At 37.8% G+C, this 57,671-nt stretch carries 48 protein-coding genes, 9 tRNA genes and 2 pseudogenes (1 of these 59 running past the window's edge); 9 read left to right on the top strand and 50 right to left on the bottom strand.

The genetic code is table 11. The annotated features are described in order from the left end of the window. From BV906_RS17635 to BV906_RS17625, 3 genes and pseudogenes are all read left to right on the top strand, one after another. Positions 1-639 carry the 3' portion of a DUF421 domain-containing protein gene (locus tag BV906_RS17635; RefSeq protein ID WP_087974938.1) on the top strand. The gene continues 48 nt to the left of window position 1, outside the view, so the window shows 639 of its 687 coding nt (coding positions 49-687); its start codon lies beyond the left edge, outside the window; it ends in the stop codon at positions 637-639. A gap of 208 nt (positions 640-847) precedes the next feature. Beyond that, positions 848-1,801, top strand: a complete 954-nt coding sequence (gene uvsE, locus BV906_RS17630) for a UV DNA damage repair endonuclease UvsE (RefSeq protein ID WP_087974937.1) — start codon at positions 848-850, stop codon at positions 1,799-1,801. A gap of 153 nt (positions 1,802-1,954) precedes the next feature. Continuing rightward, positions 1,955-2,504 (top strand): annotated as a pseudogene (locus BV906_RS17625) (DUF4256 domain-containing protein). A gap of 186 nt (positions 2,505-2,690) precedes the next feature. Here the strand turns inward: BV906_RS17625 and BV906_RS17620 are convergent. The 19 genes from BV906_RS17620 to BV906_RS17530 form a co-directional block, all read right to left on the bottom strand. After that, a complete protein-coding gene (locus BV906_RS17620) occupies positions 2,691-3,836 on the bottom strand; it encodes an amidohydrolase (RefSeq protein WP_087974936.1) in 1,146 nt (381 codons plus the stop codon). 18 nt (positions 3,837-3,854) lie between these two features. Further along, positions 3,855-4,394 carry an NADPH-dependent FMN reductase gene (ssuE, locus tag BV906_RS17615; protein WP_087974935.1) on the bottom strand — a complete coding sequence of 180 codons (540 nt, stop codon included), beginning with the start codon at positions 4,392-4,394 and terminating at the stop codon, positions 3,855-3,857. Positions 4,395-4,500: 106 nt separating this feature from the next. Continuing rightward, positions 4,501-4,758 (bottom strand): glutaredoxin family protein, encoded by a 258-nt coding sequence (locus tag BV906_RS17610; RefSeq protein ID WP_087974934.1) that lies wholly within the window; start codon positions 4,756-4,758, stop codon positions 4,501-4,503. A gap of 19 nt (positions 4,759-4,777) precedes the next feature. Further along, positions 4,778-6,112 carry an LLM class flavin-dependent oxidoreductase gene (locus BV906_RS17605; protein WP_087974933.1) on the bottom strand — a complete coding sequence of 445 codons (1,335 nt, stop codon included), beginning with the start codon at positions 6,110-6,112 and terminating at the stop codon, positions 4,778-4,780. Positions 6,113-6,154: 42 nt separating this feature from the next. Beyond that, positions 6,155-6,949: a transporter substrate-binding domain-containing protein gene (locus BV906_RS17600; RefSeq protein WP_087974932.1), complete on the bottom strand. Its 795-nt coding sequence runs from the start codon at positions 6,947-6,949 to the stop codon at positions 6,155-6,157. 29 nt (positions 6,950-6,978) lie between these two features. Next, positions 6,979-7,650, bottom strand: a complete 672-nt coding sequence (locus BV906_RS17595; protein ID WP_087975012.1) for an amino acid ABC transporter permease — start codon at positions 7,648-7,650, stop codon at positions 6,979-6,981. A gap of 60 nt (positions 7,651-7,710) precedes the next feature. Continuing rightward, positions 7,711-8,493: an amino acid ABC transporter ATP-binding protein gene (locus tag BV906_RS17590; protein WP_087974931.1), complete on the bottom strand. Its 783-nt coding sequence runs from the start codon at positions 8,491-8,493 to the stop codon at positions 7,711-7,713. Between the two features lie 135 nt (positions 8,494-8,628). Then, on the bottom strand, positions 8,629-9,537 hold the full coding sequence (locus BV906_RS17585) for a LysR family transcriptional regulator (protein ID WP_087974930.1): 909 nt from the start codon (positions 9,535-9,537) through the stop codon (positions 8,629-8,631). Positions 9,538-9,578: 41 nt separating this feature from the next. Continuing rightward, positions 9,579-10,193: an alpha/beta hydrolase gene (locus tag BV906_RS17580; RefSeq protein ID WP_342744418.1), complete on the bottom strand. Its 615-nt coding sequence runs from the start codon at positions 10,191-10,193 to the stop codon at positions 9,579-9,581. 1,055 nt (positions 10,194-11,248) lie between these two features. Then, positions 11,249-12,028 carry a DeoR/GlpR family DNA-binding transcription regulator gene (locus BV906_RS17575; RefSeq protein ID WP_087974929.1) on the bottom strand — a complete coding sequence of 260 codons (780 nt, stop codon included), beginning with the start codon at positions 12,026-12,028 and terminating at the stop codon, positions 11,249-11,251. A 76-nt stretch (positions 12,029-12,104) separates the two neighbouring features. Further along, complete coding sequence (locus BV906_RS17570) at positions 12,105-12,758, bottom strand: YesL family protein (protein WP_176330403.1); 654 nt, start codon at positions 12,756-12,758, stop codon at positions 12,105-12,107. A 14-nt stretch (positions 12,759-12,772) separates the two neighbouring features. Continuing rightward, complete coding sequence (hisJ, locus tag BV906_RS17565) at positions 12,773-13,600, bottom strand: histidinol-phosphatase HisJ (protein ID WP_087974927.1); 828 nt, start codon at positions 13,598-13,600, stop codon at positions 12,773-12,775. 2 nt (positions 13,601-13,602) lie between these two features. Then, a complete protein-coding gene (locus BV906_RS17560) occupies positions 13,603-15,000 on the bottom strand; it encodes an MATE family efflux transporter (protein ID WP_087974926.1) in 1,398 nt (465 codons plus the stop codon). Beyond that, a complete protein-coding gene (locus BV906_RS17555) occupies positions 14,981-15,862 on the bottom strand; it encodes a metallophosphoesterase family protein (RefSeq protein ID WP_087974925.1) in 882 nt (293 codons plus the stop codon). Before BV906_RS17555 ends, BV906_RS17560 begins: the two co-directional genes overlap by 20 nt. Positions 15,863-15,880: 18 nt before the next feature. Further along, a complete protein-coding gene (locus BV906_RS17550) occupies positions 15,881-16,780 on the bottom strand; it encodes a carbohydrate ABC transporter permease (protein WP_087974924.1) in 900 nt (299 codons plus the stop codon). A 64-nt stretch (positions 16,781-16,844) separates the two neighbouring features. Continuing rightward, positions 16,845-18,545 (bottom strand): extracellular solute-binding protein, encoded by a 1,701-nt coding sequence (locus BV906_RS17545; RefSeq protein ID WP_245844283.1) that lies wholly within the window; start codon positions 18,543-18,545, stop codon positions 16,845-16,847. Positions 18,546-18,560: 15 nt separating this feature from the next. Beyond that, positions 18,561-19,541 carry an ABC transporter permease gene (locus BV906_RS17540; RefSeq protein WP_245844281.1) on the bottom strand — a complete coding sequence of 327 codons (981 nt, stop codon included), beginning with the start codon at positions 19,539-19,541 and terminating at the stop codon, positions 18,561-18,563. A 20-nt stretch (positions 19,542-19,561) separates the two neighbouring features. Further along, entirely contained in the window at positions 19,562-21,037 is a 1,476-nt protein-coding gene (locus BV906_RS17535; RefSeq protein ID WP_087974923.1) for a CehA/McbA family metallohydrolase, read from the bottom strand. Next, a complete protein-coding gene (locus BV906_RS17530; protein ID WP_087974922.1) occupies positions 21,034-22,173 on the bottom strand; it encodes an ABC transporter ATP-binding protein in 1,140 nt (379 codons plus the stop codon). Before BV906_RS17530 ends, BV906_RS17535 begins: the two co-directional genes overlap by 4 nt. A gap of 587 nt (positions 22,174-22,760) precedes the next feature. Between BV906_RS17530 and BV906_RS17525 the strand changes: the two genes are divergently transcribed. Next, positions 22,761-23,330, top strand: coding sequence for a DUF4256 domain-containing protein (locus BV906_RS17525; RefSeq protein ID WP_087974921.1), 570 nt, complete (start codon positions 22,761-22,763; stop codon positions 23,328-23,330). Positions 23,331-23,982: 652 nt separating this feature from the next. On the opposite strand, the gene trpB is transcribed toward BV906_RS17525, so the two are convergent. The 4 genes from trpB to BV906_RS17505 form a co-directional block, all read right to left on the bottom strand. Further along, positions 23,983-25,149, bottom strand: coding sequence for a tryptophan synthase subunit beta (trpB, locus tag BV906_RS17520; RefSeq protein ID WP_087974920.1), 1,167 nt, complete (start codon positions 25,147-25,149; stop codon positions 23,983-23,985). Positions 25,150-25,426: 277 nt separating this feature from the next. After that, positions 25,427-26,809 carry a DUF6880 family protein gene (locus tag BV906_RS17515; protein WP_087974919.1) on the bottom strand — a complete coding sequence of 461 codons (1,383 nt, stop codon included), beginning with the start codon at positions 26,807-26,809 and terminating at the stop codon, positions 25,427-25,429. Between the two features lie 481 nt (positions 26,810-27,290). Continuing rightward, positions 27,291-29,003, bottom strand: a complete 1,713-nt coding sequence (locus tag BV906_RS17510) for a GMC family oxidoreductase (protein WP_087974918.1) — start codon at positions 29,001-29,003, stop codon at positions 27,291-27,293. A 72-nt stretch (positions 29,004-29,075) separates the two neighbouring features. Further along, a complete protein-coding gene (locus BV906_RS17505) occupies positions 29,076-29,846 on the bottom strand; it encodes a gluconate 2-dehydrogenase subunit 3 family protein (protein WP_087974917.1) in 771 nt (256 codons plus the stop codon). A gap of 829 nt (positions 29,847-30,675) precedes the next feature. Here BV906_RS17505 and BV906_RS17500 point away from each other — a divergent pair. Then, positions 30,676-32,022 (top strand): MFS transporter, encoded by a 1,347-nt coding sequence (locus BV906_RS17500; protein ID WP_087974916.1) that lies wholly within the window; start codon positions 30,676-30,678, stop codon positions 32,020-32,022. Positions 32,023-32,313: 291 nt separating this feature from the next. On the opposite strand, the gene BV906_RS17495 is transcribed toward BV906_RS17500, so the two are convergent. From BV906_RS17495 to BV906_RS17465, 7 genes are all read right to left on the bottom strand, one after another. Beyond that, positions 32,314-33,786, bottom strand: coding sequence for an aldehyde dehydrogenase (locus tag BV906_RS17495; RefSeq protein WP_087974915.1), 1,473 nt, complete (start codon positions 33,784-33,786; stop codon positions 32,314-32,316). Between the two features lies 1 nt (position 33,787). Next, positions 33,788-34,000 (bottom strand): 2-hydroxymuconate tautomerase, encoded by a 213-nt coding sequence (locus BV906_RS17490; RefSeq protein ID WP_342744421.1) that lies wholly within the window; start codon positions 33,998-34,000, stop codon positions 33,788-33,790. Between the two features lie 8 nt (positions 34,001-34,008). Next, entirely contained in the window at positions 34,009-34,800 is a 792-nt protein-coding gene (locus BV906_RS17485; RefSeq protein ID WP_087974913.1) for a 2-keto-4-pentenoate hydratase, read from the bottom strand. A gap of 18 nt (positions 34,801-34,818) precedes the next feature. Beyond that, complete coding sequence (locus BV906_RS17480) at positions 34,819-35,595, bottom strand: 2-keto-4-pentenoate hydratase (RefSeq protein WP_087974912.1); 777 nt, start codon at positions 35,593-35,595, stop codon at positions 34,819-34,821. Between the two features lie 142 nt (positions 35,596-35,737). Beyond that, a complete protein-coding gene (locus tag BV906_RS17475) occupies positions 35,738-36,877 on the bottom strand; it encodes an acyl-CoA dehydrogenase (protein WP_087974911.1) in 1,140 nt (379 codons plus the stop codon). A gap of 220 nt (positions 36,878-37,097) precedes the next feature. Then, entirely contained in the window at positions 37,098-38,120 is a 1,023-nt protein-coding gene (gene dmpG, locus BV906_RS17470; protein WP_087974910.1) for a 4-hydroxy-2-oxovalerate aldolase, read from the bottom strand. Beyond that, positions 38,117-39,031, bottom strand: a complete 915-nt coding sequence (locus tag BV906_RS17465; RefSeq protein WP_087974909.1) for an acetaldehyde dehydrogenase (acetylating) — start codon at positions 39,029-39,031, stop codon at positions 38,117-38,119. Before BV906_RS17465 ends, dmpG begins: the two co-directional genes overlap by 4 nt. A 146-nt stretch (positions 39,032-39,177) precedes the next feature. Here BV906_RS17465 and BV906_RS17460 point away from each other — a divergent pair, with 146 nt between their 5' ends. Further along, positions 39,178-39,954, top strand: a complete 777-nt coding sequence (locus tag BV906_RS17460) for an IclR family transcriptional regulator (protein WP_087974908.1) — start codon at positions 39,178-39,180, stop codon at positions 39,952-39,954. Between the two features lie 178 nt (positions 39,955-40,132). Here BV906_RS17460 and BV906_RS17455 read toward each other — a convergent pair whose 3' ends face one another. The 5 genes from BV906_RS17455 to BV906_RS20175 all read right to left on the bottom strand — a co-directional run bounded on the left by BV906_RS17455 (position 40,133) and on the right by BV906_RS20175 (position 46,587). Then, complete coding sequence (locus tag BV906_RS17455; protein ID WP_087974907.1) at positions 40,133-41,110, bottom strand: catechol 2,3-dioxygenase; 978 nt, start codon at positions 41,108-41,110, stop codon at positions 40,133-40,135. Between the two features lie 158 nt (positions 41,111-41,268). Then, positions 41,269-41,751 carry a flavin reductase family protein gene (locus tag BV906_RS17450; protein WP_087974906.1) on the bottom strand — a complete coding sequence of 161 codons (483 nt, stop codon included), beginning with the start codon at positions 41,749-41,751 and terminating at the stop codon, positions 41,269-41,271. Positions 41,752-41,771: 20 nt separating this feature from the next. Further along, a complete protein-coding gene (locus BV906_RS17445) occupies positions 41,772-43,286 on the bottom strand; it encodes a 4-hydroxyphenylacetate 3-hydroxylase family protein (protein WP_087974905.1) in 1,515 nt (504 codons plus the stop codon). 550 nt (positions 43,287-43,836) lie between these two features. Then, positions 43,837-45,657, bottom strand: a complete 1,821-nt coding sequence (locus BV906_RS17440) for a XylR N-terminal domain-containing protein (RefSeq protein ID WP_087974904.1) — start codon at positions 45,655-45,657, stop codon at positions 43,837-43,839. Between the two features lie 198 nt (positions 45,658-45,855). Further along, positions 45,856-46,587 carry an SUMF1/EgtB/PvdO family nonheme iron enzyme gene (locus BV906_RS20175; protein ID WP_342744417.1) on the bottom strand — a complete coding sequence of 244 codons (732 nt, stop codon included), beginning with the start codon at positions 46,585-46,587 and terminating at the stop codon, positions 45,856-45,858. A gap of 793 nt (positions 46,588-47,380) precedes the next feature. Here BV906_RS20175 and BV906_RS19615 point away from each other — a divergent pair. Then, positions 47,381-47,548, top strand: coding sequence for a hypothetical protein (locus tag BV906_RS19615; RefSeq protein ID WP_176330402.1), 168 nt, complete (start codon positions 47,381-47,383; stop codon positions 47,546-47,548). 145 nt (positions 47,549-47,693) lie between these two features. On the opposite strand, the gene BV906_RS17430 is transcribed toward BV906_RS19615, so the two are convergent. Continuing rightward, complete coding sequence (locus tag BV906_RS17430) at positions 47,694-48,677, bottom strand: L-lactate dehydrogenase (protein WP_087974903.1); 984 nt, start codon at positions 48,675-48,677, stop codon at positions 47,694-47,696. Between the two features lie 200 nt (positions 48,678-48,877). Here BV906_RS17430 and BV906_RS17425 point away from each other — a divergent pair, with 200 nt between their 5' ends. Continuing rightward, entirely contained in the window at positions 48,878-50,164 is a 1,287-nt protein-coding gene (locus tag BV906_RS17425) for a 2-hydroxycarboxylate transporter family protein (RefSeq protein ID WP_087974902.1), read from the top strand. Positions 50,165-50,307: 143 nt separating this feature from the next. Here the strand turns inward: BV906_RS17425 and BV906_RS17420 are convergent, their stop codons facing one another. The 5 genes from BV906_RS17420 to BV906_RS17400 all read right to left on the bottom strand — a co-directional run bounded on the left by BV906_RS17420 (position 50,308) and on the right by BV906_RS17400 (position 56,408). After that, a complete protein-coding gene (locus BV906_RS17420; protein ID WP_087974901.1) occupies positions 50,308-52,020 on the bottom strand; it encodes a GMC family oxidoreductase in 1,713 nt (570 codons plus the stop codon). A gap of 35 nt (positions 52,021-52,055) precedes the next feature. After that, positions 52,056-52,874: a gluconate 2-dehydrogenase subunit 3 family protein gene (locus BV906_RS17415; RefSeq protein ID WP_087974900.1), complete on the bottom strand. Its 819-nt coding sequence runs from the start codon at positions 52,872-52,874 to the stop codon at positions 52,056-52,058. 283 nt (positions 52,875-53,157) lie between these two features. Then, positions 53,158-54,825 carry a ribonuclease J gene (locus BV906_RS17410; protein ID WP_087974899.1) on the bottom strand — a complete coding sequence of 556 codons (1,668 nt, stop codon included), beginning with the start codon at positions 54,823-54,825 and terminating at the stop codon, positions 53,158-53,160. Between the two features lie 362 nt (positions 54,826-55,187). Next, the gene (locus tag BV906_RS17405) at positions 55,188-55,367 is read right to left on the bottom strand and encodes a hypothetical protein (protein ID WP_087974898.1); all 180 of its coding nucleotides are present in this window, start codon (positions 55,365-55,367) and stop codon (positions 55,188-55,190) included. A 66-nt stretch (positions 55,368-55,433) separates the two neighbouring features. Continuing rightward, positions 55,434-56,408: a quinone oxidoreductase family protein gene (locus tag BV906_RS17400; RefSeq protein WP_087974897.1), complete on the bottom strand. Its 975-nt coding sequence runs from the start codon at positions 56,406-56,408 to the stop codon at positions 55,434-55,436. An 89-nt stretch (positions 56,409-56,497) separates the two neighbouring features. Here BV906_RS17400 and BV906_RS17395 point away from each other — a divergent pair. Then, positions 56,498-56,724, top strand: a pseudogene (locus tag BV906_RS17395) (IS1595 family transposase); the annotation flags it as partial. 108 nt (positions 56,725-56,832) lie between these two features. Here the strand turns inward: BV906_RS17395 and BV906_RS17390 are convergent. From BV906_RS17390 to BV906_RS17350, 9 genes are all read right to left on the bottom strand, one after another. Then, a tRNA-Leu gene (locus BV906_RS17390) sits at positions 56,833-56,916 on the bottom strand. Between the two features lie 8 nt (positions 56,917-56,924). After that, a tRNA-Cys gene (locus tag BV906_RS17385) sits at positions 56,925-56,998 on the bottom strand. Positions 56,999-57,009: 11 nt separating this feature from the next. Next, positions 57,010-57,084, bottom strand: a tRNA-Gly gene (locus BV906_RS17380). 3 nt (positions 57,085-57,087) lie between these two features. Then, positions 57,088-57,162 (bottom strand) — tRNA-Gln (locus BV906_RS17375). 14 nt (positions 57,163-57,176) lie between these two features. Continuing rightward, positions 57,177-57,249: transfer RNA gene (locus BV906_RS17370), tRNA-His, on the bottom strand. A 13-nt stretch (positions 57,250-57,262) separates the two neighbouring features. Beyond that, positions 57,263-57,336 (bottom strand) — tRNA-Trp (locus BV906_RS17365). A gap of 30 nt (positions 57,337-57,366) precedes the next feature. Next, positions 57,367-57,451, bottom strand: a tRNA-Tyr gene (locus BV906_RS17360). 22 nt (positions 57,452-57,473) lie between these two features. Further along, positions 57,474-57,546, bottom strand: a tRNA-Phe gene (locus BV906_RS17355). A 33-nt stretch (positions 57,547-57,579) separates the two neighbouring features. Beyond that, positions 57,580-57,656, bottom strand: a tRNA-Asp gene (locus BV906_RS17350). Between the last annotated feature and the right edge of the window lie 15 nt (positions 57,657-57,671).

Genomic DNA, 57,671 nt, shown 5'->3' with positions numbered 1-57,671 from the left:
TTTTTACTCTTTTTTATTACGAAGATATTAGGAAAAACAACAATAAACCAATTGACACCTTTTGATTTCATCTCAGCAATTGTTTTATCTGAACTTTTAGGAAATGGTATATACGAAGAAAGGGTTACTCTCTTTTATATTATCTATACTGTATTTCTTTGGGGAATCTTAATGATCCTGATGGAAAAAATACTACTTAAATATAAAGGATTCCGTGCTTTTCTAGAAGGAAATCCTTCTATTATTATTCGTGATGGTAAGATTGACAGAAATCAGTTGAAAAAGAACCGAATGAATATTAATCAATTATTAAGCTTACTTAGACAAAGTGAAATTTTTTCTGTCCGTGAAGTTGCCTTTGCCATCCTAGAATCAAATGGCTCTATAAGCATACTAAAAAAGTCTAAGTATCAAAAGGTTACAAATAAAGATTTGCAATTGCCTGAACAGCCTACTTATCTTAGTTCAACATTAATTATAGATGGAGAAATTTTAGAAGATAACATAAAAGCGTTGGGTTTTAATGAAACATGGCTAAGCTCTCAACTCGCAACAAATGGAGTAAATAGTAGCGAAGAAGTACTTTATGCAGACTGGATAAATAATGATGGTATTTATATCATACCTTACCATAAATAATATAATACCTACTAAGATAAAAAATAGGTGAAATGTAAAAAACATGTTAAATAGATTCTTTTGAGTTGTGCAAATTAGGTTAGCTAAGGATCATAACAATGGTGAAAAAAAGGGTGGAAATGAAGATACACTCTTTCCTTCATGTTAAAATGCTTTTAATATATCAGAATTCAATCTCTAAAACTTATTATACGAGGGGGGCAACTAGATGAAGATCCGCTTCGGCTATGTAGCAAATGCGCTAGGATTATGGGATGCAAGCCCATCAAAAACGTTAACTTTCACGCGCTATTCAGCGCTTCCTAAAAACGAGCGAATGGACAAGTTGAAATCTATAACGGCACAAAATTTACATCATACGAAGCGAATTTTGCATTATAATATCGCGCATGAAATAGAATTATATCGCCTTTCAAGCTCACTTGTCCCTTTAGCAACCCATCCGGAAGTTATGTGGGATTTCGTCACTCCATTCAAAAACGAATGGGAAGAAATTGGGAGACTTGTAAGGATATTTAAGCTCAGAGTAAGCTTCCACCCAAATCAATTTACACTGTTCACAAGCCAAAGAGAAGAAGTAACATTAAATGCAGTGAAAGATATGGAATACCATTATAAGATGCTCCAAGCAATGGATGCTCTCGATACAGGATTAATTAATATTCATATTGGTGGTGCCTATGGGGATAAAAATAAGGCATTACATCGTTTCCATAAAAATCTTAAGAAATTGCCAAAAGAAATTAAAAAGCGTATGACTCTAGAAAACGATGATAAAACGTATGATATTCAGGAAACACTCTATACTTGCGAAAAGGAAAACATTCCAATGATACTCGATTTTCATCACCATATGGCGAATAAAGGGGATAATGACCTCCCTCAATACCTAGACCGTATATTTAAGACTTGGAATCACTTTAATATGGTACCGAAAGTCCATATTTCTTCGCCAAAATCAGATCAAGCCTATCGTTCCCATGCTGATTTTGTCTCTTTAGACTTTGTCCTCCCCTTCTTAAAGATGGCAAAGGAACTTGATCAGGACTTTGACATCATGATTGAAGCAAAACAGAAGAACCTTGCTATGCAAAGACTTGTAGAGGAAGTAGCTGCCATTCGGGGAGTCAAACGGATTTCTGGTTCAGCTGTGGAATGGTAAGCGCGGAGAACAAAAGACGCCTTCTGCTAAACTTATGTTAATCCGATATTTTAATGTAAACTGAATTCACACGATTATTTAAACAATTTATTATAAAACCATGATGGTAAAACAACAGGGGGAAAATAACATGACAAACAGCAATCAAAGGAGTTGTCACCAGAACAACGTGAAGAATTACTAGAAACATTGAAAGCCCATTTCAAGAAAAATATGAACCACCATGAAGCTCTTATTTGGGAGAAGGTCCAAGCAAAGCCCGATGCTAATCCTGAAAAAGTGTGGTCACTTAAAGAGATGGAAAGAACTGGAGGTGAGCCGGATGTTGTTGATCATGATAAAGAGAAGAACGAATACATATTTTATGATTGTTCAACGGAAAGTCCCAAAGGTCGCAGAAGTGTTTGTTACGACCGTGCGGCGCTGGAGTCTAGGTAAAAACATAAACCAGAAAACAATGCGATTGATATGGCAACCGACATGGGTATAGAGATTTTAACGGAAGAGCAGTACCTGGCGTTGCAGGAGCTTGAAACTTTCGACATGAAAACATCGGCATGGGTGCAAACACCTTCTGATATTAGAGAACCTTTTTTGCGATTATCGCTACGGCCATGTCTTCTTGTATCACAACGGTGCTACCTCTTACTATGGTTCCAGAGGATTCCGTAGCTCGCTAAGGGTGCGAATTTTGCACGGATAGCTAAATTTGAATTTGAAAACGGATTACCTGGGACAGGATTTAGAATAAGTAGTACTGAAATGATCAATCTTTTTTATGGAAAATCCTTTTCATAAAAACTGTAGAATCCATTGTAAGCAATAGCTTCTTTGATAAGGCGTCAGTCCCCTAGTACTCTAAAGCGCGTTAATACTTGGGGCACCCCAACTATTCTGCTTCTTGCTCAAGCGCATTCACAGCAAGTGTGGCAAAAAAAGCAACTGCCACTTTTATCGCGTCTTCATTCAAGTCATATTCTGGGTGGTGCCATTCGTTTGGTCCGTCAACCCCCATCCAAACGAAGTAACCAGGAATATAAGTTTGATAGAAGGCAAAGTCTTCCCCTGCAGCGCTTGGTTCTGCGTCTACTAATTCATATTCTAGTCCCTTTACAGTGTTCTGTATTACTTCTTCATATGCCCGATCATTATTTACAACAGGCAAATACGCGTCCCACTTGAATTCTACGGTTCCGCCATAGCCCTCTGCGATGGAAATGGCGAGTTGTTTCATCATCCTAGGAATTGCGTCCCGTGCTTCTGGTTGAAACGTTCGTACCGTTCCTTGAAGGACGACTTTGTCTGGGATGACATTCCATGTGTTCCCCCCGTTAATACTTGTAATACTAACGACCGCATTATGAAACAAGTCTAATCTTCTTGCAACAATGGATTGGACACTTGTGACATAGTGACTTGCCATCACAATTGGATCAATCGTGTGATGTGGTATCCCAGCATGACCACCAATTCCATTGAAGGTAATGTCAAATTTATCGACACTGGCCATTAAACCTTCTGATTTAACCCCGATTGTTCCTACAGGTAAGTCTGGTTTATTATGCATCCCGAAAATAGCCTTGACACCTTCTAAAACTCCTTTATCCACTAATGATTTGGCGCCTTGGGCAATTTCCTCTGCTGGTTGGAAAATGATTCGAACTGTCCCATATAACCTATCCCTATGTTTATTTAGTAGAATGGCCGCTCCTAAAACGGACACGGTATGAAAATCATGTCCACACGCGTGCATGACACCATTGTTTTTCGATGGAAAAGGAACAGCGGCCTCTTCCTTGATTGGCAAGGCATCAATATCTGCGCGAATCGCAATCGTTGGCCCTTCTTTTTCCCCTTTAATTTCTGCAATAACCCCTGTATCTAGATCATAAGGAAGAACAGCAATATCGTTTTCCGACAACCAATCTTTTAACTTTTTAGTTGTATTTACTTCTTTAAAGGCGAGTTCTGGATGTTCATGTAAATACCTGCGTTTATCGATTAAATCATGTAAAAGTTCATCGGTTACATGCATTCCTATTTTCCTTTCCCATTAAAGAATTTTTACTTTGTTTTCCGCTTTTTCAATAAAATAAAATAATTGCTTTTTCGTTCGGATGAGAGTTTCTTCGTCTCTTATTGGATTTTCTGCTGTTTTATCGATATGTTCATCTAAGAAATATAGACCTTTTAAATTCTGTCCTTTTAGAGATGCAAGTAATGGTTTCAAGGAATATTCTAATGCTAACATATGAGAAGAACTCCCACCTGTCATCAATGGCAAGACAGGCTTATCTTGTAAAATATCCTGTGGAAGAATATCAAATAATGCCTTTAATACACCGGAATAAGCAGCTTTATATACGGGTGTTCCGACGATAACACCACTAGCATTCTCTATTATTTTTGCAATTCGTTTCACATCTAAACTATTAAAGTTTCCAAACATTAAATCTTCTGCATTGACATCTTTTACAGAGATATGGGTAACAGGTAAATGCTCTTTCTCCAAAATTGAACCGAGATAGTGAAGTACTCGCTCTGATCTAGAGGATATAGAAGGACTCCCTGAAATTATTACAATATCACTCATAGCCATATTTCCTTTCTGTGTTGTTTTATATAATAATCACTATCTGCTTTTGACAGATAGTGACTTAAATTCCTATATGAATCATTTCTATTTGGTAAAAAGCAGGTTACTGCCTATTCAATGCTGCTTCCAAGTATTCAATCCCTACTTCAGTTACTGCTTCGAATTTATTACCTTGGCCAATTTCAACTACAGGTACATGACGAACGCCATATTTTGCTTCTAGAATATCTCTTCTATCATCATGTTCCGTTACGTCAATGGTTTGATAAGGAATCTCTTTTTCTTCTAAATAGTTTTTTACATCCCCACAATAACTGCATCCTTGTTTCGCCCATACTACTACAGATAAGTCTTTTGCCATTTTTATAACTTCCTCTCTCTTATTTAACTGGTTCTGATTTTTTTACAGCATAACGGTTTTCTTTAAATGGAATTCCTAGATTTCCTCTTAATGTGTTACTTTCAAAATTTCGGTTATAATAGCCTTTTTCTTCTAAAATCGGAATTACGTGCTGAATAAAATCATTATATTGATCACCAAGAACGTGCATGTTCACCATAAAACCATCTGCTGCATCGGTTTCAACCCATTCAATCATTTGGTCTGCTACCTGTTCATACGTGCCAAAGAATTTCACTTTTGGAGTGGTTACACGTAAAGCCACTTCGCGTAAGGTAAGGTTCTCCTCTTTCGCCATTTTTTTAATATCATCTGTTGTCGCTTGAAAGCTGTTCTTACCGACATCTCCAATTTCCGGAAATTGCTCATCAACAGGAAACTGACTGAAATCAAAGTGATCAAAGTAACGTCCAAGGAAATTCAAAGCATCCTCCACACTTACTAGATTCATAATTTCTTGATATTTTGCCTCTGCTTCGTCCGTCGTTGCGCCAATAATTGGTGTAAAAGCTGGTAATATAACAACGTCGTCCATATCCCGTCCATGTTCGACAGCCTGCTCTTTGACATCTTTATAGTACTCCTGTGCACTTTCTAGTGTAACCGGGTCAGCAAAAATTGCTTCTCCATATTTAGCTGCGAAACTTCTGCCTGTTTTCGATGCGCCTGCCTGGAAAATAACCGGCTGTCCCTGGTTGGAACGAGCAATATTTAACGGTCCTTTTGCTGTGAAAAAGCGACCTTCATGATCTAATGTGTGCACTTTATTTTTATCGAAGAATTGCCCTGTTTCACGATTCCTGACAAAGGCATCTTCCTCCCAAGAATCCCATAATCCTTGTGCCACTTCGATATACTCTTCCGCCATTTCATATCGTAAGGAATGGTCCGGATGATTTCCTTTGTTAAAGTTCGACGCACTTCCTTCTAAAGGAGATGTGACCACATTCCATCCAGCACGTCCACCACTAATGATATCTAAGGAAGCTAATTGCCGTGCAACATTAAATGGTTCACTATAAGTTGTCGATACCGTTCCGACTAAACCAATTTTTGATGTCACCGTTGCTAGTGCGGATAACAATGTTAATGGTTCAAAACGGTTCAAGAAATGTGGCATTGATTTTTCATTAATATGTAACCCGTCAGCTACAAAAGCAAAAGAAAATCCTGCATCTTCCGCTTTCTTCGTTACAGATATATAGTGATCTAAATTAATGCTCCCATCAATTGGTACATCCTTTGCTTTCCAAGCATTCATATTGAAACCAGGTCCAAATAACATAATTCCTAATTTGATATCCTTCTTCGCCATTATATCTACACTTCTTTCTCATCATATGTTTTATTAAGTTGTTTATAAGTCCCTATCTGTTACATCCATGCCATACCATTTTTCAGAAATCTCTTTAATGGTCCCATCTTCTGTCAGTTTATCAATTGCCTGATTTACTTCTTGGATGAGCTGATCTCCTTCTTCATTTTTAGCGAATGGTAATGCTACTGGTTTCTCACCAAATTGTTCCCCTATAATCTTTAACGGGATTCCTTTATCTTGAATTTGTGCGAGTAAGATCTCTCTGCCAGATACAAAAGCATCGATCTTCTCAGAAGCAACATCACTATAAATGACATCTTGTGTTTCGTAATTCACAACTTCAATATTACTATTTGGAAATTCTTCCAGTAATACGTTTTCGTAGTTTGTTCCCATCACGTTTGCTACTTGTTTCCCCTCTAAATCTTCAAGGGACTTCATGGAATCATTGTTTTCCCCAACAGCGATGACTACCTTTGAGTGATAATAAGGGGTTGTAAAGTTGTATTCTTCTTCTCTTTCAGGTGTAACAGCAAAATTGGCAACCGTATCCACATTGCCTGTCTGCATATTAGCGAGAACACCAGTCCAATCCGTTAGTACCCATTCCACCTCATATCCAATTTCTTTAAATATTGCCTCAAATATATCTACACTAAACCCTTTTAATTCCCCGTCCTCTTTAAAATACTGAGGATACCCATCGGGCATAGCTCCAATTCTTATCACCTTATCCTCCGATGCACCCTCTGCTTGATCGCCACTTGCACTCTGACCGCATGCCGCTAATAAGAGTAATAGAAGCATTAAAATCATAAAACCAATTTTCTTCATGTGTAATCCTCCTTGTTGATCTATCAAAATTATTTACTATATGGTTTATTCAATTTTCTTTCATACCAATCTTGTATCCAACTATATAGAATTGTAAGAATCCAATAAATGATTCCTACTGCAAGATATGCTTCGAAAAACTTTAACGAAGAACTCGCCATCAATTTCCCTTGAGCCAATAATTCAGTAACCCCAATAGTGAAGGCCAAAGATGAATTCTTTATTAACCCAATAAACATATTTCCTGTTGCTGGTAATGCATTACGAATGGCCTGAGGCAGAATAATCCCTCTTAATGCTTGTGGATAGGTCATTCCAACCGTAATTGCTGCTTCTGCTTGACCTTTGTCAACAGATACAAGTCCAGCACGGAAGATTTCAGCAAGATATGCGGACGTATTTAAACTAAAAGCAATGATCGCTGCAGTCCCGGCCCCTATTGAATTCAGCATGGGGAATAACTGGGGTAATCCAAAATAAATCATCAATAATTGTACAAGTACGGGTGTCCCTCGAAAGAACGAAATAAACACTTTTGCTAATTGGTAGAACACTGGTACTTTATTTACTAGAATAAGAGATAGAATGACTCCAATAATCACCGCAAATACCATCGAAACGATTGCTAGATACAATGTAATCGGTATATACTTCAGCAGTTCTGGAAAAATTTCTATCATATAGCCAATATCAAAATTCATAAAAACACCGCCATCGTTATAATTCCACCTTTGACCTCTTGTTGTTATGTTTCCAATCAATCACGTTTTTACTGAAAACAGCTCTCCCTCTTGTGAGATTGCTCCAATTTGTTTGTGATAATCCTTTAGGAACTGTTTTGTTCTTTTATTTTTTGGATGATCAAAAACATCTTCTGGTCTACCTTCTTCCACGATAACGCCATCTGCCATGAATACGATCTTATCCGCTATATCCCGTGCAAAGGCCATTTCATGCGTAACAATAATCATCGTTTTCTCCCTATTAGCAATCCCCGAGATGACGCGAAGAACCTCTCCAACCCATTCCGGGTCAAGGGAAGATGTTGGTTCATCAAAGAGAAGAGCATGTGGATAAACGGCAAGCGCTCTTGCAATTCCAACCCGCTGCTGCTGTCCTCCTGAAAGTTTTATGGGATAGCTATCTACTTTATGATCCATTCCAACTTGTTTTAATAAATCCCGGCCTATTTCATCTGCCTTTTCCTTTTTCATTTTTTTCGTAACGATTAAGGAATGTGTGACGTTCTCTAAAGCTGTTTTATTTTTAAATAGATTATAGTGTTGGAAAACCATCGACGTTTGCTTTCGTATTCGATTTATCTCACTTTTTCTTGTTTTCGTAGCATCTACTGTCATATCGCCAATTTGAATCATTCCTGCATCGGGCTCTTCCAGGAAATTTAAACAGCGAAGCAAAGTAGATTTACCAGAACCAGAGGGACCGATGATCGCAACTACTTCTCCTTCTGCCACTTCAAAACTAATATCCTTTAACACAACTGTGTTATTAAAACTTTTTCTTAAATTGTTGACCTTTATCATGCTATCCCCCCTAGTTGTTAAAAAATCCCATCTTTAGGTAATCCTAGTTGTTTACTCAGGTTTAGGTTATTTATTAGTATACCACACTGCCTAACACTCTACAATACGGTGTATTATAGATATTAAGGTGTTTACTTATAGAAGTTTTCTATAAGCATAATCATAGATTTTTTCACCTTCTTGTTGTGCAATACGAAAAAAATCATCGAAATAAATTGGCTTTTTGCTTTTGTAATAAATACTATTCGTTTTTAACGATAAGTTGGATAGTATAGGTAGATCAATAGCAACTAATTTTCCTTCTTTTAATTCACGACGCACACAAATTTCCGGCAAAAATCCGATTCCTGCCCTATTCATGATTAATTCTTTTGCCGCTTGCATGTTATCTACCTCGTATTGAATATTTGGTAATTGACGAAGGTTTTTAAAAAGGTTGTGAACCATGGACCAGTCTAGTGAACCACATTCAAAGAAAACTAAAGGTTCCGTCGCTAATTCTTCCAAATCCATTTCTTCTAAACTCGCAAAACGATGATTAGGCTGAACCAACAATCGAATTGGACTCTCAAAAACGCGCTGTGATTCTGCTAATGGATGGGATAGACTCCGCGCCAGTCCTATATCTACTTCTCCATTTAATACTTTCTGCAAAATTATATCGCTAGATGCCGTGATAAGTTTTATCTGTACATTCGGGTAGCTTTCATTAAAAATAGGAATGACTTCCGGAATTAAATAGTTGGAGACAAGGCCGGTACAACCAATAACAAATTCATTTTCGGAGGCTTTCTTCTTCAATATCTCTTTTCCTTTTTTATAGGATTGAATAATTGTTTCTGCATACGGCAAAAAAGCCCTCCCTTCATCCGTTACCATAATTTGCTTTCCATTCCGGTCAAAAAGCTTGGTATCAAGATCTCGTTCAAGGGACTTGATACGCGATGTGACAGATGGTTGTGATAAGAAGAGAGCCTTTGATGCTTTATTAATGCTTCCAAAGTGATTTACCAATACAAATGCTAGAATATTTTCGATGTTCATGTTATGTTCCTCTTTCTTCTTGTTGTACGATTCCTGTTTAGCTATAGAGCTATTTTAAATTCAACACGATCCTTTATAAAATCATGACAACCTTTTACAATAAGGTCCTTATCATTGTCCATGGATGCAACATGATAGGAATTCATCAACACGATGCTTTCTTTCACTTCTGAATCAATATTTTTTATCATATAATCTGTATTTGACGGTGGCACAACATAGTCCACGCTCGACTTAATAGCTAGAATCGGACAATTAATATCCTTTAATATTAGTGGTGTCGCATCCATCACCTTCTGCAATTCATTGATTGCATGAATTGGAGTTTTTGAATACGTTATCTCTTTAACCCCTTCCGCCTTAATATCCGGCTCCCCTTCATCTATAAATCTCGGCTCAGTTTTACCCCTTAAATATTCATAGGAAGGAAGCGTTAATGCTGGATTCACAGTAATGATACCTGCAATTTCCTGATGTTTCTTAGCAAGCCAAAGTGCCAATTCACCACCCATGGACTGTCCAAGCACAAAGATTTTTGAGCATTGTTTACTTAACTGCTCGTAACCTCTTTCCAAAGAAAGTAAGAAGTCGTTTGCCGTTTGCTTCTCCAAATCAAGATAATGTGTGCCATGGCCTGCTAATCTTGGAGCAATCACCGTAGCGGCGTTCCCATAAAGCCATGGGAAATTAAAATTCCTGTCTGGCCACTTTTGCTATAAAATTCTTCTGCACCATTCACAACAACAAAATTATGCATGAAACCTTCTCCTCTTATATATTTTTTCAACTCTATGAATTCATAAATTAGGTCGTTTTTATTAATTTTAACTAATCATATCATATTAGTTGGTATTATTGAAGGATTGATTTAGAAATAAAACACATATGTCTATTCTTTGTGATAAAAGACATTCATTCACCTTTACTATCTTTTGATTGACTTCGGAGGGACAGAGAGGCACATGATGATGTAATTAATCTCTCATCAGTTTCTGTGCGGTCCATTTCCGCTCCAGTTTGTGGCTCGATACAAGCTAAACCAGCTAATAGTTGTCAATAATTTTTACTAAAAAAATTAAATTTCTCATAATATACTTAAAATGTACATGCCGAATAACCTTCCTCAAAAAAGCAATTGGGATGTTTTGCTATATTTAGTTAGATATGATTTTTAGGCTATATCTTGGAAAGTAGTTTTGCTTTTTAGTAGAGCGTAAATCCAGTGTTAGAGCTTATTAACGCATGCAATAGTTGCTAGGGCTCTAGGCCGTTCCCTAGAGTGCGCAACAGCCAGAGTAATCCCGGACAGCATCAAAAGCTGACGTATTTGGAAACCAGCCAGCAGTTACGTCACTTTTAATTATTTTGTGGATTGGATGCAAGAATTTAAGTTATTTAGTAGTTTATCCTAACTCTGGCTAGGAGATTAGTAGACATTCTTTGTTTATCCCTAGTTACTTGTTTGAACCGATTTTATTGGTGCGAAAGTTGAGCTATTATAAATTATAGTTTAAATACATTCATCCAAAAGCAATCAAGTACTAGTGTTAGAAATCACTTTGTCATCACTCTCCAATTCTTGAATACGGAATTAAAAAAGCTAACTTAGAGAGTTTCTAAAGTTAGCTTCACTTCTATTAAGATCCCTCTTACATTAATGCTTTCTACTTGTACGGCTGACAAATCTCCTTAGTACACATATATTTTATCCTCATCCAATCCCCACCTCATTCGACTGCATCCACTCATACCCATTCCCATACCAATGACTCGGCTTAGCCTCATCACAAATTACTTTAGATATATTTGATAAGGGGCCTATTTCAAATAATGATTTCTTATCTAATTTTGATGCATCAGTTAGCAGGATAGATTCTTGACTGCAGTGAATCATTGCTTCAGAGACTAGTGATTCATCCATATCGAAATCATAGATTGAGGAATTCGTTACGCCGCCACAGGAAATAAAGGCACGGTTAAAACTAAATCGTTTCAAAAATTCAACCGTATAGGCGCCCTTCACAGATGCTTGATACGGATTTGTGATACCAGGTAGCATGATAACCTGACCAGTTATCCGCTGTTCTTCAATCGCTAAATTAAATCGGCTAGCCGCACTTAGCGAGTTCGTGACAATAGTTAACCCTTGCACATTGTCTAGCATATCTGCAATATGCACTGTCGTTGTCCCAACATCGATAGCTATTGTTTCTCCATGTTGAATAAGTGCTGCAGCTCTTCTAGCAATTTGCTTCTTCTCGCCAATATGTATAGACATTTTTTTCTCGAATACCATTTCCTTTTGTGTCTGGATAAACGGTACTGCCCCACCGTGAATACGTGTTAGTTGCTCATTTACTTCGAGTTCTGCTAAGTCTCTTCGTATGGTTTCAGGGGTAACATCTAGTCCTTCTGCTAGATCAGCTACCCAGATTTTCTCCTGTAGTTCTAATTGATTTAGAATTTGCAAATGCCGCTCTTCTTTATTCACCCGTCTCCCCCTCACCTATTTACTAGTCTTTTCTTTACATTCTATTACAATCTTACAAGATACTCATACCATTTTACTAATAATAGATACGCGTATCATTTTGACCTTTAAACCAACCTTTAACTTTACGTTCCTTTTTCTGAAAGGTTGGAAGTATGATTTTCATAATCACAAAGCAAGGAAAACTAATTCCTAGAAAGGGAATGAACCCAGGTACTTGGTTTACGATAAAATAATACAACCCGAGAGAGGCAGCAAGTAAAATCATTGTTCCAAGATGGGTAAATGGATAAATCAATGCATTTTTTACATACTGCATAAACGATAGTTCAGAATGTGTAAAAATAGGAAATAGGATTAATAACGATAGAAGTGAAAAGACAAAGAATAAAAGCATAAAATGCGCTAATACGAACATTCCAAAGCTAGTAATCGACATGAAATAGCGAAAATCGATCCAAAGAATTGCTGCAATCAGTACGATAACATACCCTAGTGCATTACTTTTACAAAAATCCTTTCGATAGTAATATATAAAATCCTTTGTCATTTTGACGGATCTTTTTTTCATAAGAAATTTACGAAGTACTGCAAATAGTGCATGTGTTGCTGGAAATATACCCAATATACCGAAACCAACCAGCGTGAATCCGACCCAAAGGAAATTTAATATGAGTAGGCGATACACCCATTCCCCTGCATTATTTATCTTATTTCCTATATCCTGCATGCTCATTCCTCTTTCTATAACGTTTTAAAAGCTTGATAGCCTCTTCCTACATCAGTAACATGGTGCGAATCCGATCCATAAATAAAGGGGATCTCCCTTTCCTTCACCTTTTTCATAATCTGTAGCGGTGGATATGGTTCCCCACAATAAGGCTTAAACATCCCGGCCGTATTAAAATCTAATTCATACCCATTTTTCTTTACCTTCTCTAACAAATTATCGATTAATACAATCGACTCCGCTGATAAATGCGTTTCCTCATCTTTATAAAAGGTTTGGAATTTCTGACAGAGCGTAATATGTCCTACTCGCTTCGGTTTATATATACCTAAATCAGCGTCGACGAGTTGTAGTAATGTTTGAAAGTATTTTTCCTGTGCCTTTTGAAATGTTCCATAATGATGGATCATTCCGTTCTGATAATCCTCCGGGCTATAATCAATGACACGATAGCCACCCGCTCCTTGTAAAAAGTGTAAAGACAGAATACTATCATCTATGAGTTTTCCATATTCATTCAAGAAATCAGTTGTATAATCTTCAAACCCTGTTATATAATCAACCTCAAAGCCAACATGTATATTAATTTCTTTTGCGTATTTCTTTTTTAACTGATGCATTTTTTTAAGATAATAGTCTACATCCCCCGCATTCATTCCTGCGGTAATAATCGCATCCTCTTCACCGGATGCTTGATCCTTAAATCCTTTTGGAAGTGGTGTATGTTCCGTTATACTATAATCGGTAAAACCTAATTCAATTGCTTTTAAAATAAATAGTTCAACCTCCTCTCCAGAACCATGAGGGCAAAACTCTGTATGTGTATGACCGTCTCTTTTCATGTTTATTCTCCTTTTGCTAATTCATTGCTATCAAAAATATGAATGTCCCTCCATGATTCACTGGACCACCGAATATACAAGATAATCGCTCTTATCCACTCATCTAAAATAAATACAATCCATACTCCGACAAGCCCGTATCCAAAATAGACACCAATCAGAAAGCTCATCGGTACGGTAAACAAATAAGTAACCAGGATACTCACCACCGTTGGAAATTTCACATCTCCGGCAGTATTTAGTGCACCAATAATAATTTCGTTTACCATGCGCGCTGGCTCAAGCAGGACACCCATCCATACTAACATGAATACCATTTCCTGGATGTTGGGATTATCGGTGAAAATCGGAATGATGAATGAGCTTGATAAGGCAAGCATCGTTGCAGTAAGAATAGCAATGCCAACTGATTTGAAGATCAATTTATTTGTTATTTCTTTAGCTTCCTTCTTTAAATCCAGTCCAATATAACGCCCAATGATGAGTTGATTGGCCTGTGATATGGATGCAGCGACCGTGAAGATGATTGCCGTTATATTTTGTGTATATATTTTCGAAGTGACCATTGCTGTTCCGAATATCGCAATAATCCCCGTAATTATCAATTGTGAAGTCGTATAGGAAACATTCTCCATTGCTGACGGAAAACCTAGTTTAAATATAGACTGAATCGTTCTCTTCTCCAGCTTCATTGTGTTAAATGATGAGAGATAATTTGGTAAAAGCCGAATAAAATAAATTATAAATAAAATTGCTCCAATTAGACGCGCAATGATCGTTGATGTGGCAACACCCTGAATCCCAGTACCAAGGAATTCCATTGGCGTTAAAATAACAATATAGTTACCGATAATGTTAATGATATTTGTAACGATGGAGATGACCATCACAATTTTCACAAACGTAAAACAACGGAATATTGTACTCATGCTTGTGATCAGTGATTGGAAAACAAGACTAATTCCAACCATCATTAAATATACATATGCACCGTCAAGCAGCTGTGCTGGTGTTTGTATCCAGGTTAGAAGCGTCCTGCCAAAGATAATAAAGATAAGAGCTAAACCAATAGATATTACTATATTTAAATAAACAGAATGTCGAATAATAGATTTGATATACGATTTTCTTGGTGACCCGATTAATTGCATAAGCTGGATCGAGCTTCCTAATGAAACAATCCCAAGTATCATCAAGCCAACCATAAGAATTTGATTGGAAAGTCCAACTGCTGCAACGGCTTCATCACTGTACTGACTGAGCATGAGTACATCAACATTGCCAAGCAACAAGCTGAAAAATTGTTCCATTAGTATTGGGATAAACAATAAGCTGAATTTGGGTATGGAAGTAGCTTCTTTATTTTTGTCCGTAATTAACTCAGAAGTCGGATTCAACAATCGTTTTCGTCTCCATCCCCTCGACTGTCAATTGAATGAGCCTTGCACCTCGCTCAAAATCACCATAGCATTGGTAGCCACTAACTTGACCATATACCAATTTAATACCAACATGCTCACCAACAAAGTTATTATCATGGTCATGTCCAACAAACACACCAGTAATTTGCCCATCCATAACCGCGGATGCGAATAACCCAGTATTTATATATGGTGCAGATATCGTATCATTTGTTTCATTGCATTCACCTGACGAAATACTCTGAGATGCTTGCCAGTATTCTGGGAGTGGAATATGCATAAAGATTAAATCCGACTGCCTAGCATCTATGTTTTTATATTTCTTAGAAACTTCGCGGAACCAATTTACTTGTTCCGGGTGAACCCAGTCATAATTACCAATCGGTAGTGGTGCATCAGCCCCCGAATCGATAACATACAATACATTTTTAATCGTTTCTCCAAATGGATCATAGATTTCAATAGTATAACTTTCTCGATCATCTACAATAAATGTGTTTTTCTTTTCGATAAAATGATCCAATACACTTTCCATTTTCCTTAAGTCAGTTCTCGTAAATTCATCTTCTGAGTCATGATTTCCGTATGTAATTGCAACTGGGATATCATGATAATTGATTCGCTGTAATAATTCCTTGAAAACTTTATCCGCATTCGGTACACCATCACTCCAAATTAAATCTCCCGTAATCACAACGAGGTCTGCATCAAGCTTCTCGAATGCTTTGTCAATTAGTGCGAATGTCTTATCATCGTCCTCATGATGTGGAATGGATCCAATATGCAAATCTGTCAATTGAACAATAGTAAATGTGCCGTCTTCTCGATATGTTAGTTTCATTACTTTCACCTCTTTTGATTATTCTTTAATAGAACCTACTGTAATTCCTTTTACAAAGTATTTTTGAATAAATGGGTAAACAAGTACCATTGGAATCATTACTACAATGATCGTTGCCATTTGCAGAGATTCTCCTGTTACCGTCACTTTATCCAATTGCGCATAGGCCTGTGTTCCTGAAGAGCGTAATAGAATATCAGATAATGCTGCTTGTCTCGTCAGCATCTCTTGAAGCAGCGTTGCTAATGGCTTTAATAAAGGATCCCTGATAAAGAACGAACCTGAATACCAATCATTCCAATGACCTACAGCAGTAAATAAACTAATGGTTGCAAGCACTGGTTTACTCATCGGCAAGACAATACTTCTGAAAATCTTAAATTCACTACAACCGTCAATCCGCGCCGCTTCAATGACACTAAATGGCAATTGGCTAAATGATGTTCTGAATAACAAAATATGGATCACGCTATACAAGCTTGGAATGATGAAAACCCAAATGGTATTCGTTAAATTAAGCTCGTTTAATACTAAATAATATGGTACCGTTCCACCACTGAATAACATCGTAAAGAAAACAAAGAACGTAATATATTTTCTACCTGGTAATGTTTTTATCGTTAAAGCATATGCCGCCATAGCCATTAGGCCTACACCAATCACTGTCCCTACCACTGTACGGAAGACAGAAACCCATAATCCGTTCATTAAGTTCTCTTGTTTAAATACTTCAATATAGTTCTCAATCGACCATTCACGTGGCCAAAAGGTAATACCGCCTTTTTGTGCATCAATACCACTGTTAAATGAGATTGCTAGAACATGCATAAATGGTAGAATAATCGTTAAGCTTAATAAAACAATTAATGTAATATTTACTATCCTCATAAATCTAGTGCCCGCCATGCTGTCACTCATCCGCTATTCTCCTTATTAAGTTCCTCACCTATCCAGATGAATAGGTGAGGAATTGTTTTTACCTTTAGAACTTAATTGTCACACCATCTGCTTCTTTTTGTTCAACGAAGTCTAGAAACTCGTTTAATCCATTGTTTTCTAAGTTAGTAAGAGATTCATCAAGAATAATTTGTGCTTCTTCTAGTGTCTTTGCATAATACGCTCGTAGCATGTCTTCATTGTATCGATTGAATGCAGTTGTTAAATTACCGTCGTCTCCTTCAAATTCATATAGGAAGGACTGAACTGTCATACCGTCAATTACTCTTGCATTTTCTAATCTTTCATCATAGTTATACAACTCTAGCGCTTCAGTTGCTGCAGATGTATCTTTCTGCACTACACTAGATCCATATTCTAATTCGCCAAAATCAGCCTCATTAGCCATATCGGTATATCCTAAATGTTCGCCCCAATAAGCACCTACACCACGGTAACCACGTTTTTTCGCTTCCTCTGGATTGGATTCTAATAAATCTAAAACCTCTTGTTTCACAATTGGGTTCCCTTGCTCGTCTAACTCATAATCTCTTCCTTCTAGACCATAGAAATAGAGTCGTTTTCCTTCTTCACTTGCTAACCAATCAGCAAATTGCATCACATGCTCTGGATGTTCCGTTGTAGATGGAATTGCCCATCCTGCATAACCAGATTTATAAGGAATAACCATATCATTCGTTCCATCCACACGCTCAATTGGTCCAAGTGGAATATAAGCTAGGTCATTATTCTCTGGCATATAATTATGCATATCAGAGACAATAGCAAATGAACCATTTACGATGCCTTCTTTTGCTCTTGTTTCTTCCATCGTATAATACTCTGGCGTCATTAATCCTTCATTCATTAATTGCTGAACATATTCTACACGTTTGATCCCGTAATCTGTTTGTGCCTCATGCTGGATTTCTCCATCATCATTCTTCATGAATTTCTCTCCACTAATGCCTGTCCAAACAAGGTCATTGTATAACCAATCGCGGTCAGAACCACCCCATGCTGTTGGTCCAATTACGGTAATTTCTGTGCCATTATCATCTGTGAAGTTCTCATTTTTAATTTGTACTGCCAGATCATATAGCTCTTCTGAATTGTTAACCTCAAGTGGGTCAATTCCAAGTGCCTCTACGATATCCTTCTTAATATATAGTCCACCGACAGTAGGACGTCCTGCATCTCCACCTTCACGGTTAATTGCCATATGCACAAGATAGGAAGCACCGTCCCATTCGTCTCTAAACATAATGTTATCTCTTGTGTCAGCAGGTAAATAATCTTCATCTAAATACTTCGAATAGGTTTCCGTATCTTCCATTAATGGTGTTAAGTCGGTAAACATTCCTTCATTTGCAGCTTTTAACAAGAGTTGCATTTCTGGTCTTCCACTGTTATTCAAGTAAAACGCAGTAAAATCTGCGAGATCCCCTGCCGCAAGACCCGATGCTAAAGCTTCTGTGGAATCTTCTGCAGTTACCGTTTGTAATTCAAAATTAATTCCTGTACGTTCTTTAATGTATTCCTTAATTTCTGGGTTCATATCGACAGATGCATCATTTGCCGATTGAAAAACAAGCCCTGTAATCGTTCGATCAGCAATCCAAGTATCTGGTGCATCCTCTGGCTTTTCCGTATTAATTGCAGATGCATTATCTGAACAGGCAACCAATGCGAAAGCAGCTAACATCAATACCATACTTATTACTAATTTTCTAAGCGATTGTTTCATGTTAAATTCCTCCATTTACCATAGTGACGTTCCGAATTTTTTACTTGTAATCTTGTTTACTATAATCGTTATAATCAGCCCCGCAATACCTTGCATCAAGCCAATTGCGGTTGCATATCCAAACTGTCCGCCCTGCAAGCCAGTCCGAACGATATATGTATCAATTGTTTCTGACACATCCGCATTTCCCGGGTTTTGCATTAAATAGACTTGGTCAAATCCCGATGATAAAATATCACCTAAAGATAAAATAAATAAGATAATGATGGTGGCTGCAATTCCTGGTAACGTTACATGCCATACTTGTCGTATCTTCCCTGCACCATCAATCGATGCCGCTTCATATAATGTAGGCGCAATTGCTACGATTGCAGCGTAGTAAATGATTGAATCCCAACCGATTCCCTTCCATACATAACTGATAAATGCTAATGGAAAGAACAACCCTTCTTCCATCATGAAGAATGTACTCCCATCACCGCCAAAAGCTTCGATCATTTGATTGATCAATCCCGTATTTGGTGCCAATAGTTGGTTCATTAAACCTACAACAACTACCCATGAAATAAAGTATGGGAGATAGGAGATGCTTTGGAATGTTCCCCGTAATTTATTGCTTTGTACTTCATTAAACATCAGTGCTAATAGAATCGGAAAAGGCAAGGCAATAAATAGCTTTAAAATGCTAATAATGATTGTGTTATTGATATACAAGCTACTTCTAGGATCGGAAAAGAATTTCTCGAAATATTGCAGTCCTACCCAATCGCCACCAAATATCCCTGTATTAAACCCGTATTCTTTAAACGCTAATACCAATCCACCCATAGGCCAATATGAAAATACTAAAAAGAAGAGCAGACATGGGAAAAGCATGATATAGAATACTTTATGTTTTGTTATCCGTGTCCAAAAGCTATCTTTTACAGGATTATAATGTAATTCCAGTTCTTGCCTTGTCTTCAATATGCCATTATGAACGACTAGATTTTCCAATATGCATTCATTCCTTTTCCTTAATAACAATCGATATAAATTGGATTTGTAAACGCAATTCTTTCATTTCTTTTGTTATTAATTTCTACTCGTAATAACTTGTACCCATCGTTTTGCATTTTGAGGACTTTCTGCCAATCACGATTCGTTATGAATTGCTCTTCATAAAGCAGACTTCGATCCGAGTAGATACGAATCTCATCATCCTTTAGAAGGTCCGTAATACGTAATGAAATCTTTAGTTCATCTGTCTTTACTTCAATTCGATCACCTAAAAGATATAAATCATTTAGTTTAAAATCGATTTGCGGTCGAATCGAACAATAGGTTCTTCCAAGTGATAATGCAGCTAATACGTCCTTTTCTGCCGCGGTCTCCTCTGGGAGCAATACATACGTGTATGCAATCTCCTCATTCGGATAAAGTTGATGCCAATCCCTTCCGCTAGAAGCAGCAATCTCATAGCCTTGCGCAAGTAGTTCAGTCCACTTATAATAGGCATCTTCATTCGAGATAGACTGATGTGGATTCGTTCCATTCCATACTTCAATGGCATCAACAAATGCTAGATTATCCAGCACATATTCCCATCTACATCCCGTACAAAAGGGATTTCCTATATCAAAAGGATGTGCAATGGTAAGGTAGACATCTTTTTCTTTCAGTTTTTTTAAGAAATCCGGAATGCTAGTCTTAGAGATTTCTGTCCAATCATACGTGATAGCTTCCAAATCGCCATGCACGAGAAAATGTCCATCATACGTTGTGTATTCGATGCCATGTAATAGGTTGACCCGCTTCTCTAGGCTTTGCATTTTCTCTGCTTCTCTTAAAGCACTCGTTGTATTATGATCAGTAATCGCTAACCAATCAATATCCTCCTTCTCCGTTTGCTCCAGTAGCTGTTCCGTCGTTTGGGTGGCATCACTATGTACCGTATGTGCATGTAACTCGACTTTCTTTACTCGATACGTCTGTTCCCTATCAGATTGACGTTGCTTCTTCATCTGAACGAATTCAATTTCTTCTAACGGAGATAAGGGAATTTCCTTATCATCTACCTGGGTTGATACACCAAACACTTCTAACTGTCCGTGAACCACTTTTGAAAACACACCATGACAGTTTACGATAAACTCCCAGTAACCCTCCTGAATTTCTCCAGCCCAAAACCCTTCTGTTGCTGTGTCAGATCCAATCTCTATCACTTGTTCCTGACAGAAAAAATGATGACTACCACGGTACTTATGGGGATCATTCACAGACATCGTTAATAGATTTCTTAACTCCGTATCTTCCTGAACGATAGAATCATCAAGCCCTTCCCTCCGGACCGCTCCTCGAATACTATCTTTATTAGTTTCCAGGATGGGATGATAGCTAAAATGAATCTCAATCAACTTGATATTTTTAGGCACATAAACTCTGTACACGAGATGTGATTGATGTGCCGTTTGATTGACGGTAAAACCTTGATAAAATAGTGCTTTCCTCATGCTGTTATTGTTTCCATGTTCTGTTCTTTAATTGCTACATCTTCAATCACTTTTCTTAGACCTGTTTCCTTATCAAAGAAATGTATCTTATCTACATCAATACTAAATTGAATCTGTTGTCCACTTTCAAAATCATCCATTGTATTTAACTTCGAAATGATGGTTTGATTATTCAAGGTAAAGTATAGTAGCGTCTCTGCACCCATAAGCTCTGCCATATCAATCTGTGCTGTTAAGCGAAAGGTGTTATGGTTGCCCTCCGCTTCATCTAACAATTGAATATCTTCTGGGCGAATGCCCACAACCAAATCGTTATTCTGTTCGGCTAACAAGGCATGTCTTAAAGCAGGTGGTAAATCCACTTTTAATTCACCTAATGAAATCCCTCGCTCATTAATTTTCATATCTAGAAAGTTCATAGCAGGAGAACCAATAAATTTGCCTACGAAAATGTTTGCTGGGTTTAAATAAATTTCTTTTGGTGTTCCTATTTGTTGAATAATGCCATCCTTCATAACAACGATTCTTGTCGCCATTGACATTGCCTCTGTCTGGTCATGCGTCACATAAATCGTCGTTGTTTTTAGTCTACGATGTAATTTAGTGATTTCTGCCCGGGTTTGGAATCTGAGCTTAGCATCTAAATTCGATAATGGTTCATCCATTAAAAATACTTTTGCTTCTCTAACAATCGCTCGTCCAAGTGCTACTCGTTGGCGCTGACCACCAGATAATTCCTTTGGCTTTCGTTCTAGCAAGTTATCAATATCAAGAATGCTAGCTGCTTTTCTAACTCGCTTATCTATTTCTACTTTAGAGGTCTTCCGCATTTTCAATCCAAACGCAATATTGTCATACACATTCATATGAGGATAAAGTGCATAATTTTGAAACACCATGGCAATATCTCGATCTTTTGGATGTAGGTTATTTTGAAGTTTGCCATCAATCACAACTTTTCCTGAGGATATATCCTCTAACCCAGCAATCATTCTCAATGTTGTTGATTTCCCACAGCCTGATGGACCGACAAGTACGATAAATTCCTCATCTTCAATTTGCAAATCAAAATCAGTTACCGCATGAACAGATTCCATATAGTCCTTATATAAGTGCTTTAGCTCGATTCTTGCCAACTCATATCTCCTCCACATTTTTGCTGTTGAATAGTAAACAAACATTATACATTCTAATCAGTGAATATAACCGGCTTTATCACAATGAAAAGTCTGCTTCAAACATTAGTATTGTTTGTTTTGCATTTGTTTACATTTTTATTATACGAAACAATCATTAAGCAAATATTAATTAAACGTGAAAGTTTTGTAAAGATGCTGTCAATTTCTAAAAAACAAAATTTTGACTACGTAAACAAGGGATGAGTATTAGAGATTAAAAAAGGGGGCTTATTTGCTTATAGATGATGGAATTCTTTCAGCATCATTCTTTATTTGGCTACATGATCCATTCATGTGACACTATATGAGATAGAGAAAAACAGCTTAGATAGGGGATTATCTAAGCTGTTTTCTATGAAGGCTTTTATGCAATAAAACGAAGGAACAATTTTTACCATTAGTAAATTTCTTAGACAAATTCGCAGTCCTCTGGGAACCCGCTAGATTGTAGAGATATGAATTTACTTAATCAACTATGTTACTGTAAACTGAAATCACACTATTGTTTAAACGAATTATTATAAAATAATAAGGGGGAATTGGACATGACAAACAGCAATCAAAAGGAATTATCACCGGAACAACGTGCGGAATTACTAGAAACATTGAAAGCACGTTTCGAGAAAAATATGAACCGCCATGAAGCTCTTGTTTGGGACCAGGTCCAAGCAAAGCTCGATGCTAATCCTGAAAAACTGTGGTCGCTTAACGAAATGGAAAGAACTGGCGGTGAGCCGGATGTTGTGGATTATGATGAAAATAAGGACGAATACATTTTTTATGATTGTTCAACGGAAAGTCCTAAAGGTCGCAGAAGTGTTTGTTATGATCTTGCAGGGCTTGCGTCAAGGAAAAAACATAAACCAGAAAATAATGCGATTGATATGGCAACCGACATGGGTATTGAGCTATTAACGGAAGAACAATACCGAGCGTTGCAGGAGCTTGGTAACTTCGATATGAAAACATCGACTTGGGTGCAAACACCTTCAGATATTAGAGAACTTGGCGGAGCTCTTTTTTGCGATTATCGCTATGGTCAAGTCTTCCTGTATCACAATGGTGCGTCCTCTTACTATGGTGTCAGAGGGTTCCGTGGCTCGCTAAGGGTGTAATTTTGTACTGGATTTGATAACAGTCTACCTGGTGCAGACATTAGTGGAATAACGATTACTTAAATAAATAAACAATCTCAGAATAATGCTCTTCATAATTCCGATGAACGACCAAACATACAAGGGAAAAGTTACTCAACAAGAAAGAAGTCACTCATAAAGCAGGTGCGTGACCGAGCAAGGGAACAATACAAGTGAGGGTCACTCATAAAGAGGGTGAGTGACCGAACAAGGGAACAATACAAGTGAAGGGTCACTCATAAAGCAGGTGAGTGACCGAACAAGGGAACAATACAAGTGAAGGGTCACTCATAAAGCAGGTGAGTGACCGAACAAGGGAACAATACAAGTGGAGGGTCACTCATAAAGCAGGTGAGTGACCGAACAAGGAAAATTTCAATTATCCTATCTGGTGAGCTCTAGTTTAATAAGAAAATTGACGGGGATTTCATTATAGAGCGCTCACTCATTGCGTCCTTTTATATGGTGTCGGAGGATTCCTGGCTCACTACGGGCGTGAATTTTGCCCGGATATTTGCCAAACTGGCCACTGACTGAACCTCTGAACATAGTAATAACCCACCCTACTCATACTCCGAGTGGATGGGTTATTCTTACATTAAATTCGGCGTCTAACAAATATTACACTGCCTTATTTTTTCAACATATCAAAAACTTGATGAACATCTTTATCGCCTCTACCAGAGAGGTTAACGATTATTACATCATCTTTATCAAGTTCTGTTGCCAGTTTCATTGCATGGGCAACAGCATGCGAACTTTCAAGTGCTGGAATGATGCCCTCAATTTTTGATAACTGTTGGAAGGCTTCCAATGCTTCCTGGCCTGTTGCAGTAACGTATTCTCCCCTGCCAGTCGCATGCAAATAGCTATGTTCCGGTCCGACACCTTGATAATCAAGCCCTGCAGCGATTGAATTGGTCGGCTTCAGATTTCCATCCTCATCCAGTAAAGTAAGGGAGCGGTATCCTTGAAATTCGGCAGGAACACCTTCTGATATGGACGCGGCTTCCGCAGGTTCTACCCCGATTAATCGCACTTCCTTATCCGCTACATAATTGGCAAAGGATCCAATTGCATTACTTCCACCACCAGTACAGGCAACGACCGCTGCTGGCAATTTACCTTCTTTTTCAAGAATTTGCCTTTTTGATTCTTCACTAATAATCGATTGGAAATATTTTACCATTTCCGGATATGGATACGGTCCAACCGCTGAACCGATAAGGAAGAAGGTATCATCTTGATTCGCAACAAGATCGGCAAATGCTTCATCGACAGCTTCTTTCAATCGTCCGCGTCCTTTATCAACCGCAACTACCTCAGCACCAAGCAATTCCATTCGAAACACATTTAAAGCCTGTCTTTCTGTGTCCACCTTGCCCATATATATCGTACATGGCAATCCTAGCATAGCGCTCGCAGTTGCTGTCGCAACACCATGCTGACCTGCACCCGTTTCAGCAATAATACGCTTAGCACCAATGCGTTTAGCCAAAAGAATCTGTCCTAGCGCATTATTGATTTTATGTGCCCCAGTATGGTTCAAATCCTCACGCTTCAAATAAATCTTTGCTCCGCCTATTTTATCGGTAAGATTCTCAGCGAATGTCAGCGGATTCTCACGACCTACATATTCCTTCAAATAATAGCGGTACTCTTCCAGGAAATCCGGATCATCCTTATATCTATCAAATTCACTACCAATTCTATCCAATACCTCTTTCAGTTCTGCAGGAACAAAACTGCCCCCAAACTCGCCAAAATACCCTTTCTCAGCTATACTCTCTCTACTCATCTTCTCTCAGCTCCTAAAATATCATTATGTAAATATACTTTTCTATTATATATGAAAACTTAAATAAATTAAATAGCAGGGCACTTCAGAGTTTCTAAATCGCCTCCTGTTAACTACATAGAATTTAAATCAAAACCCCAAGTGCCAGCAGGACTGTCCCACTGGCACTTAGAGTAATTGACATTTTCACCTGTAGTAACAGACGAGCTCTTTTTTTTAGTGTTAAGGCAATAGTAATAGATAAGCCCCTAGAAGCGTCCGTCCATCAATTCCATAATCATGCACCAATCCAACCTTCCACCTTCTCCAACTCATTAACAAATGCTGGCTTTTTATGATAGGTTTGTTTCAGTTCATTTACTAGTGTTTCAAACCTTGATTCTCCACATGCCTTTTTGTATATTTTCAATTTCTCGCAAACATGGTGATATTTCGTTCGATCTGAAGCATGCTCTGCTTCCCATTTTATATACCTTGTAAAGATTTCCTCAGTCTTATCGGCATAATCGGATAATAAGTATGAATACAGTTCTACAATCGTAGCCGGGGACTGTTTGCAATATTCAAGAATTTTATCTCCCCGATTCTCGGACTTTGCAATGTACTCATACACGTGCGGCAAGTAACCAGATTGGTCCTCAAACACATCAAATATTTTTTCTACTATAGCTTTCCATTCTTCTTCTATATATAAATTTTTTAACTTCCCATATGCTTCATATTCATTATCATATACAAAATCAAGAAGAATTTCCCTTTGCTTTTCAATGTCTTCTAATGCTTCATAGACCTGCAATCGATAGTTTTTCCACTTCTTAACAAGGCCAGCATATTTTATATCATTTTTCTCGCCATCTTCACAAATCTTTAAAGCAGCTGCATAATTTCCGCTTTCCAATTCTTTTTCAATCGCCTTTTCTCTAAAATCATCATAATCTAAGTTTTCATTAACAAATTGTTGGGCCTTCTCCAATTCACCATTGCGTTCCATAATTTTCAACTGTAGCTGCATAATTAATTGCTGATCATTATCTGAAGATAAGGAAGTGAGGGTTGAAATTTGCGTTAAAAGCTTATCTAGCGTTTGCTCTAGCTTCTGTCTAGCAGAGGAACGAGCAGAGTAAATCGTACATACATCTAACAGTTCATGTCGCAGATCATTCCAACCTTCATAGCGCTTATGCATTGCTTCATCTAGAATAAGTTGGAACATACTTTCCTGGACACGATGATTGGTAGATAGAAGCACCATGGAAGATGCGTCCCTGAGAAGGGTAATGCATTCATTAACAACATAACCAATTTCCCCACCGGAATCATCCGTATACTGATCCATATCAATCACCATGGAAAGTGTTGTAACCCCTAAGCGTATCGCTATCTCTTCTTCTCCACCTACAAGTTTATTCCTGCCTTTATCAAGCACCATCTCCGCACCCTGAAGCGCAGCGTGCACATTACGCCAGGAGATAAATCCCCGTCGCTTATTCTCATTAATATACTTTCGAATCAGTTGTTTACTAGCCTTCACTTCGTCATTAGGGGTAATTAGTTTAAACTCCACCTTTTTCTGAATATCCTCATCACCCTCGACTAAGTCCATGACTAAATCAATTAATTCCTTTTTTGAAAGGCTATTAACACTTTTATGTAAATCCAATATTCAGGACTCCTTTCTAAAAGAAAACTATTCCTCTATTAGTTTACCATAATCTATTTAATCTTTCGAAATGAAAAGTAGGGACAGGGGGTCAGGTTCTTTGTCCTAGATTGAGAGCGTTATTAGTTTATGTGTGTTGAGTTGAGTTTAGTACATTGGTGTGCACTATATACCATTGCTGTCCCAATGTCCATTAAGTAACAAGAAAACCGCACGAACAGGATTATACCTACTACTTAGTGGTTTATAAAACTATGAATTCAAATAGTCTTCTGATTGTTGATAAAAATCCACTGGATGAATCCGTTTGATTTAATTCACTCTTAGGAACTTTAGAACTTTCACCATCCACCTAATCGGAGGTGCACTTCGACCGTTTGAGCGGTGCTATCGCCCGAGTCGAGGAAGCATGGGGACCGTTTCTCTCTACATAAAAAGGAAGCATGAGAACCGTCCCCATGCTTCCTTTCATACTTAACTATTAAGCGAGCTTGCCGCCGTCTTTACTAAATTTGATGATTCCTTCTGATGCTCGGTAAGCAAGCGCTCCTAGAGTTTGAGTCGCATTGTAACCACTTTGGTGAGGATATGCTGATCCACCAACAACGAAAACATTATCAGCTTCCCACATTTGCAGGTAATTATTGACAGCAGACGTTTCAGGGTCCGCTCCCATGATAACACCACCTGTATTATGTGTTGCTTGATATTTTGTTATGTCATAATGCTCAACAGATTCATTCTCAGAGACATGTGTTGCTCCCATTTCTTGCATGATTTTCTTTGTTTGGTCGTTCAGGAACTTGCCACGTTTACGGTCGGTTTCCGAAAAATCAAATGTCATACGAAGAAGTGGATTACCGTGTACATCTTTATATGTCGGATCTAAATCCAAATAGTTATCCACATGAGGTAAAGTTGCACCATATGTGTGAACATTCACCATGCGGTTATAGTATTTTAACGATTGCTCTTTAAATTCTTTACCCCAACTTGGTGTACCTGGAGGAACTTGGTTGTTCTCAATTGGTCTTTTTCCTGATTGGTTCATGATAATCGTTCCACCATGTATAAAGTCATAATCAGTATGATCAAAGTTATCGGCATTAAAGTTATCTAATGTTGCACCGAGTCCACCAGACCCAATTGCAGTATTGAATTTGCGATCATCGAAAAATCCATCTGTCCCGACAATTATTTGGTAACAATAGTTCTTGCCAATCGTACCTTTCCCAGTTTTAGGGTTATATGGAGTACCAAGTTTCGAATTGAGTAACAAGCGATTATTATTAAACGTATAACTTGTTATTGCGACAATTTCTGCAGGTTGTTCAAATTTCTCACCTGTACGCGTATCGACATAAATAACCCCTGTTGCCTTCCCACCTTCATGTAACACTTCGATTACTTCAGAATTAGGACGAAGGTCAAAGTTCCCAGTTTTTAGTGCTGCTGGGATAACCGTAACGTTTGGACTTGCTTTTGCACCGTATTCACAACCGAATCGTTCACAAAATCCGTTCATTTGACAACCGGCTAAATGCTGACCGTCCGGGTTTTCATATGGTTGTGAGTTGTTAGCTGCTGGTATCGTAAAAGGATCCAACCCCATTTTTTTCGTTGTTTCTTTAAATAAGTCAAGCTCTGGACCATGTTTCAATGCCGGATTTGGGAAGGGTTCTGAACGTTCTCCGCGAAGAGGCGTCTCGTCTGCAGAAATACCTGCCATCTTTTCAAACTTCGTATAGTATGGCTCAATCTCGTCATAGGTAATTCCCCAATCCTGGATGAGTAGCCCCTCTGCAATTTTACTTTCACCATATCTTTCAATCGTTTTTGATCTAATTTCAAAGTCATATGGGTTATAACGGTCCGTCATTCCGTTCCAATGTGTACCTGCTCCCCCAACACCATTTCCTAACATGAAGGATCCATATTGACGCATTGGTAATGCACGTTGATCACTATTGTTTCTGAATGTTAACGTTTCTCTCGATAAATCCTGCATCAATTCACCACGTATAGCATAACGAAGCTCATCATGCTTCATAGCAAAGTTTGCTGTTCCACGATTTCCACCACGTTCTAATCCGACAACTTTCAGTCCTGCTTTACTGGCCTCAGCAGCTATAATTCCGCCGGTCCAGCCTACACCTACCGTTACAACGTCTGTTTTAGGCAGTTTCGTAACCATAATCAAAAACCCCTTTTCCTGCTGTTAATATATTCTAAACGTATAAAATCATTATTAGTTGGTCGTAATTTCTTAGTTATGTGTATTATGAAGACTTGCTGGTTTAATTTCGATGAATTCTTCCGATGCAATTTGATCAGCCGAATAGCTCATTTGTACACCTGGATACTCTTTCATCTTCCAACCTTGCATATCTTTATTCCCACCATAAAGTGGATCCGAATAGGCACCCTCTAATGTCGATTTACGTAAAATTTCAAAGAAGAAGCTTGATTTAAGACCAGGAATGTCCACTTCATCATTTTCTAAAGCTACAAGGACTTCATCTTGCTTTTCTCCATCTAATGCTGTAAATCCTTCACCAAAGGTCGCTTGACTATATTTTTCGATTGCTTCAATGCCTAAGTCATAAATCTGATGGTATTTTAATTGAGATTGATAGCCTTGGTTCAGCTCCCCCTCAAAGAAAGGCCCCTGCCTATAATCCTTTGCATTGATTCCCCATTTTCCTGCTAATTGGTGATCAATATAATAAGGAACTCCTAAACCAATCGCACCTGGACCATTATCATCTTCTGGGAAAATTCGCTCCGTTGCCTGTCCCAGCAAATCGAAATCCGCTCGATTCGTAAAATATTCTAAAGCCTGATCATGCTGCTGTGCAGGTTGTGTTTCTTTTGTCGCTGTAGCAGTGGATGTTTCTTCACCTTTACCATTCATACTAAGTAAACCGCCTAATGCTCCACCAACTGCAATTCCCCCAACAGCCATCCCAGAACTTTTTAAAAATTTACGTCTTGAGGAACCGTTTGCATCAAGGTGTTTTTCATCATGATTTGACATAAAAAAAGCCTCCAATTCATTTAAAATTAGAAGTAAAGAGAGGTGACAAGGATTGCTAAAAGATTTTTAAAACCCTTCAGTCAAATATGTAGTTATCCCCGAATTTGTACCATTCATCTCATTTATGCTTGCTTACTCTATTTCTTTGTTCTGTTATATAATTGCAGTATATAATGATTGCATAATCAAACAGTGTATCAAGCTATCAAAAATAGATTCTCTTTAATTCTTTTAAAATAGTATAAAATAATAGATTAAAACTATAAGGTTGGTCATTTTCCCAAAGGTTTTATTCTCGGAATCATTACACTAATATACATGATTATAAGGATATAAGTCCACAACTATTTTGCTATATTAGTAGAAAATGTTTAAATAATATATCCATGTACCCGGGTTGACCTACCATAAAATGGCAAGAGCCATTTACTTTGTTTATTACCTACTATAGTTTAGGACTTATAAACCAATTTGTCAATTTACCGAACTATATTTTTTGACTTTTTTCTATAGTCCGGTTAACCGTGAATAATATAAGTAATAATACCCTATCGTACATATGCAGACTTCCAAAAAGCTAAGCATTGGGATATTTTCATTATAAATTACCACTTCCGTTTTTAAAATTTTAATAGATTTAGCCGGATTAACGATTCTGGCTAAATAGTCTTTTCCTAGTTATAGTTTTAAACTATAGCGAGTGATACATTTTAGGCATTACCGTATATTCTTCATCCCGTGGTATGATCCTACTTAATTACTTTTCCGGATCCGTAAGAATCAAGCAAAAGGACTTTGCGAAACTACTTGGAAGGAATGAGAACCTACTATGCGAACTATTCAAACATCACAAATCTTGGCAAATAGTAAATTTAACAAGTTTCACTTACTCGTATTTCTTTGGTGTTTTTATACGATTACCTTTGATGGCTTTGATGTTGCCTTATATGGTATTGGATTACCATTGATGATGGAGGATTATAATATTACCGTTGTGGAAGCAGGAGCAATTAGCAGCTACTCTGTCATCGGTACAATGGCCGGCACGTTTCTGTTCGGTTCTCTATCTGATGTTATTGGCAGGAAAAAAGCTATCGCTATTTGTTTATTTTTATTCAGTGTTTTTACATTTTTATCTGGCTTTGCTCCAAATGCTGATATATTCCTAGCTATGCGCATTGTTGCTTCCATGGGACTTGGTGGCGTTATGCCAATACTTGTAGCTGTGATGACAGAGTACGCACCTAAGAAAAAGCGGGCATTAACCGTTGGCATCATGTATTGCGGTTATTCTATCGGTGCAATTATTGCATCTTTAATTGGTATGTACTTAATGGAAAGTCTTGGGTGGAGATTTTTATATTGGCTTAGTATTATCCCATTCCTGACCTTGCCATTTTTCATTAAACAGTTCCCGGAATCCGTTTCCTATCATCTTCGCCACAAGCAAGGGGATAAAATAGCAAGTATTCTCAATAAAGTCGACCCTGGTGGCAACTACCTGGCAACAGACAATTTTGAATATGAGGCATTTAAAGAAAGTACAAAGGAATTTCCAGTTAAAAAAGTATTCACTAATAAGAGGGTTGTTAGTACATTAGCCTTTTGGGTTGCAGTCGGATGTTCGATGTTAGTGATTACTGGTTTAACAACATGGCTTCCAAAAATCATGCTAGATTCTGGTCATGGAATGGCTTCGAGCTTGTCCTTTAATCTTGTCCTCTCGATTGGCCAAATTACCGGATCAATCTTCGGTGGTATCCTAGTCGGACGTATGGGACACCGCAGGGTATTAATATCGATGTTCTTCATTGGGGCTCTTAGTTTTGTTTTCTTAAGTTTGACATCCAATACGCTATTATTATATCTACTCATCGCTTTAGCCGGCGCATGTACAGTCGGTACACAGAATTTAGTCAATCCATATATTTCGGAATACTATCCTCGAGAAATTCGAGCAACAGGGCTAAGTATAGCTGTTGGAGTTGGGAGAATTGGTGGAATACTTGCACCTGTAGCCATCGCACTATTGCTTACAACGAACCTGGCTCCACAGCATGCATTTATGGCATTCGCAATTCCGTGTTTACTAGGAGCATTTGCCTTTATCATTGTTCAGGAGAAACATGCAAGTTTTGATCGTGTGATAGAGCTTGATAAACGGAAGACGGCTTGATAAAGTTTCATTATCAATAGTTAGTGTTAATTTGTTCGTTTTAATAATTTAAAAACCCAAGAATATTCTACGATGTAGAATGCATTCTTGGGTTTTGATTTATTACACTAAGATCTCCAATTGCTTATAATTAATCAATGTGTCTCTTCATTGGAGAACGTAACAGAAGGACCCATCATCGGAGAGGAATTCCAAAAGAAACAGCAAATATACTAGGAAAAAATGCTCTGATTAATATACTTAATCCCAAAAAAGGACGGTTCTCCTAGTTTGAGGGTACCGCCCTTTTCTTTAATTCAATGCAATACAAATATTTTTCGCTTCGGTAAAGAATTCCATACTATGATGGCCGCCTTCTCTTCCCATACCACTCTTCTTAAATCCACCGAATGGAGCGCGAAGGTCACGAACGAACCAGCAGTTCACCCAAATCGTACCAGCCCGAACATTGTGAGAGATACGATGTGCTCTTTGAAGGTTTTCTGTCCAAACCACACCGTTTAATCCATAGTCCGTGTCATTAGCTATTTGAAGAGCCTCTTCTTCCGTATCAAATGGAATAATTGTTACAACTGGCCCAAAAATCTCTTCCTGACAAATACGAGCTTTCGGATTGTCGTGTACATAGATAGTAGGTTCAAGATAGAAACCATTGTTCAAATGTTCTGGAAGGTATGGGCGTTTTCCACCACTTATAAGCTCTGCACCTTCTTCTCTCGCAATTTCAAGGTAGCTTGTTACTTTATTATAATGAACTTCACTAACCAATGGTCCCATATCTGTCCCTTTTTCTTGTGGATCCCCTACTTTTAGAGCCTGTGCAGCTTGCTTGAATTTTTCTAAAAATTCATCTAAAATAGAACGCTCGACTAGAATTCGTGATCCAGCAAGACATACTTGACCTGAGTTAAAGAATGCTGCACGAATGGAACCTGGTACAGCTTTGTCAAGATCCGCATCTTCAAAAATGATGTTTGCTGCCTTACCACCAAGTTCAAATGATACTTTTTTCAACGTATCTGCACCACTTTTTAGGATTCGTTTACCCGTAGCAGTTGAACCAGTGAAGGAAACTAAATCAACTTCTGGATGTGTAGTCAATGCATTACCTACAACTCCACCTTGCCCTTGTACAACGTTTACTACGCCATCAGGAATTCCTGCTTCTTTTGCAATTTCACCTAAAAGAGAAACAGATAAAGGAGTGTTTTCTGCTGGCTTAATGACAGCCGTATTTCCTCCAGCTAGACATGGTCCCAGTTTCCAAGTCGTCAACATAAATGGAACGTTCCAAGGAGTAATTAATGCAGCAACACCAACCGGTTCATACCTAGTATAGTTGATGAAGTCCTCACCCATTGGATAGGTTTCTCCACCTTGCTTTTCGGCAAAATCTGCAAAGAAACGAATATTATTTGCTGCACGTGCAACTTCATGAGCCACTGTAGCTTCATAAGGCTTACCAACATCCATTGCGTCGTAACGAGCAATTTCTTCTTTTCTTTCTAATATGATATCTGCCATTTTTCTTAATTTAACAGCACGTTCCTCTACTGACATCTGTCTCCAAGGGCCATTCTCAAATGCATCTCGTGCTACTCGACATGCATGGTCTACATCTTCTTCCGTAGCTTCACTAACACGTGCAATGAGTTCTTGGTTAGCTGGGTTCATTACATCAAATGTATTATTATCACTAGCAGGTACATATTCACCATTTATATATAGCCCGATTTCTTTTACGTCTGTTTTTACACTCGCCATTTTATTTTCCCCTCCGTTTTTTCACTGATTCACCAGCAATACCCCAATGTTCAGGTGGTAATTCATTAATCATCACTCGAACACTTTGTTCAGGAGCATCGAAAACTTCTGAAGCCAAATCTGTTACTTCACGAATAAAGCGCTCTTTTGTTTCTGGTGTTCTTCCTTCTAAAATATTAACTTGAATAAATGGCATTTTTTCACCTCTGTTTATTTATTTATTTATTCTGTAAATATTGCATAAACGGAACCGATTCCATCAAAACTAGCAGTATAGTGATCTCCTGGTGCAATTTCTAGAGCAGCAGATAGAGATCCACTTAAAATCACTTCACCTGGGGTCAAACTCTTACCAACTTTATAAAGTTTATTTGCAAGCCAAGCAATTGCTCTTGCCGGATTTCCCATTACAGCCGCTCCAGCACCAGTTGCAGCAATTTCTCCATTTTGTCTATAAACAAATCCCATTAGTTTTAAATCCACGTTCTTAGGGCTGTAAAAACGTTCCCCAATAATAAATCTGGAAGATGAGGAATTATCACTTACTGCATCTGCTAAAGTAAATTTAAATCCATAAAATCTACTATCAATAATTTCGATAGCCGGTGCAACATATTCTGTTGCATCAAGTACATCTGCTACACTTACATGTGGACCTTTTAATTCTTTATTTAAAACAAATGCAATTTCTGGCTCTGCTTTTGCATGAATAAAAGGAGCAATGGAGATCGGTTCTCCTTCATTCAATTGCATGCTTTCTAGTAAGACACCATAAGAAGGCTCATGAACACCAATCATTTGCTGTTTTGCTTTACTCGTTAGACCTAATTTCCATCCAACTCTCTTCGTATTTTCTTCCTTTTCTTTCATTTCTACTAATCTATCTTGAATTTGATATGCTAAAGCCTCATCTAATTCAGGATACTTATCTACAAATTTATCCACTGCAGTTTTATTTTTTTCTGCATCAAATAAATCTTTTGCAATTACATCCACTACATCTGTTTTAATCATGATATCACCTCTCTCCTTCTATCGTTTAAACGTAACACTAATAGAACCAATATGATTAAATTCTGCTGTAAATGTATCTTGGTCCTCTATTTCTACTGCAGCGGTTAATGCACCAGATAACACAACTTCACCAGCTTTAAGCGAAACATCATATTTACCTAAAGAGTTTGCTAACCAAGCAACAGAACGTAATGGATTGCCTAACACTGCAGCTCCTGCTCCAGAATCGATCATTTCACCATTTTTATAAGCAACCATACCAATATGAGTTAAATCAATACCATCTAATTTAGTTGGTTTCCCACCGATAATAGCCGCTGCTGATGAACCATTATCTGCTACCGTATCCTCAAATTTAATTTTCCAATCATCAATTCTACTATCAATAATCTCAATTGCAGGAGCAATATAATCCGTAGCCTCCATTACATCCATTATTGTGACATTTGGACCCTTTAAGTCCTTCTTCAACTTGAAAGCAACCTCAAATTCTACTTTTGGTTGAATATAGTCTTTTAATGAAATCGTTTCCCCTTCGACAAACATCATGTCATCCAATAGATGACCATAATCTGGTTGCTCGACACCAAACATATTTTGGATTGCCTTACTAGTCGCTCCAATTTTCTTTCCAACAATGATTGCTCCATCATCTACTTTACGTCGGATCAATTCTAATTGCGTATGGTAGGCTTCATCTACCGTAATACCTGGATATGTTTCTGTTAACGGTAGAATAACATTTTTTGCTTTTTCCGCTTCTAATAATCTTGTTGCCGCTTCTTGTACTGTCATATATACCCCTCCTTTAATCATTTGGTCGTTTTTCTATTAAAACATGGTCCTTTATGGAGGTAAGTATGTGCTTATCAGGCAAGCAGTCCTCCCTCCTAATTCGATTTATCACTTTTATATAAAATAATAATTTTTTCAATCGTTATTTCGTCAGCATTCTGCCAATAACCAACCGCTGCACTTCATTCGTTCCTTCGTAGATCTGGGTAATTTTTGCATCACGCATATAACGTTCAACTGGGTAATCTTTTGTATATCCATACCCACCAAACACTTGCACGGCTTCTATCGTCGTTCGCATCGCGATATCGCCTGCGAATAGTTTGGACATGGCTGATTGTTTACCATATGGCTTACCCTCCGATTCAAGCCATGCTGCCTGATAGGTTAGGAGTCGAGCAGCTTCTACATCTGTCGCCATATCGGCTAGTTTAAAGGAAATCCCTTGATTGTGTGAGATCGGCTTGCCGAATTGCTCACGTTCCTTCGCATAATCAACCGCTGCGTCAAGTGCTCCTTGGGCAATTCCAACTGCTTGAGCGGCAATTCCATTTCGTCCACCGTCAAGTGTGGACATGGCAATTTTAAAACCCTCGCCTTCTTTCCCTAGCATATTCTCTTGCGGTACACGGCAATTTTCAAAGATAAGTTCGGTTGTTGGTGATGAGCGAATCCCTAATTTCTTTTCCTTTTTACCAAAAGTAAAGCCTGGTGTTCCTTTTTCAATGATAAATCCACTGATTCCCTTATGATTTGCAGCTACATCTGTTTTTGCAAAAACAAGATAGATATCAGCGACACCACCGTTTGTAATCCATACTTTCGATCCATTTAAAATATAATCATTACCATCTTTTTTGGCGGTTGTTTTCATTGATGCAACATCACTGCCTGCACCTGGTTCAGATAATGCATAGGCACCTAGGGCCTCGCCAGTCGCTAATCGATAAAGGAATTTTTTCTTCTGTTCTTCATTTCCATAAGTAAAAATCGGCCAGCTTGCTAACGATAAATGCGCCGACAACGTGACTCCTGTCGAGGCACAGACGCGTGACAATTCTTCAACGGCAATGACATAACTGACATAGTCTGCACCAATCCCACCATACTCTTCCTGCCATGGGATACCCGTTAAGCCGAGCTCCGCCATTTTGTCAAAAATTTCACGGTCAAATCGTTCCTCTTCATCACGCTCTGCTGCTGTTGGCTCGACATCTTTTTTCGCAAAATCACGAACCATTTTGCGTAGCATTTCTTGTTCTTCTGTTAGTTGAAAGTTCATGATTTATCTTCCCACCTTTTACTCGTATATTTTCTCGGTATTCACCAGTACGGATGGAGCAATGAATTCACCACCCAATTTCCGCCCACTTTTGTGAGAGATTTTTTATTGTAACAATATTTCGATTCCACACAGTAAGATTTTTTGGAAAATACCTTATCGGATCGTTTATTTGTTTTTCAATCGGAAATCCAGAAATTCCGAGAGTCTATTTACTAAGCTACTTTATACTCTGAATACCTTTTTTCTTCTCCACTAGTTCAAGGGCTACATCTAAAATCCAATCCTCTTGACCAGCAATGGCTTGACGTTTTCCTAGTTCTTCCATAATATCAGTAGGATGTAAATCAAATTGCTCTGCTGCTTTCTTTACGTGCAATAAAAAACTGTTATATACACCCGCATATCCACTAGCTAAATTATCTCGGTCGATAACAATTGGACCTGGCATGATTGGTGCAACTACTTCTTCAGATAAATCCATCAATCCAGCTAAACTAATACCTGTATCAATTCCCATTTTATTTAATGTAGCTACAATCGCTTCAGTTGGAGCATTACCAGCACCAGCACCTAAAGCTCTTACTGTTCCATCGACTTGATCTGCCCCTGCTTCTATTGCCGCTACCGTATTACCAATAGCTAACCCCAAGTTATTATGTGCATGGAATCCTACATCGATGGATAATGCATCTTTAAGAGCAGAAACTCTTTCTCTTACATCTTGTGGAACAAGCGCTCCCGCTGAATCTACTACATACACACAATCCGCTCCATAAGACTCCATTAGTTTCGCTTGACGGGCAAGTACTTCAGCTGGTTGTGTATGAGACATCATTAAAAATCCAACAGCCTCAATATCTAATTCTTTTGCCAAACGGATATACTGTTCTGTAACATCAGCTTCTGTACAATGAACAGCTACTCGAATCGCTTTGATTCCAATTGCTACTGCTTCCCTTAATTGTTCACTCGTACCGATTCCAGGAACAAATAAGGAAGCAATTTTCGCTTGCTTTGCTGTTTCAACAGCTGCTTTGATAAGTCTAAATTCTGGGGTTTTAGAAAATCCTTGTTGAATCGTGGAACCATTTAAACCAGCACCATGACTTACTTCTATCACTGGAACGCCTGCTTCATCTAGTCCACGTACAATTTCTTTCACTTGTTCAGTAGTAAAACTATAACTAATAGCATGAGAACCGTCTCTTAACGTTGTATCCGTAAGTCTTGGAATACTCATCGTTGTACCTCCTCTTTTTGTAAGAAATGACTAGCGTATAATTCACCGACTTTTCTTGCAGATGCTGTCATAATATCTAAATTACCAGCATATTTAGGGAAAAAGTCTCCAGCACCCTCAACTTCATTCATAATGACGACAACAGGTAAACGCCCCCATGGAGTGTCACGATAGTCAATAATTGGTTCCGTTCTCAAACGATAACCTGGTACATATTCCGAAACATCCTTAGTAATATCATTGATAGATTTCTTGATTGCATCGAAGTCAAAATCTTTCTCGTTAATCGCTACATAGACCGTATTTGCCATTGTAATTGGTGGTTCTGCTGGGTTAAATACAGGTATTGCTCTAGCAGTTGTAGCCCCGCCAACTTTTACTAAAGAGTTTGCAGTAGTTCGCGTAAACTCATCGACATTTTGTCTTGTTCCAGGACCAATCGCACGACTAGCTACCGTAGCAATCATTTCAGCATAGTGAACAGGAACGACTCGTGAAACTGCATGAACTAGGGGAGTAGTTGCTTGCCCAGCACAAGAAACCATGTTTACATTTCTCGCTTCAATATGCTCATTCAAATTTACAGGTGGTACCAAGTAAGGTCCTACTGCTGCAGGTGTTAAATCAATTGCCATTTTACCCGCTTCTCTTAGTTGTTCAGCAGCTTGAATATGAGCTTTTGCACTCGTTGCATCAAAAACGATTTTAATATCTGGATCAGCTAAAATATCTTTAATTCCTTCATGACTCGACCCAACCCCTGCTTCCCTCGCTCTATGTAAACCTTCCGATTCAGGGTCAATACCAGCCACTAATGATAACTCCATAGAGCCATCATTCTTTAAAATTTTATACATTAGGTCTGTACCAATATTTCCAGACCCTAATATCGCCACTTTCACTTTTGACATGACCTTCCACCTTCCTCTCTATTAATCTTGAACCATTTAACTTCATTATCATATTTTAAAAATGTTCAAACAATACAGATGTCCCTGTCTAGTGGACATTTTCTGAATATTTATTTATGATTGTCTTATAAAGGGGGACAACTTATATGGATCAACTCGAATCGAAAAAATTACTTTCTTCTGTAAATAACTCAATGCGAGTATTACGTGCTTTTACAATGGATCAACCACAAAAAGGAGTTCGTGAACTTGCAAAAGAACTTGATATTGGAAAAAGTAGTGTACAGCGAATTCTAACAACGCTAGCTGCTAATGATTTTGTCCGTAAAAATGAAGAAACGAATAAATATGAACTTGGTATTTCGGTTCTAGAATTAAGCTCAATCTTTTTAGAACATATTGACCTTCACCATGAAGCATTTCCTATCGTTACTAAACTTGCACATACACATAAGGAAACATCGCATCTTGCAATCTTAGATAAGTTGCATGTCGTTTACTTATGTAAAGTAGAAAGCCAGCATTCCGTTCAATTAAGTTCCCATTCCGGGCTTCATCTTCACACACATTGTACTAGCTCTGGAAAACTTTTACTCGCACACAGTGATCCCTATCTTGTGGAAGCGTTCATGCGTAATAGTCCTATGAAATTTACTTCTACAACAATTACTGATCGTGATGAATTTTATAACGAGTTAAAAAGGATCCGAAAACAAGGATATTCTGTAAGTAGAGGTGAATATCGTAAAGACGTCACCTCGGTTTCCGCACCTATTCTGGACCACTCCTGTAATGTAATCGCTGCCGTCAATTTAGTAGGACCGAGTAATCGTTTTACAAAACCAAGAATTCAATTCTTTGCACGTGAATTACTGAATGCTGGTGAATTAATTTCTGAAAAACTTGGCTACTGGGACTATTAATTAAAGCCTATACAAATAAAGTCTTAGAAAACTTGGCAAACGCCTTAACATTTTGGCGAATGCCTTAGCCCACAATTATGCAAGATAAAAAACTTTATATCTTCTTACCTGCCAATAAAATGAGAAGATTTCTTAAAAAAGAAGTCTTTTTTCTAAGAAATCTTTTATTCTCATTGTTTTATTTGACAATTTCAGGAACGGTTACTGGAGTACCTTGGTTCCACCATGAATCAGGGAAAGCAGTTCCGATCCAAGTATCCCCAAACCCGGGTGTATCTTTCATTTCCCAAGTAACAGTTTCCCAAGTTGGGTCTGTGATTAGATATCCTGCGTCACCAAATAATTCAATACGGTTTCCGCCTGGCTCGTATACATACATACAGAACGCTTGACTAATACCATGTTTATTTGGTGGTACTTCAATAAATATATCATTTTCTTTTAATAGGTCCGCAATATCATATAGGTTTTGTGGAATTCCATACCAGTAGCATAGATGGTGCAATTTACCTGGAATTTGATTTGGTTCTTGCATAAATGCAATTTCATGAACCAAGTTAGAAACACTCATCCAACTTCCAAGAACATTTCCTTCATTTTTGATTTGTTCTCTTACTCTAAATCCAAGCGCATCCACTAAAAAGTCTGTGTTTTTACCAGGATTTGAAGTCATAAGATTAATATGATCTAAGCGACGTACAGGTACACCACGATCAGGGCGTTTTACGTTACGGTTTAAAAGTCTTGTTTTTTCTTCTTCTTTTGGCTGATAGTATTCAACATCAAATAGTAATTCCATATTATGTCCATCAGGAGTTGTGAATTGATATGCAGGTCCATGCCCAATATCTCCGTCAATCCAGCCTTTACCTAAACCAGTTGCCTTCACTGCTTCCACACGACGCTCTAATGCTTGTGGAGAGATAGTACGCAAAGCTAAATGGCCTAAACCAGCATCATTCGATTCAGTAATTTTTAGCGTGTTTTGATACGTATCTTCATATGCTTTCAAATAAACGGACTGACCAGATCGTGCTGTAACACTCATCCCTAGAAATCTAGTGAAAAATTCTACACTTTCTTCTGGTTTTGGAGATAAAAGCTCCACATGCGCTAATTGTGCTACATCAAAAATTGGTTCTTTAAATTGACTCATTACTAATTCCTCCCTGTAATTTAATATAATCCGAAACCGCTTACATTATAGGTTGAATCTAAATTTAAATATATTAGTATAGTATCTATACGATAGAGTCTTTTCTTCAAAACTAAACATATCTTGCTATTAATCGCTATCTATATTTCTACAAAAGCTTACATAACAGCTTCTTCTGTTTTCTCCAGTGAAGTATATTTTCCTTTATAGAACAGCAACGGATCAGAACACTCCTGAAGCTTAAGATCAATTACTTTCCCAATAAAAAGAGTATGATCCCCTTCCACATATTCATTTACTACTTCACAAGAAATTTGCGTATTAGCCTCTTTGATTACTGGTAAATCTGCTAAACTCTCAAATGAAACATTTCTGTCTTCTTTGATTTGTCCAGCAAATATCATGGATAATTCTTTTTGACTCTGAGATAGAATGTTAATAGCATACTTTTTACTTTTTCTTACTTTTTCTAACATGCTTGCATTCTCCCCAATAGAAATCACAACTAACTTCGGATCTAATGAAACGGACATGAATGCATTCGCTGTCATTCCATGAATATCTCCATCTACTTCCGTTGTAATAACATTTACACCAGTTGCAAATTTCCCCATCGCATTTCTAAATTGACGATCATCCATTATAAATCCTCCTTAGAAGTTTATTGCTTTACCAAATCTTCCACATTAGATGGATTGATCCAAGTTTCATTCGTCCATCCATTCAAGTCATAATCACTCATTGCAGATTCTGCAAGTGCTTTATAAGAATCTGCTTTACCTGCAAATTCAGCCATTTTCAATGCTTCAATACGGATGTTTTCCGTATTACCAGCATAGTTCACTTCATAAAGCTCATGGCGTCCTCCAAATTCGGAACCAATCGCATCCCAAATCATTTTCAGTAACTTTACGCGTTCTTCAGCAGAAATGCCTGTTCCACGATAATATTTATCAATGTGTGGTCTTAAATCCTCATTTAGAAAATCCTTTGAACTAGATGGTAACTGAATTAATCCACCAGCAACTACTTGCTCAAAGATATTTTTAACTCGAACCCAAGTGCTCGGTGCCAATACACGATAAGCAGTGGAAGCAGACGTGTTTGGAATTGCAACACCATTCATTCCTACATCAGGATCACTAGCCATTGCTGTAGTTAGAGACCAAATCATATTGCGAAGTGCTATTACTTCTCCAATATTAACTTGAACCCCTCTAAATTGCTGTGTACCTGCACCCTCTGTAGCTTTTAGCAATAACCCTGCCATAAAATCAAGTTTTACAGCTAAACGAGTCGCACCATGTATCGAGAATCTGTTAACAAAATGCATTCCAGGTACAAAGTTATTAGATACTTCTACATTCTTATAAGCTAATACATCTTCCCACGGAATAAACACATTATCTAAAACGATTACCGCATCATTTTCATCGAATCGGCTTGAAAGTGGATAATCAAATGGCGTACCATTTCTTGCAGCATTTAATTCATAGGATGGACGACTAATCATCTTCACTCCAGGTGCATTCATTGGCATGATGAAAATAAGAGCATGACTTTGATCACCGTCTCCTAAATCATTTGGTCCGTAGTTCGCAACAAAATTATAATTTGTTAATGGTGCAGCTGTACCTACCATTTTGGCACCGCTCACAACAATGCCATCATCTCTCTCACCAACCGCGCGTACAAATACATCCTTATTTTCATGAAGCGGTTTCGAGCGATCCACTTGCGGATTAATTATCGTATGGTTAATAAAAGATACTTCTTTTGATGCCTTTCTGTACCACCTTCTTGCATTATCCTCGAATCCTTTAAAAAAGTCTGCATATCCATTTAAGTGACCCATGAACGAAGCCTTATAATCAGGAGTACGTCCCATAAATCCAAAGTTTAACTTAGACCATTCTGCAATAGCATCCCTAGTACTCAGTAAATCCTCTGCACTTCTTGGCGTTTTAAAGAACCAATGCGTTTTATCTCCAAATTCAGTTTCCGTTACTAACTTTTTACTTGCTTCCGGATCATGTAGTGTATCATACATTCTTGCATAAGAACGAGCCGCATTACGAAAGGCTGGATGTGTTGTTACGTCCTCTACTTTTTCTCCATTTAAATAAACTTCTCTACCATCTCTTAAGCTTTCCAAATATTCTTTACCCGTTAACATTTTTCATCCTCCAATACTTTTATTATTGATGCATTTCTTAATTATATTTTATTTGAAAGTGCTTACATAAACAATAGCATGAAATGTTTGAATATTTAATATCATTAAACACTCCATGTTAGTTTGTGTACATTAATAAAGTAGGGAAACCACTCTCATGGCTTCTCCTTATCAAACCGTCCGTGCCCTATCAAGGCATACGGCTTACTCATATTTTACAATGTTTATCAAGAGGACACCCAGGTGTTTTTCATCTTTTGAAGTCGGTGAAGTGTATATTACTACGCACTCTTTTCTTTAGCTATTGAATTTTGCCAGCCAACGCGGTATCATGTCGCCTGTTCCGAATTTTACCATCAGACCCTTCGCACAACCCCCTCACGAGCATTGCACTACCTGTCAGCTATACACTTTCGCCCTACGATATTAGAGACTTTCACCCATTAGTTCGATGCACTGCCAAGTACACAAAGAAGAGTGTTGACCAGGGTCAACACTCCATGCGACTTCTCGAAGCATAAAAGCCTCCATTTAAGGAGACTTTTATGGTTCAACAATGGTCTAGATCAAATTTCCCAATTGAAATTAATGCCTGAATGGATAACAGTAATTTGTATCTTACTTCTGGATCCCTTATATCTTGTTCAATTAATTTTTCAATTTTTTCAATACGATAGCGTAGACCACTTAATGATAACGCTAAATCAGAAGCTGTTTGTTCCAAATTTCCACCATTAAGCAAATACTCATACAAGGTTTTAATTAATTCTATTTTTTTATGGTTATCTATATCATCACAGAGTGGTTTCATTGTATATATTGCTATTCGTTCCACTTCTTTTTTGTTATTCAGGTTAATTAAAGGTCCTAATATTCCCAGTGATTGAAACGCCATGATATTATTCTTCTTTGTTGTCATTCTCACAGAGGTAAGTGCTTCATTATAACTATCAGAGGCATTTTCGATTTCATCTGATTGCATACTAATTCCAGCACGGAACGAAACAGCAGGATAGCTTTTAGAAAAATTATTTAAGTAGGTTGTACATCTAGCGTGAATCCCTTTTTCCCCTATTTCGTTTTTCAAGAATAAGAGAACCAAATTATTCGCTTGCTGCCCCATTAGAATATTTATTCCCCGTCTTTGAAAATAGGTTGAAGTTTCATTCATTATCTCTTCCAAAAAAGTTAATTCCTCTTTGTAATCAGTATTGGACATTTGGAAATGGATAACCACAATATAATAAGGTTGAAAAAGATCTAAACCTACAAAACTACTTCGACTTAGAATCTCTTCTTTTGTATATTCCTCATTTAGAATCTGCTCCAAAAATCTCCCCTTCATCCGATTTTCTGCTTCTGTTTCTGTTTTCTTATTCAGTATATATAAGGCACAAATAGAAGAAATTCGCTCATTAACCATTTCGAGAAATCTAAAATCCACTTCTTCTGATTCTCTATACACAAAAGAACAATATCCAATCGTTTCCCCTTGTAAAAAGATAGGAGTAGTGATCCTTATATGGTCATCTAATGTTATTATTTTCGTTTGCCGAAAAGTTTTTTTCATGGTTTTCTTACACTGAACATACTCTTTAAATGCTTCATTAACAACATTCCATTGTTCCTTATTGATTCCGCCAGATGCAATTGGCTGTAATTCTGCATTTTCAATTAAAATAGCTGTATTCGTTAAGTTGTAGACGATATCCATAATGGAACGTAAATCTTTCCCTTTTAAGATCTCCTCCGTTAATTTGTTATATATTATAGAAACATTTTGTAAATTGTTCCGTTCTTCCAGTAACTTTTCATACGTTAATTCTAGTTCCTTAACAATCGGTTCTTCATTATAAATTTTAAGTTCATCACTCATTTCATCTGTCCAATAATCAACCGTTCTCCCCACGAATTCACATACCTTATCTCCCTTTCCGACACAGGATACTTCTTTAAATAACACGGTTTGATTACAGACTTCTGTTAAAAATCCATTGGCATACCCAACTTGTGTATAACAAACTGGCTCATCAGATATTCCGAATTGTTCAATATGCTCCTCTACTTCATAGGAANCGGTTGGAATAACATGCCCTTGCAACTGATGATAGACGGGTCCTTTTTTTATAATGTTCTCTATCTGTTCACCTTTGAATTTTTTTAGTATGATTTTTGCATCTTTTCGACCAAGATCAGAACCGTAACGGATTAAAAACCCTTTAACCCTTTCCTTCCCAATATTGGAATATAAATCTTTTCGTAAAATACCGAATGAAGATGTTGGTACTAAAATAGTTCTATTATCTTCCGAATAAATTAACCCATCATCTGTAAGCCTTATATCACGTTCAAGCTGTAGGTATTTTTCCAAACAACCTTCACTCCTTTAATGATAGTTACTTTGAACCACCTTTTGCAACCGTTTTCAAATTAGTTTTACATTAATATTCCCATTATAATGAATATTATATAAATAATCCAATGATAGTAGTATTATTTTTCATCTTTATGTGTAGGTTTATTGGAGGTATGTATAAGGAGCAGTCTCATAACCGCTCCTCATTATACTTTATTCAAATAATAGATATTCAGCCTCTTCTAAATCATATTGCACATTTTCAAGTTCACCTGTGAATGGGAAACTTCCTTTATCCGCATATTCTGGGCTTACTGGATATAATATATCTTCTCCAATGTCTAACCCCTCAAATGCAGTTTTTAGTGGTAATGTTTTTACCGCTTCTGTCGGTAACCTTTTTCCTGTCCATCTACAATAAGCTTGGACATCATTCCATGACACTTGGACAACAGGATGATCTATTCTATCTTCAATACTAGAATCGGGGCCTTCTGGGTGTTTCCAGGATGCTCCTTGTACTACGAGCCACCATGGTGTCTGCTGAACGACTTGTTTTACTTTACGTTTTGTTTTATCACTTACAAATTGATAGAAAACAAATGCCCATCCAAAACGTTCTGATTCCGTGATATAAGCCGCATCATTTACGAAATTCTGAAACTCCTCATTCGTAACAGTATGTGCATCCATATAGAATGGATCAACTGTCACCTTCCGAACTTGCCCCTCCCCATCATCAGGGTAACCTTCTTTATCCTTTGTCCCCATAAAGAAACTGCCACCAGGAATATAGATTTGTTTATTTCCTGATTCTACTTTTTCAGATGATAGTGAGCTATCGTGAAAGACTTCTTCTTGTTTAGAATCAGCAAATATTTGGACAATGTCACTCCTAGTCATGCAACAGCAATTTGATGTTTTACTATGTTCTATTTGAAACATCCTCCTTGTCATGTCTAATAACCTTTTACTCAGAAAGTATAAAGCATGTAATTGACTTTAAGATAACGTTTTCATAAGTCGCAACCTTAACAGAACATTTATATTAACATTACAAAAATTTAATATAGTATGAAAGTGCAGTGTCCCGCTATAGTATCCGAACATAGATAAATAATGTAATTTTTAGAAATTATCCTAAATTGTATATCGCAACTAAAATTACAAACATTCATTCATAATAATATATCTCCATAGGGGCAGTAGTATTTTTTTATTCTATTAATATTAGTTACAATCTAATTAATTTGTATTTTTACAAAAGGGAGGAGAGTTTCTTTAATAATGAAGGCGTTTACTAATAGGAATTTACTTATGGGGGTTAAAAGTAGTACATAAGAAAGTATCAGTAAAATAAAACGCAGAACAACAACCAGATTATTTTAGAGGATTTTAATAAGTCATTATACTTCTCACTCATGGAAATTGCTGAAAAAGCAGTTAAAACGATTATATTGGTCACACATAATATCAATGAGTAGGTACTTATGTCTGATAGGGTCATTGTTTTGCATAAAAAAGTGTCAGTCCCACACTTCTCTATTACTTTAGTGTAGTTGGGGACTGACCTTTCTCAAATGTCGCAGAAAAAACTTTCGTTGTTGTTGTTACATTAAAATATGACATATAACCTGTTCGGTAATCAATCCTGGAGCAGTTCGATTGCTCGAAATGAATAAACAAAATACATAGCTTGAGTATCCCTTGGAAATAATAATCTTAGGAGGGATATAGTATGACAAGAAAACCGACTAAAACGGAAGAAGCAAATATTAAGTTAAACAGAGCTTTTTATGGAGAAAATCAAGATGAACCAGATTTAGCTCCATTGATAAACAATAATAATTATGCTTTAGTTCTCAAAAATAATGAGAATAATGAGCAAGAAAATGAAAATAGTTAACTTTATACTCATAATTAGTAAAACACTCGCAAACATTTAATTTCAACATTTGTGAGTGTTTATCTATTTTAATGAGATTGAAAATGTATATATTTAGTTACATGGTAGGGTTATCTAAGTCGGTCAGCCAGTACCTGCTCCCCTTTTACTTCACGTTCTTCCCTTTCCCAGTTTCTGCTATTTTCATTGTTTCTTGTATATATGCAGCCGATTTATGTAAAAGCTTCATTTCTAGTTCATCTAGTTCTATCTCCAATTGCTGTTCCACACCATTTTTACCAATAATGCAAGGCATGCTTAAGGCGACATCCCCTTCATATCCGTAGTGGCCGTTTAGTGTAGTACAAACTGGGTATACACTCCGTTCATCCAATATAATAGCCTTTGAAAGCGTAATTGCTGCCTGGGCAATTGCTGCATTGGTCCACCCTTTGCTAGTAATAACGTCATAAGCTGTATCAACCACTTTTTGACCGAATACTTTTCGATCGAGTGCTTCTTTTCCTTGGAAGTAAATGTCCAATTCGCTTTCCCCGAACCCTTGAACGTTTAAGCGACTAAAGACAGGGAATGCAGTCATTCCATGTTCTCCCATCATATAACCTGTAACGCTTTTGGGATCGATATTGTAGTTTGATGCCACCGCATGGCGTAAACGAGCGGAGTCAAGCATCGTACCTGTTCCGAAGACCCTTCCTTTCGGGTAATCGAATTCATTCTCAGCAATATATACCATCGCATCCAATGGATTAGTAATTAAAATGATAATGGCATCTTTCGTATACTTTGTAATGCCTGCCATGACTTCACGAATAACATCTGCGTTAACTCCTGCAAGTAAAGCACGGTCCGGTTTTTCATTTTTATCCGTGATTATTACGCTTGGCCCGGCGGCAATAATAATAACATCCGCATCTTTCACATCTACATAATCACCAGCATACACACGAGCATTTGTCATATAGGTAAGAGCCGTTGCGTGGGCCTGATCAAGAGCTTCTCCAAATGCAACATCTTTATCCTTATCAATCACAACAATTTCAGAAAAAAGTCCAATCTTCATCGCATCGGCAAGTACATATGAACCAACATGCCCGACACCAACAATAGCAAGTTTATTATTTTTCATTATTTTCCTCCTCGTACATCCAAGCCCTTTCATGGCTAGACACATAGATAAAACCTTATTCTCTTATTTTATCTGTTTTAAAATAAATGTCTATTTAAAATTCTTCTACTATTATTTTTTTTCATATTGACCTTCCATATCATCGTATATTAAAATGATTGTTTAGTAGAGCTTAGAAAAGTTTAGAAAAGAGGAAGAAGATGACACAAGGTGAAAGTGTTCAAGAGTTAAACAAAGAAAAAATAACTATCTTTAACATCCCGATTCTTTGGTTTTTAATTATATTTTCAATTACATTACTTGCGATGTACACTGGAAATTTGCCTGCAGGTATGGTCGGGGCTTTGCTTATTATGATGGTTCTTGGTGAGCTTTTTGGATGGATTGGGGATAATACTCCAATTATAAAAAGTTATCTGGGTGGAGGGGCAATTTTATCTGTATTTGGATCTGCTTTCATTGTACATATGAATCTGATGCCCGCAGAAACAACGGAAATGATTACCGATTTCATACAAGTAGGTGGGTTTTTAAATTTTTACATAGCAGCATTAATAACTGGTAGTATTCTTGGAATTGATTCAAAAGTTTTACTCAAAGTTGGCAGCCGATTCGCCATACCTTTGCTTGGGGCTGTAGCAACTGTAATCTTACTCGGAGGAATAGCTGGCTTTTTTGTTGGAAATGGCTTTATCCAGACCATCTTGATTATTGTTCTTCCAATAATGGGGGGCGGCATGGGCACAGGTGGAATACCGATGTCTCAATTATACTCCGACGTTTTAGGCAATGATCCTAGTTTCTATATTTCTCTTTTAGTTCCTGCCATTGCTTTAGGTAATTTATTTGCAATTGTTATCGCAAGTATGTTAAATGCCATCGGGAAAAAGTATCCACATTTAACCGGTAATGGTGAAATGATGCCAGGACTCCATTTCGAAAAAAAGAAAACGACCTATAACATAAGTCAAATGGGGATTGGATTGATTTCTGGGTTGCTCTTTTTTGTAATTAGTCAAATGTTAGGAGAAGTCATCCCTCTTCATCCCTTTGCATTGATGATTATCTTGTTAACAATCTTAAAAATATCTGGTATTCTCCCCAAAATTATAGTGGATGGAGCGAATGCATGGTACCAATTCGTTGCGAAAAATTGGACATTTGCCATATTAGTTGGAATTGGAATTACGTTCACAGATCTTAATGTTATTATTCAAGCGCTTACGCTTGAATTCATTATCATCGTAGGAATCATTGTAATAGGAGCGGCTTTAAGTGCTGGTTTTATTGGGAAATTAGTTGGCTTCTATCCAATTGAAGCTGCAATTGCCTCAGGGCTGGGTATGACTAATATGGGAGGAACTGGAGATGTATCTGTCTTAGCAGCAGCCAAAAGAATGGATTTAATGCCATTTTGCCAAATTTCCTCCACATTGGGAGCAGCGCTGATTTTATTCCTGGCAGATATCTTTACTAAATTTCTTTAAAGGGACAGAGGGTTCACAGGTTCATTTTCCCATTTAAAAATCATCGTTAAGAACTTAAACGCTTTAAAGTGGTGGGGACAGGCACCTGATTTTTCAAAAGGAAGCATGAGAACCGTCCCCGTGCTTCCTTTCGTTCTTAACTATTATGCGAGCTTGCCGCCGTCTTTACTATAATTGATAATTCCTTCTGATGCTCGGTATGCAAGCGCCGCCAAAGTATGCGTCGCATTGTAACCACTTTGGTGAGGATATGCTGATCCACCAACAACGAAAACATTGTCCGCTTCCCACATTTGCAGGTAATTATTGACAGCAGACGTTTCAGGATCTGCCCCCATGATAACTCCACCTGTGTTATGTGTCGCTTGATATGTTGTAATGTCATAATGCTCAACTGATGTATTCTCAGAGACATGTGTTGCTCCCATCTCTTGCATTATTGTCTTTGTTTTCTCGTTCAGGAAGTGACCACGTTTACGGTCGGTTTCCGAAAAATCAAATGTCATGCGAATAAGTGGATTACCGTGTACATCTTTATATGTCGGATCTAAATCCAAATAGTTATTCACATGAGGCATAACTGCACCATACGCATGAACGTTCAATGAGCGGTTATAGTACTTTATTGATTGATTTTTAAATTCTTTACCCCATTTTGGTGTACCGGGAGGAACTTGGTTGTTCTCAATCGGTCTTTTACCAGATTGGTTTATAATAACTGATCCACCATGTATAAAGTCAAAATCAGTATGATCAAAGTTATCGGCATTAAAGTTATCTACTGTTGCACCGAGTCCACCTGACCCGATTGCAGTATTGAACTTGCGATCATCGAAAAATCCATCTGTCCCGACAATTACTTGGTAACAGTAGTTCTTGCCAATTGTACCTTTCCCAGTTTCAGGGTTATAGGCAGTACCAAGTTTTGAATTGAGTAACAAGCGATTATTATTAAACGTATAGCTTGTTACTGCAACGATTTCAGCTGGTTGTTCAAATCTCTCACCTGTACGCGTATTGACATAAATAACTCCTGTTGCCCTCCCACCTTTATGTAACACTTCGATAACTTCAGAATGTGGACGAAGGTCAAAATTCCCAGTTTTTAGTGCTGTTGGGACAACCGTAACGTTTGGACTTGCTTTTGCACCGTATTCACAGCCGAATCGTTCACAGAATCCTTTCATTTGACAAGTAGCTAAATGCTGACCGTCCGGATTCTTATACGGTTGTGAGTTGTTAGCAGCTGGCATGGTAAAAGGATCCAGTCCCATTTTTTTCGTTACTTCTTTAAATAAACCAAGCTCTGGACCATGTATCAAGGCCGGATTTGGGAAGGGTTCTGAACGTTCTCCGCGAAGAGGCGTCTCGTCAGCAGAAATACCAGCCATTTTATCAAACATCGTATAATATGGCTCCATTTCATCGTAGGTAATTCCCCAATCCTGGATGAGTAGCCCATCCGCAATTTTATCCTCGCCATACCTTTCAATTGTTTTGGATCTAATTTCAAAGTCATATGGGTTATAACGGTCTGTCATCCCATTCCAATGTGTACCTGCTCCTCCAACACCATTTCCTAACATAAAGGATCCATATTGACGCATTGGTAACGCACGTTGATCCCTATTATGTCTAAATGTTAACGTTTCTCTTGATAAATCCTGCATTAATTCACCACGAATTGCATAACGAAGCTCATCATGCTTCATCGCAAAGTTTGCCGTTCCACGGTTTCCACCACGTTCTAATCCGACAACTTTCAGTCCTGCTTTACTGGCTTCAGCTGCTATAATTCCGCCTGTCCACCCTACACCTACCGTTACAACGTCTGTTTTAGGCAGTTTCGTAACCATAATCAAAAACCCCTTTTCCTGCTGTTAATATTTTCTCAAGTATTAAACGTAGTATGAAGACTCGATGGTTTTATATCAATGAACTCTTTAGATTCCACTTGTTCAGGTTTATATCTTAATTGAACACCTGGATACTCTTTCATCTTCCAACCTTGCATATCTTTATTCCCACCATAAAGCGGATCCGCATAGGCACCCTCTAAAGTCGACTGACGTAAAATATTAAAAAAGAAGCTTGATTTAATGCCAGGTATGTCCACTTCATCATTTTCAAGTGCTACTAAGACCTCATCTTGTTGTTCACCATCTAATGCTGTAAATCCTTCATTAAAAGTCTCTTGACTATATTTCTCGATTGCTTCAATGCCTAAGTCATAAACCTGATGGTATCTTAATTGAGATTGATAGCCTAGGTACGGCTGTTCCTGCTGCCCCCCTAGTCTCACCTCTCCACCTGATTCCGTCTTATCGTCAAAGAAAGGCCCCTGCCTATAATCCTTTGCGTTGATACCCCATTTGCCTGCTAATTGGTGATCAATATAGTAAGGAACTCCTAAACCAATCGCACCTGGTCCATTTTCATCTTCTGGAAAAATTCGCTCTGTTGCCTGCCCCAGCAAATCGAAATCCGCTCGATTCGTAAAATATTCTAAAGCCTGATCATGCTGCTGTGCAGGTTGTGTTTCTTCTGTTGCAGTATCAGTAGGCGGTTGTTCACCTTTACCATTCATCCCAAGTAAACCACCTAATGCTCCACCAACTGCAATTCCCCCTACAGCCATTCCAGAACTTTTCAAGAATTTACGCCTTGAGGAACCCTTCGCATCAAGCTTTTTTTCATCATGTTTTGACATAAAATAAGCCTCCAATAACTATAATGATATAGTTCTAAAACTAATTCACTATATCAGAAGATAATATTTGTTTTATAAACGAACCAAATAACAAAGCCTATACCTAAATTGACTTATCGTAAAATGACAAGAGCCCTTTATTATATTTAAATTTATCTACCATAAAAATCATTACTATGTTATATTACCGAGCATAATTTCTATAGTTTTGTATAATACAATGGCTATTAAACTAAAGGTTTGTCTTAGTTATAGAAACAGTTACACTTTTTACACTTCAAATTCAAATATCCAGCAATATAGGTACAATCATCGGCTCCTTCCTCGTGCGTTCTTTTACATATTGTCCTATTGCCCTTTTTATCTGTTTTTTCATGGCATTCCATGAATATCTATTTGCTTCATGGAGCTCGTTGATTGTTTCCATTGTAATTCGATTCATTCCTTTTCGGAGGTCAGAGAAATTCTGATCAACAAATCCACGAGATATAAATTCAGGTTCATTGAGGACTTTATTATCCTGTTTATTCATCGGTATAATAATCATGAGCATGCCATCCTCTGAAATTTGTTTACGGTCACGTAATACATATTCCATATTCCCTACATCCAATCCGTCGACATAAGTATTACCACTCGGTAGACTTCGAGTGCTGCGGGCAATGGAATTTTCAACATCCACAACATCACCATTCTTCAAGATAAATGTGTTGCCATCTTCTACACCTACAGATTCTGCGAGCAATCGGTGATGATGCAGCATGCGATATTCACCATGAATAGGAATAAAGTATTTCGGTTTCATAAGGGTGAGCATGAGCCTTAAATCTTCTTGATAGCCATGACCGGAAACATGCATTCCTGAACTACTTCCAGATCCATAAATGACATGTGCACCAAGTTTATATAAGTTATCAACAATGCTAGTGACATTTTTTTCATTGCCGGGAATTGGACCTGCAGCAAACACAACCGTATCTTCCGCTAATATCTCTACATCACGAAAGCTGCCAGTAGACAGACGACTAAGTGCTGCCATGGCCTCTCCTTGGCTTCCAGTGCATAAAATCGTGACCATTTCTGGAGGCATCTTATTAATATCACGGGGCTCAATTAACATGCCCTTAGGTATATTTATGTAGCCACGTTCCATCGCAACCTTTACTACATTTACCATTGACCGACCAAGTAAAGCTAGTTTTCGATTGTTTTTCTCAGCAGCATTGACAACCTGTTGAAGACGGCTAACATTGGATGCAAATGTCGATACAATAACCTTTCGTTTTGCCTTTAGAAATATCTGTTCCAAATTGTTACCTACCATTTCTTCCGAGGGCGTGTAACCAGGTCGTTCTGCATTGGTACTTTCCGATATTAGTAGCAGTACTCCTTTGTTCCCAATAGCAGCCATTTTGTGAATATCTGGACGCTCGTCATTAGCAGGAGTCAAATCAAACTTAAAGTCGCCTGTATGTACAATCGTCCCTTCTGGCGTATCAAATACAATTCCTAAACAATCCGGAATACTATGATTCACTTTAAAAAAGTTAATATCCATTTCACCGATTTGGACTACCGAATCTGAGTTAATTTCCACAAGTTCACTTTCCCTGAGGAATCGATGTTCTTTTAGTTTGATTTCAATTAAGCCTAGCGTGAATCGCGTTGCATACACTGGTACATTTATTTTTTTCAAAAAGAAAGGTATTCCCCCAATATGGTCCTCATGGCCATGTGTAACAATTAAGGCACGTACCCTTTCTTGATTTTCCATGAGGTAAGAAATATCAGGGATAATTAAATCGATTCCGAGTAAACTCTCATCGGGAAACTTATTCCCACAGTCAATAATCACAATATCGTTTCCATATTCGATGGCGTACATATTTTTACCGATTTCATTTAATCCACCAAGGGCAAAGATTGATACTATATTATCTTTAGTTTGCATAGTAAGTCCTCCCAATTTCAATATGGTTTAGTATGCTCCTTTTTATCAGCAGAATACATGTCTGAGATAAAAAAAAGGATTGTATGATCAGTTTTGAACACACAATCTTTTCTTTATTCAATAACTAGCCCTGTAGTTGTTACAGTCTATCGCACATTTTATAAAACTGATTGTAATTGCAAAAAATTGATGAAAATTAGAAGATTCTTCTTCGGGAATGCCAAGCTGGACAATAGATTTTATTCTCTTCTTATTATGTAAAAAGCAAAAAAACCAAGGAGATTTCCCTTGGGTACTTCTGAATAGTATTGAAATGGTTCATTTATTCTTCGGTTAATTCCATTGGTTGTTTTCCAACATACTTACAATACTTGTGCATCTCGAATTCGAATTTTTAGAGATTTGCCGCCTGGAAGTATGTATTTCCCACTAGGTATGAATTTGTCCATGTCATCATCAGAGTTCGTATGGTGCATTTGATCTTCATACTTCTTCCTTGTTGCTGTAAATCCTTTGTCGGTGATTACAACAATTGATTTCAATTTGGGTATATCGTAACACCTTCTGCCCTATGGCGATTGAGTAATCTCTTTGGAAATACCATGAACCTAATCATTAATTACAATACAAAGTTTGCCTAGATAGTGATTATTGAGAGCTAAATGTGCAGAACGTGCATCTTTCAGTAAAAATGTTTGTTCAATATGGACTGTCATTTTATTTGTATTGATATAATGATAAAGTCTTTTTATAATTTCAGAATCAGGATCCCCGTAATAACCAATTGACTTAATCTCAGGTCTAAATTTTGGTTCTGGATATATTCCGTAAGGGTAAGCAATACGACCACCAGTTCGAACACACTGAACGGCTATATTTGCAATTTCGCCACCAGTAGTAAGCAGTGCCGCATCAAAACCTTCAGGTGCAAATGACCGAGCTGCTAATCCGACATCATCTTTGTGTCCATTTACAACAGCATCAATGCCAAGCTTCTTCATCATACCGACACCATCTTCACCCGAAGCTATCGCAAAAACTCGTGCACCCATAATCTTTGCGAGTTGAACCGCTAAGTGTCCTACTCCCCCACTTGCGCCATGAATCATTACGGACTCTCCTTTTTCGAGTCTTAATGTATCTTCAATCCCTCGCAGTGCTGTTAAACCAACACCAGAGATAGTGCTAGCCTCCTCTATGGTAATACTGTCTGGGATACAAGTCACATACTTAGAGTCTAAAGCAACATATTCTGCATAGAAACCACCATTAGTATTAAGGAAACCTGGAGCGTATACCTTGTCTCCAATATTAAAACCTCTTACATTTTCACCAAGAGAAATTACAATTCCAGCCCCTTCAGAACCTAATACATAGGGGAATTTCGGCCTAATTCCAAGCATTTCTGCATATCCGCCTTCTCTTTCAAAAATATCCCATACTCCTACTCCGGCATATTCCACTTTAATCATTACATCATCAGGACCAATATCTGGCAAAGGAATATTATCTAGCATTAGTTCTTCTGGACCACCAAATTTATTGAGTATAATAGCTTTCATGGAATTTTTAATTTCGCCCATTTATTTCTACTTCTTTAATAACAATTAATTTCTTGAAAAAATCGCCGCTAACGAAACGAATGTTCGTATTTATTATACCATAGTTCCATGCCGGAACCGTGATGGAAAAAACAAGAACTGACTTTACGAAGTGGTTTCTAGCTACTTTTTTAATCGCTCACGACAAACGTGGTGGATCTGCAACAAGACTTTCTGGTGAACTTGAAGTGACGTATAAAACCACTTGGCTCATGCTTCACAAAATCGGCCAAGCCATGAGGAAACGTGATGCAACTATACTCTAGCAGAAATTGTTAAGCTATATGATGCTTTCTTCGCTTAAATAAAATCAAATCTAACCTTTTTCTATCCTTTTCCATAAAAATAAAAAACCTCACAAATGTTGATATAACAACATTTGTGAGGTTACTAAACTCATTAAAGATACCGGTGGTCGGGGTCGAACCGACACGTCCCAGAGGACACGGGATTTTGAGTCCCGCGCGTCTGCCAATTCCGCCACACCGGCATATGATATGGAGGCGGTAACCGGATTTGAACCGGTGGTAAAGGTTTTGCAGACCTCTGCCTTACCACTTGGCTATACCGCCAAATATATAATTGGAGCGGAAGACGGGATTCGAACCCGCGACCCCCACCTTGGCAAGGTGATGTTCTACCACTGAACTACTTCCGCAAGTGGCTGGGCTACTAGGATTCGAACCTAGGATACACGGGATCAAAACCCGATGCCTTACCGCTTGGCTATAGCCCAAAATATATTTTGAGGGCGACCGATGGGAATTGAACCCACGAATGCCGGAGCCACAATCCGGTGCGTTAACCCCTTCGCCACGACCGCCATAATAATAGTATGGCAGGGGTAGTAGGAATCGAACCCACATTGACGGTTTTGGAGACCGTAGTTCTACCGTTAAACTATACCCCTAAGTATTAAATTCTGCTGTAAAATAAAACATGGTGGAGGGGGGCAGATTCGAACTGCCGAACCCTGAGGGAGCGGATTTACAGTCCGCCGCGTTTAGCCACTTCGCTACCCCTCCAAAAATGTTTGAATAAAAAAGGTGGCTCGGGACGGAATCGAACCGCCGACACAAGGATTTTCAGTCCTCTGCTCTACCGACTGAGCTACCAAGCCATAAATTTCATATAATTTTAGTAAAGAACTAAATGGCGGTCCGGACGGGACTCGAACCCGCGACCTCCTGCGTGACAGGCAGGCATTCTAACCAACTGAACTACCGGACCATATTATTTTTTTTT

The sequence above is a fragment of the Oceanobacillus rekensis genome, assembly GCF_002153375.1.
GTDB lineage: Bacteria > Bacillota > Bacilli > Bacillales > Amphibacillaceae > Oceanobacillus > Oceanobacillus rekensis.
The sequence above is the reverse complement of the archived record's forward strand: the minus strand, read 5'-3'. Positions and strand labels throughout refer to the sequence as shown.

What these genes read in the sequence shown, in the direction of transcription:
- trpB (WP_087974920.1), bottom strand. Translation starts at nt 25,149, where the DNA reads ATGAGTAGAGAGAGTATAGCTGAGAAAGGGTATTTTGGCGAGTTTGGG.
- BV906_RS17545 (WP_245844283.1), bottom strand. Translation starts at nt 18,545, where the DNA reads ATGAAACAATCGCTTAGAAAATTAGTAATAAGTATGGTATTGATGTTA.
- BV906_RS17555 (WP_087974925.1), bottom strand. Translation starts at nt 15,862, where the DNA reads ATGAAACTAACATATCGAGAAGACGGCACATTTACTATTGTTCAATTG.
- BV906_RS17510 (WP_087974918.1), bottom strand. Translation starts at nt 29,003, where the DNA reads ATGGTTACGAAACTGCCTAAAACAGACGTTGTAACGGTAGGTGTAGGC.
- BV906_RS17605 (WP_087974933.1), bottom strand. Translation starts at nt 6,112, where the DNA reads ATGGCGAAGAAGGATATCAAATTAGGAATTATGTTATTTGGACCTGGT.
- BV906_RS17400 (WP_087974897.1), bottom strand. Translation starts at nt 56,408, where the DNA reads ATGGGCGAAATTAAAAATTCCATGAAAGCTATTATACTCAATAAATTT.
- BV906_RS17455 (WP_087974907.1), bottom strand. Translation starts at nt 41,110, where the DNA reads ATGAGTCAATTTAAAGAACCAATTTTTGATGTAGCACAATTAGCGCAT.
- BV906_RS20175 (WP_342744417.1), bottom strand. Translation starts at nt 46,587, where the DNA reads ATGTTTCAAATAGAACATAGTAAAACATCAAATTGCTGTTGCATGACT.
- BV906_RS17485 (WP_087974913.1), bottom strand. Translation starts at nt 34,800, where the DNA reads ATGATTAAAACAGATGTAGTGGATGTAATTGCAAAAGATTTATTTGAT.
- BV906_RS19615 (WP_176330402.1), top strand. Translation starts at nt 47,381, where the DNA reads ATGACAAGAAAACCGACTAAAACGGAAGAAGCAAATATTAAGTTAAAC.
- BV906_RS17460 (WP_087974908.1), top strand. Translation starts at nt 39,178, where the DNA reads ATGGATCAACTCGAATCGAAAAAATTACTTTCTTCTGTAAATAACTCA.
- BV906_RS17500 (WP_087974916.1), top strand. Translation starts at nt 30,676, where the DNA reads ATGCGAACTATTCAAACATCACAAATCTTGGCAAATAGTAAATTTAAC.
- BV906_RS17550 (WP_087974924.1), bottom strand. Translation starts at nt 16,780, where the DNA reads ATGAGTGACAGCATGGCGGGCACTAGATTTATGAGGATAGTAAATATT.
- BV906_RS17410 (WP_087974899.1), bottom strand. Translation starts at nt 54,825, where the DNA reads ATGCAAACTAAAGATAATATAGTATCAATCTTTGCCCTTGGTGGATTA.
- BV906_RS17425 (WP_087974902.1), top strand. Translation starts at nt 48,878, where the DNA reads ATGACACAAGGTGAAAGTGTTCAAGAGTTAAACAAAGAAAAAATAACT.
- BV906_RS17430 (WP_087974903.1), bottom strand. Translation starts at nt 48,677, where the DNA reads ATGAAAAATAATAAACTTGCTATTGTTGGTGTCGGGCATGTTGGTTCA.
- BV906_RS17480 (WP_087974912.1), bottom strand. Translation starts at nt 35,595, where the DNA reads ATGACAGTACAAGAAGCGGCAACAAGATTATTAGAAGCGGAAAAAGCA.
- BV906_RS17595 (WP_087975012.1), bottom strand. Translation starts at nt 7,650, where the DNA reads ATGAATTTTGATATTGGCTATATGATAGAAATTTTTCCAGAACTGCTG.
- uvsE (WP_087974937.1), top strand. Translation starts at nt 848, where the DNA reads ATGAAGATCCGCTTCGGCTATGTAGCAAATGCGCTAGGATTATGGGAT.
- ssuE (WP_087974935.1), bottom strand. Translation starts at nt 4,394, where the DNA reads ATGAGTGATATTGTAATAATTTCAGGGAGTCCTTCTATATCCTCTAGA.
- BV906_RS17420 (WP_087974901.1), bottom strand. Translation starts at nt 52,020, where the DNA reads ATGGTTACGAAACTGCCTAAAACAGACGTTGTAACGGTAGGTGTAGGG.
- BV906_RS17495 (WP_087974915.1), bottom strand. Translation starts at nt 33,786, where the DNA reads ATGGCGAGTGTAAAAACAGACGTAAAAGAAATCGGGCTATATATAAAT.
- BV906_RS17585 (WP_087974930.1), bottom strand. Translation starts at nt 9,537, where the DNA reads ATGAACATCGAAAATATTCTAGCATTTGTATTGGTAAATCACTTTGGA.
- BV906_RS17525 (WP_087974921.1), top strand. Translation starts at nt 22,761, where the DNA reads ATGACAAACAGCAATCAAAAGGAATTATCACCGGAACAACGTGCGGAA.
- BV906_RS17450 (WP_087974906.1), bottom strand. Translation starts at nt 41,751, where the DNA reads ATGGATGATCGTCAATTTAGAAATGCGATGGGGAAATTTGCAACTGGT.
- BV906_RS17620 (WP_087974936.1), bottom strand. Translation starts at nt 3,836, where the DNA reads ATGCATGTAACCGATGAACTTTTACATGATTTAATCGATAAACGCAGG.
- BV906_RS17590 (WP_087974931.1), bottom strand. Translation starts at nt 8,493, where the DNA reads ATGATAAAGGTCAACAATTTAAGAAAAAGTTTTAATAACACAGTTGTG.
- dmpG (WP_087974910.1), bottom strand. Translation starts at nt 38,120, where the DNA reads ATGAGTATTCCAAGACTTACGGATACAACGTTAAGAGACGGTTCTCAT.
- BV906_RS17505 (WP_087974917.1), bottom strand. Translation starts at nt 29,846, where the DNA reads ATGTCAAATCATGATGAAAAACACCTTGATGCAAACGGTTCCTCAAGA.
- BV906_RS17535 (WP_087974923.1), bottom strand. Translation starts at nt 21,037, where the DNA reads ATGAGGAAAGCACTATTTTATCAAGGTTTTACCGTCAATCAAACGGCA.
- BV906_RS17610 (WP_087974934.1), bottom strand. Translation starts at nt 4,758, where the DNA reads ATGGCAAAAGACTTATCTGTAGTAGTATGGGCGAAACAAGGATGCAGT.
- BV906_RS17475 (WP_087974911.1), bottom strand. Translation starts at nt 36,877, where the DNA reads ATGAACTTTCAACTAACAGAAGAACAAGAAATGCTACGCAAAATGGTT.
- BV906_RS17465 (WP_087974909.1), bottom strand. Translation starts at nt 39,031, where the DNA reads ATGTCAAAAGTGAAAGTGGCGATATTAGGGTCTGGAAATATTGGTACA.
- BV906_RS17415 (WP_087974900.1), bottom strand. Translation starts at nt 52,874, where the DNA reads ATGTCAAAACATGATGAAAAAAAGCTTGATGCGAAGGGTTCCTCAAGG.
- hisJ (WP_087974927.1), bottom strand. Translation starts at nt 13,600, where the DNA reads ATGAAAAGAGACGGTCATACACATACAGAGTTTTGCCCTCATGGTTCT.
- BV906_RS17600 (WP_087974932.1), bottom strand. Translation starts at nt 6,949, where the DNA reads ATGAAGAAAATTGGTTTTATGATTTTAATGCTTCTATTACTCTTATTA.
- BV906_RS17570 (WP_176330403.1), bottom strand. Translation starts at nt 12,758, where the DNA reads ATGCAGGATATAGGAAATAAGATAAATAATGCAGGGGAATGGGTGTAT.
- BV906_RS17445 (WP_087974905.1), bottom strand. Translation starts at nt 43,286, where the DNA reads ATGTTAACGGGTAAAGAATATTTGGAAAGCTTAAGAGATGGTAGAGAA.